Source organism: Leucobacter chromiiresistens, assembly GCF_900102345.1.
GTDB classification, from domain to species: domain Bacteria; phylum Actinomycetota; class Actinomycetes; order Actinomycetales; family Microbacteriaceae; genus Leucobacter; species Leucobacter chromiiresistens.
On the sequence record NZ_FNKB01000002.1, the window covers coordinates 280664 to 335590 of the forward strand.

59 protein-coding genes (1 of these 59 running past the window's edge) are annotated in these 54927 nt (G+C 68.6%); 34 read left to right on the plus strand and 25 right to left on the minus strand.

The annotated features are described in order from the left end of the window. Positions 1–379 precede the first annotated feature (379 nt). The 8 genes from BLT44_RS15455 (at position 380) to BLT44_RS15460 (ending at position 6332) form a co-directional block, all read left to right on the plus strand. Positions 380–658 (plus strand): hypothetical protein, encoded by a 279-nt coding sequence (locus BLT44_RS15455; RefSeq protein WP_143026171.1) that lies wholly within the window; start codon positions 380–382, stop codon positions 656–658. Then, positions 655–891, plus strand: a complete 237-nt coding sequence (locus BLT44_RS14305; RefSeq protein ID WP_010156520.1) for a hypothetical protein — start codon at positions 655–657, stop codon at positions 889–891. Before BLT44_RS15455 ends, BLT44_RS14305 begins: the two co-directional genes overlap by 4 nt. A 94-nt stretch (positions 892–985) precedes the next feature. After that, positions 986–1585, plus strand: coding sequence for a hypothetical protein (locus BLT44_RS14310; RefSeq protein WP_010156522.1), 600 nt, complete (start codon positions 986–988; stop codon positions 1583–1585). Positions 1586–1763: 178 nt separating this feature from the next. Continuing rightward, positions 1764–2231, plus strand: a complete 468-nt coding sequence (locus tag BLT44_RS14315; protein ID WP_010156523.1) for a hypothetical protein — start codon at positions 1764–1766, stop codon at positions 2229–2231. Between the two features lie 239 nt (positions 2232–2470). Then, positions 2471–2764, plus strand: coding sequence for a hypothetical protein (locus tag BLT44_RS14320; protein ID WP_010156524.1), 294 nt, complete (start codon positions 2471–2473; stop codon positions 2762–2764). An 89-nt stretch (positions 2765–2853) separates the two neighbouring features. Continuing rightward, positions 2854–3234 carry a hypothetical protein gene (locus BLT44_RS14325; protein ID WP_010156525.1) on the plus strand — a complete coding sequence of 127 codons (381 nt, stop codon included), beginning with the start codon at positions 2854–2856 and terminating at the stop codon, positions 3232–3234. Then, positions 3227–6046 (plus strand): phage tail tape measure protein, encoded by a 2820-nt coding sequence (locus BLT44_RS14330; RefSeq protein ID WP_010156526.1) that lies wholly within the window; start codon positions 3227–3229, stop codon positions 6044–6046. Before BLT44_RS14325 ends, BLT44_RS14330 begins: the two co-directional genes overlap by 8 nt. Beyond that, on the plus strand, positions 5997–6332 hold the full coding sequence (locus tag BLT44_RS15460) for a hypothetical protein (protein WP_143026172.1): 336 nt from the start codon (positions 5997–5999) through the stop codon (positions 6330–6332). The genes BLT44_RS14330 and BLT44_RS15460 overlap by 50 nt, the downstream gene beginning before the upstream one ends. Before the next feature lie 62 nt (positions 6333–6394). Here BLT44_RS15460 and BLT44_RS14335 read toward each other — a convergent pair whose 3' ends face one another. Continuing rightward, positions 6395–7021, minus strand: a complete 627-nt coding sequence (locus tag BLT44_RS14335; RefSeq protein ID WP_010156527.1) for a DUF2510 domain-containing protein — start codon at positions 7019–7021, stop codon at positions 6395–6397. A 303-nt stretch (positions 7022–7324) separates the two neighbouring features. Between BLT44_RS14335 and BLT44_RS16010 the strand changes: the two genes are divergently transcribed. The 3 genes from BLT44_RS16010 (at position 7325) to BLT44_RS14345 (ending at position 8093) form a co-directional block, all read left to right on the plus strand. After that, complete coding sequence (locus BLT44_RS16010) at positions 7325–7501, plus strand: DUF7882 family protein (RefSeq protein WP_010156528.1); 177 nt, start codon at positions 7325–7327, stop codon at positions 7499–7501. 27 nt (positions 7502–7528) lie between these two features. Then, complete coding sequence (locus BLT44_RS16015) at positions 7529–7675, plus strand: hypothetical protein (protein ID WP_231291538.1); 147 nt, start codon at positions 7529–7531, stop codon at positions 7673–7675. 88 nt (positions 7676–7763) lie between these two features. Beyond that, positions 7764–8093, plus strand: coding sequence for a DUF7882 family protein (locus BLT44_RS14345; protein ID WP_010156529.1), 330 nt, complete (start codon positions 7764–7766; stop codon positions 8091–8093). Positions 8094–8703: 610 nt separating this feature from the next. On the opposite strand, the gene BLT44_RS15040 is transcribed toward BLT44_RS14345, so the two are convergent. Together BLT44_RS15040 and BLT44_RS14355 are read right to left on the minus strand one after the other, a co-directional pair. Next, complete coding sequence (locus BLT44_RS15040) at positions 8704–9183, minus strand: hypothetical protein (protein WP_176783313.1); 480 nt, start codon at positions 9181–9183, stop codon at positions 8704–8706. A gap of 131 nt (positions 9184–9314) precedes the next feature. Continuing rightward, the gene (locus BLT44_RS14355; RefSeq protein WP_010156531.1) at positions 9315–9590 is read right to left on the minus strand and encodes a helix-turn-helix domain-containing protein; all 276 of its coding nucleotides are present in this window, start codon (positions 9588–9590) and stop codon (positions 9315–9317) included. Positions 9591–9608: 18 nt separating this feature from the next. Between BLT44_RS14355 and BLT44_RS15465 the strand changes: the two genes are divergently transcribed. Then, complete coding sequence (locus tag BLT44_RS15465; RefSeq protein ID WP_143026173.1) at positions 9609–9797, plus strand: helix-turn-helix domain-containing protein; 189 nt, start codon at positions 9609–9611, stop codon at positions 9795–9797. A gap of 708 nt (positions 9798–10505) precedes the next feature. On the opposite strand, the gene BLT44_RS15470 is transcribed toward BLT44_RS15465, so the two are convergent. The 5 genes from BLT44_RS15470 to BLT44_RS14380 form a co-directional block, all read right to left on the minus strand. Next, entirely contained in the window at positions 10506–11231 is a 726-nt protein-coding gene (locus BLT44_RS15470; RefSeq protein WP_010156532.1) for an FxLYD domain-containing protein, read from the minus strand. Positions 11232–11536: 305 nt separating this feature from the next. Continuing rightward, entirely contained in the window at positions 11537–11986 is a 450-nt protein-coding gene (locus BLT44_RS14365) for a hypothetical protein (protein WP_143026174.1), read from the minus strand. Between the two features lie 73 nt (positions 11987–12059). Beyond that, positions 12060–12725 carry a DUF6320 domain-containing protein gene (locus BLT44_RS14370; RefSeq protein WP_010156534.1) on the minus strand — a complete coding sequence of 222 codons (666 nt, stop codon included), beginning with the start codon at positions 12723–12725 and terminating at the stop codon, positions 12060–12062. After that, positions 12722–14311, minus strand: coding sequence for a hypothetical protein (locus BLT44_RS14375; RefSeq protein ID WP_010156535.1), 1590 nt, complete (start codon positions 14309–14311; stop codon positions 12722–12724). Before BLT44_RS14375 ends, BLT44_RS14370 begins: the two co-directional genes overlap by 4 nt. Beyond that, entirely contained in the window at positions 14311–15297 is a 987-nt protein-coding gene (locus BLT44_RS14380) for an alpha/beta hydrolase (protein WP_010156536.1), read from the minus strand. The genes BLT44_RS14375 and BLT44_RS14380 overlap by 1 nt, the downstream gene beginning before the upstream one ends. Before the next feature lie 72 nt (positions 15298–15369). Between BLT44_RS14380 and BLT44_RS14385 the strand changes: the two genes are divergently transcribed. The 4 genes from BLT44_RS14385 (at position 15370) to BLT44_RS14400 (ending at position 18605) form a co-directional block, all read left to right on the plus strand. Continuing rightward, positions 15370–15567 carry a hypothetical protein gene (locus tag BLT44_RS14385; RefSeq protein ID WP_010156537.1) on the plus strand — a complete coding sequence of 66 codons (198 nt, stop codon included), beginning with the start codon at positions 15370–15372 and terminating at the stop codon, positions 15565–15567. A 30-nt stretch (positions 15568–15597) separates the two neighbouring features. Beyond that, positions 15598–16167, plus strand: a complete 570-nt coding sequence (locus tag BLT44_RS14390; protein WP_029608246.1) for a LemA family protein — start codon at positions 15598–15600, stop codon at positions 16165–16167. Positions 16168–16179: 12 nt separating this feature from the next. Beyond that, positions 16180–17052 carry a M48 family metalloprotease gene (locus tag BLT44_RS14395; protein ID WP_010156540.1) on the plus strand — a complete coding sequence of 291 codons (873 nt, stop codon included), beginning with the start codon at positions 16180–16182 and terminating at the stop codon, positions 17050–17052. 95 nt (positions 17053–17147) lie between these two features. Beyond that, on the plus strand, positions 17148–18605 hold the full coding sequence (locus tag BLT44_RS14400) for an MFS transporter (RefSeq protein ID WP_010156541.1): 1458 nt from the start codon (positions 17148–17150) through the stop codon (positions 18603–18605). On the opposite strand, the gene BLT44_RS14405 is transcribed toward BLT44_RS14400, so the two are convergent. Further along, positions 18516–19754 carry a glycerate kinase gene (locus tag BLT44_RS14405; RefSeq protein ID WP_074690438.1) on the minus strand — a complete coding sequence of 413 codons (1239 nt, stop codon included), beginning with the start codon at positions 19752–19754 and terminating at the stop codon, positions 18516–18518. The genes BLT44_RS14400 and BLT44_RS14405 overlap by 90 nt on opposite strands. Before the next feature lie 163 nt (positions 19755–19917). On the opposite strand from BLT44_RS14405, the gene BLT44_RS14410 reads away from it, so the two are divergent. Beyond that, on the plus strand, positions 19918–21429 hold the full coding sequence (locus BLT44_RS14410) for an aspartate ammonia-lyase (RefSeq protein WP_010156544.1): 1512 nt from the start codon (positions 19918–19920) through the stop codon (positions 21427–21429). A 76-nt stretch (positions 21430–21505) separates the two neighbouring features. Here the strand turns inward: BLT44_RS14410 and BLT44_RS14415 are convergent, their stop codons facing one another. Beyond that, a complete protein-coding gene (locus BLT44_RS14415; protein WP_029608247.1) occupies positions 21506–22372 on the minus strand; it encodes a fumarylacetoacetate hydrolase family protein in 867 nt (288 codons plus the stop codon). Positions 22373–22494: 122 nt separating this feature from the next. On the opposite strand from BLT44_RS14415, the gene BLT44_RS14420 reads away from it, so the two are divergent. Further along, the gene (locus tag BLT44_RS14420; RefSeq protein WP_010156546.1) at positions 22495–22866 is read left to right on the plus strand and encodes an FKBP-type peptidyl-prolyl cis-trans isomerase; all 372 of its coding nucleotides are present in this window, start codon (positions 22495–22497) and stop codon (positions 22864–22866) included. A gap of 185 nt (positions 22867–23051) precedes the next feature. Next, positions 23052–24503 carry an NCS2 family permease gene (locus BLT44_RS14425; RefSeq protein WP_010156547.1) on the plus strand — a complete coding sequence of 484 codons (1452 nt, stop codon included), beginning with the start codon at positions 23052–23054 and terminating at the stop codon, positions 24501–24503. 66 nt (positions 24504–24569) lie between these two features. Here BLT44_RS14425 and BLT44_RS14430 read toward each other — a convergent pair whose 3' ends face one another. Genes BLT44_RS14430 through BLT44_RS14445 form a run of 4 tightly spaced genes read right to left on the minus strand, consistent with a single transcriptional unit; the run spans position 24570 to position 27136 of the window. Continuing rightward, the gene (locus BLT44_RS14430; RefSeq protein WP_074690440.1) at positions 24570–25082 is read right to left on the minus strand and encodes a molybdopterin-binding protein; all 513 of its coding nucleotides are present in this window, start codon (positions 25080–25082) and stop codon (positions 24570–24572) included. Continuing rightward, the gene (gene moaC / locus BLT44_RS14435; RefSeq protein ID WP_010156549.1) at positions 25079–25585 is read right to left on the minus strand and encodes a cyclic pyranopterin monophosphate synthase MoaC; all 507 of its coding nucleotides are present in this window, start codon (positions 25583–25585) and stop codon (positions 25079–25081) included. The genes BLT44_RS14430 and moaC overlap by 4 nt, the downstream gene beginning before the upstream one ends. Continuing rightward, positions 25578–26885, minus strand: a complete 1308-nt coding sequence (locus BLT44_RS14440) for a molybdopterin molybdotransferase MoeA (RefSeq protein ID WP_029608248.1) — start codon at positions 26883–26885, stop codon at positions 25578–25580. Before BLT44_RS14440 ends, moaC begins: the two co-directional genes overlap by 8 nt. Positions 26886–26887: 2 nt before the next feature. Continuing rightward, positions 26888–27136, minus strand: coding sequence for a MoaD/ThiS family protein (locus BLT44_RS14445; protein ID WP_010156551.1), 249 nt, complete (start codon positions 27134–27136; stop codon positions 26888–26890). 48 nt (positions 27137–27184) lie between these two features. Here BLT44_RS14445 and BLT44_RS14450 point away from each other — a divergent pair, with 48 nt between their 5' ends. Together BLT44_RS14450 and BLT44_RS14455 are read left to right on the plus strand one after the other, a co-directional pair. Further along, the gene (locus BLT44_RS14450) at positions 27185–28435 is read left to right on the plus strand and encodes a ThiF family adenylyltransferase (protein ID WP_010156552.1); all 1251 of its coding nucleotides are present in this window, start codon (positions 27185–27187) and stop codon (positions 28433–28435) included. Continuing rightward, positions 28432–28845: a molybdenum cofactor biosynthesis protein MoaE gene (locus BLT44_RS14455; protein ID WP_010156553.1), complete on the plus strand. Its 414-nt coding sequence runs from the start codon at positions 28432–28434 to the stop codon at positions 28843–28845. The genes BLT44_RS14450 and BLT44_RS14455 overlap by 4 nt, the downstream gene beginning before the upstream one ends. Before the next feature lie 16 nt (positions 28846–28861). On the opposite strand, the gene moaA is transcribed toward BLT44_RS14455, so the two are convergent. The 3 genes from moaA to modA form a co-directional block, all read right to left on the minus strand. Next, positions 28862–29956, minus strand: coding sequence for a GTP 3',8-cyclase MoaA (gene moaA / locus BLT44_RS14460; RefSeq protein ID WP_010156554.1), 1095 nt, complete (start codon positions 29954–29956; stop codon positions 28862–28864). Positions 29957–30014: 58 nt separating this feature from the next. Further along, positions 30015–30794, minus strand: coding sequence for an ABC transporter permease (locus BLT44_RS14465; protein ID WP_010156555.1), 780 nt, complete (start codon positions 30792–30794; stop codon positions 30015–30017). A 71-nt stretch (positions 30795–30865) separates the two neighbouring features. Continuing rightward, positions 30866–31702: a molybdate ABC transporter substrate-binding protein gene (gene modA / locus BLT44_RS14470; protein ID WP_010156556.1), complete on the minus strand. Its 837-nt coding sequence runs from the start codon at positions 31700–31702 to the stop codon at positions 30866–30868. A gap of 258 nt (positions 31703–31960) precedes the next feature. Here modA and BLT44_RS14475 point away from each other — a divergent pair, with 258 nt between their 5' ends. Both BLT44_RS14475 and fmdA read left to right on the plus strand, forming a co-directional pair. Next, entirely contained in the window at positions 31961–32248 is a 288-nt protein-coding gene (locus BLT44_RS14475; RefSeq protein WP_010156557.1) for an FmdB family zinc ribbon protein, read from the plus strand. Positions 32249–32291: 43 nt separating this feature from the next. Further along, the gene (gene fmdA, locus BLT44_RS14480; protein WP_010156558.1) at positions 32292–33545 is read left to right on the plus strand and encodes a formamidase; all 1254 of its coding nucleotides are present in this window, start codon (positions 32292–32294) and stop codon (positions 33543–33545) included. A 107-nt stretch (positions 33546–33652) separates the two neighbouring features. On the opposite strand, the gene BLT44_RS14485 is transcribed toward fmdA, so the two are convergent. Beyond that, entirely contained in the window at positions 33653–35977 is a 2325-nt protein-coding gene (locus BLT44_RS14485) for an FdhF/YdeP family oxidoreductase (RefSeq protein WP_010156560.1), read from the minus strand. After that, the gene (gene fdhD, locus BLT44_RS14490; protein WP_050803113.1) at positions 35974–36888 is read right to left on the minus strand and encodes a formate dehydrogenase accessory sulfurtransferase FdhD; all 915 of its coding nucleotides are present in this window, start codon (positions 36886–36888) and stop codon (positions 35974–35976) included. Before fdhD ends, BLT44_RS14485 begins: the two co-directional genes overlap by 4 nt. Positions 36889–36970: 82 nt before the next feature. Here fdhD and BLT44_RS14495 point away from each other — a divergent pair, with 82 nt between their 5' ends. Beyond that, positions 36971–38266: a molybdopterin molybdotransferase MoeA gene (locus BLT44_RS14495; protein ID WP_083352004.1), complete on the plus strand. Its 1296-nt coding sequence runs from the start codon at positions 36971–36973 to the stop codon at positions 38264–38266. After that, positions 38260–39195 (plus strand): NTP transferase domain-containing protein, encoded by a 936-nt coding sequence (locus BLT44_RS14500; RefSeq protein ID WP_074690442.1) that lies wholly within the window; start codon positions 38260–38262, stop codon positions 39193–39195. The genes BLT44_RS14495 and BLT44_RS14500 overlap by 7 nt, the downstream gene beginning before the upstream one ends. Before the next feature lie 15 nt (positions 39196–39210). On the opposite strand, the gene BLT44_RS14505 is transcribed toward BLT44_RS14500, so the two are convergent. Beyond that, positions 39211–40047: an inositol monophosphatase family protein gene (locus BLT44_RS14505; RefSeq protein WP_010156565.1), complete on the minus strand. Its 837-nt coding sequence runs from the start codon at positions 40045–40047 to the stop codon at positions 39211–39213. 92 nt (positions 40048–40139) lie between these two features. Next, the gene (locus tag BLT44_RS14510) at positions 40140–41369 is read right to left on the minus strand and encodes an ammonium transporter (protein ID WP_010156566.1); all 1230 of its coding nucleotides are present in this window, start codon (positions 41367–41369) and stop codon (positions 40140–40142) included. Between the two features lie 324 nt (positions 41370–41693). On the opposite strand from BLT44_RS14510, the gene rpsO reads away from it, so the two are divergent. Next, on the plus strand, positions 41694–41963 hold the full coding sequence (gene rpsO / locus BLT44_RS14515) for a 30S ribosomal protein S15 (protein ID WP_010156567.1): 270 nt from the start codon (positions 41694–41696) through the stop codon (positions 41961–41963). A gap of 127 nt (positions 41964–42090) precedes the next feature. On the opposite strand, the gene BLT44_RS14520 is transcribed toward rpsO, so the two are convergent. Further along, complete coding sequence (locus BLT44_RS14520) at positions 42091–42771, minus strand: hypothetical protein (protein ID WP_010156568.1); 681 nt, start codon at positions 42769–42771, stop codon at positions 42091–42093. A gap of 333 nt (positions 42772–43104) precedes the next feature. Here BLT44_RS14520 and BLT44_RS14525 point away from each other — a divergent pair, with 333 nt between their 5' ends. Further along, entirely contained in the window at positions 43105–44169 is a 1065-nt protein-coding gene (locus tag BLT44_RS14525; RefSeq protein ID WP_010156569.1) for a hypothetical protein, read from the plus strand. Positions 44170–44354: 185 nt separating this feature from the next. Here the strand turns inward: BLT44_RS14525 and BLT44_RS14530 are convergent, their stop codons facing one another. After that, positions 44355–45749: an aspartate aminotransferase family protein gene (locus tag BLT44_RS14530; RefSeq protein WP_029608250.1), complete on the minus strand. Its 1395-nt coding sequence runs from the start codon at positions 45747–45749 to the stop codon at positions 44355–44357. A gap of 2 nt (positions 45750–45751) precedes the next feature. Further along, positions 45752–46219 carry an Lrp/AsnC family transcriptional regulator gene (locus BLT44_RS14535; protein ID WP_010156571.1) on the minus strand — a complete coding sequence of 156 codons (468 nt, stop codon included), beginning with the start codon at positions 46217–46219 and terminating at the stop codon, positions 45752–45754. Positions 46220–46476: 257 nt separating this feature from the next. Between BLT44_RS14535 and BLT44_RS14540 the strand changes: the two genes are divergently transcribed. The 5 genes from BLT44_RS14540 to BLT44_RS14560 all read left to right on the plus strand — a co-directional run bounded on the left by BLT44_RS14540 (position 46477) and on the right by BLT44_RS14560 (position 52101). Beyond that, positions 46477–47679 carry an ABC transporter substrate-binding protein gene (locus BLT44_RS14540; RefSeq protein ID WP_010156572.1) on the plus strand — a complete coding sequence of 401 codons (1203 nt, stop codon included), beginning with the start codon at positions 46477–46479 and terminating at the stop codon, positions 47677–47679. Further along, the gene (locus tag BLT44_RS14545) at positions 47676–48863 is read left to right on the plus strand and encodes an ABC transporter ATP-binding protein (protein ID WP_010156573.1); all 1188 of its coding nucleotides are present in this window, start codon (positions 47676–47678) and stop codon (positions 48861–48863) included. The genes BLT44_RS14540 and BLT44_RS14545 overlap by 4 nt, the downstream gene beginning before the upstream one ends. A 12-nt stretch (positions 48864–48875) precedes the next feature. Beyond that, positions 48876–49736 (plus strand): ABC transporter permease, encoded by an 861-nt coding sequence (locus tag BLT44_RS14550; RefSeq protein ID WP_010156574.1) that lies wholly within the window; start codon positions 48876–48878, stop codon positions 49734–49736. After that, positions 49733–50533: an ABC transporter permease gene (locus tag BLT44_RS14555; protein ID WP_010156575.1), complete on the plus strand. Its 801-nt coding sequence runs from the start codon at positions 49733–49735 to the stop codon at positions 50531–50533. Before BLT44_RS14550 ends, BLT44_RS14555 begins: the two co-directional genes overlap by 4 nt. A gap of 152 nt (positions 50534–50685) precedes the next feature. After that, positions 50686–52101, plus strand: coding sequence for an APC family permease (locus BLT44_RS14560; RefSeq protein WP_010156576.1), 1416 nt, complete (start codon positions 50686–50688; stop codon positions 52099–52101). A 26-nt stretch (positions 52102–52127) separates the two neighbouring features. On the opposite strand, the gene yczE is transcribed toward BLT44_RS14560, so the two are convergent. Beyond that, positions 52128–52772, minus strand: coding sequence for a membrane protein YczE (gene yczE / locus BLT44_RS14565; RefSeq protein WP_010156577.1), 645 nt, complete (start codon positions 52770–52772; stop codon positions 52128–52130). A 61-nt stretch (positions 52773–52833) separates the two neighbouring features. On the opposite strand from yczE, the gene yczR reads away from it, so the two are divergent. After that, positions 52834–54312 (plus strand): MocR-like transcription factor YczR, encoded by a 1479-nt coding sequence (yczR, locus tag BLT44_RS14570; RefSeq protein ID WP_074690444.1) that lies wholly within the window; start codon positions 52834–52836, stop codon positions 54310–54312. A gap of 89 nt (positions 54313–54401) precedes the next feature. Continuing rightward, positions 54402–54927, plus strand: the 5' end (the start) of a protein-coding gene (prfB, locus tag BLT44_RS14575; RefSeq protein ID WP_010156580.1) for a peptide chain release factor 2. Its footprint extends 584 nt past the window's final position; the window shows 526 of its 1110 coding nt (coding positions 1–526); it begins with the start codon at positions 54402–54404; its stop codon lies beyond the right edge, outside the window.

Below are 54927 nucleotides of genomic sequence, written 5' to 3' on the forward strand. Positions count from 1 at the left end.
CTCTGTTCCCCGTTCCCCGATATAGGGGTGGGGAACACGGGAACAGAGGAACAAGGAACGACCTCGGGAACACCCAAGATCGGCTCCACGAGAGTTCCGGGAACGTTCCGGGAGCAGAGGGAAACGTTCCTGTTCCCCGTTCCCCGACCCTATATCCGGGAACAGAGGAACGGGGAACACCCAGCACCCGACGCAAGCCCTACCGCGTGCAGGCCCGAGCAGCCGAATGGGGCAACGCAGACGGAACGAAAGACGACATCGTGAAGCTCTTCGGAGGTTCCCGCGCGTCAATCGCCGTCGACTACTCCGAAGTCCCACGACTCATCTCCGAGCTCGCACGCCTGCTCCACGAGCACCAAGCACCCGAGGAGAGCAAGCGATGAAGCGCTACCGCAACCACCGCTGCGAGCGGCGGCACAAGACCGAGCAGACCTTCCTCCGCTGCGCGTTTCCGACACTCGCCTGGGTCGAAGGGTCAGGACAGTACGCGGTCATCGCATGGTGCCGGACACCAACGATCACGCTCTGGTCGTCGGCGACCCTCGCTCAAGCCGCACTCACCGAGCTCAACGCACTCAGATGCGGCGGCCGCTGCACCCAACGCCACGAACTCGTACACATACACATCCACCCACCAGGAAAGGACAACGTTGCATGAGCGCAGCGACCTTCAAGACCGAACGCCACTTCTACGAACGGAACGCGCAGGACGCGATCAGCGCAAACATTCGCTTCGCCGAAATCGCAGCACCGCACGGCGACACAGAACACGGCATCGCAATCATGCGCGGCGACAAGCCAAGTCTCATCCTTACCGAGCAGCAGGCCTTCCGTATCGCGAAAGACATCGCAGACCACCTCACCGAACTTCGGACCAAACAGGCCCGATAAACACCGCGGCAACACCGCCGCACAACATCAAGCCCCGAGCACAACGCCGGGGCTTTTCTATTCCCACAAGGGGACACACGAGAGGAACAACACCATGAGCATCAGCACCGGTATGAGCGTGAGCTTCCGCGCCGATGATGGCGTCACCATCCACAACGACGAAAGCCCCGACCTCATCGAAGTCGCAGGGAAGATCAAGCAGCTCCGCGACACCGCGAAGCAGGCCAGCAAGACCTACAGCGCCGAACTTCGCGAGATCCAGCAGGACCCCCAGCTCAGCGACCAGGGCCGCGCCGAACGCACCGCCGAGGTGGAGGCAGCCCACAAGGCTCAGCGCCGAACCGGGATCAACACCGAGAACGACATCATCGAGAGCAAGGTCGCCGAACTCGAACGACGACTCGACGGCTTCGTCGGATACGGCAGCAGCGACATCATCGCGTACCGCGACGCCCAGGACCGGGCCGAAGCCGTCAGCGATGGAGACCGCGCACTCAAGCTCATGGAACGCGCACTGCGCAGCAACGACCGAACACTCGCACACGCACTCTTCCGGACAGCAGTCGACAACCACTGGACCGAAGCACAGCGCGCATTCGCCAAAGAGAATCCCGCAGTCGCAGCACTCGTCGGCGACGTCGAAAAGCTGCGAGCACTACGAAACCAGTTCGGACGCGGACTCAACTACGCATAACGAGAACTGAACGAGCAGAGAGAGGTTGGTGGGCCAGGGGGAGTGGCCCCCAGCAGCCAAACAATAAGGCCTCCGGGGCTTGCCGACCTCTCTCTCCGGATTTTTTTCTTTCCCACCGCGGCTCTCGAAAACCCCACATTGAGACGCGTTGTGATTCATCGAGTGAAGGAGTAAAAGTATGGCTGAGGAAGTTTCGTCGGTACCGTCGCCGGCAGATGTGGCGGCTCGGGTCGCTGAGAGGTCGTTTACGCAGGCTGAGGTGAACGAGATTGTGCAGAGTCGGCTGAAGAATATGAAGGCTGAGTATGAGCAGTTGCAGGCTCGGGTTGTTTCGGCTGAGGAGCTCGAGTCACGCAATCAGTCGTTGACTTCGGAGTTGTCGTCGTTGCAGTTGGAGACTCTGCGGATGCGGGTTGCTTCGGAGTTCGGTATCAGCGCCGAGGATCGTGACATTCTGCTCACGGCGACAGACGAGGACACGTTGCGGATGCAAGCAGAGCGGTTTGCGAGCTTCGGGCTGCCGCGTCTCGCTGGCGGTAATAGGGCACCCCGGGAGGGCCGCACGGTTGAGGCTCCGTCTGCGAGTGACGGAAGTATGGGTGCGTTCGTGAATGAGCTGTTCGGCAGCGACCCGATGTGGGACTAAGAAGGCAAGCACAGGGTGCGTTGAGAGGCGCGGGACGGGGAGCTTTCGTTCGCCCGATCGATGCCCCTCCTGGAAGAGCTATCGTTGGGGGGGGGGGGGCACCTCGAATGGCTTGCTGTTCTTTCGGGCAGAAAAGCGTCGAACTGGCGTTCGAGGCATTCTCGAGATTTGCTCGAACATATGTGCGAAATGTGGGATAGTGGCTTTCCCGGCACCGCGAATGAGGAAGGCCAAAAGTCATGAAAATGGACATCCAATTCAATGAGGATGCGTTGTCAAAGTTGCTTCAGTCGGAGAGGGCGCAGAGCGCGCTTCGAGGACTGCATGACAACGCGAACCGCATCTTTGCCGATGCGCTTCGCGACCGTGAGGGCAAGAGTGTCGATCAGATCAAGAGCGAGATTGACCGGCGTATTCGTATTGAGAACGATGGCAATTTGGGTGAGCCGATCCTCACGAACATTGCCACGATCATTCACGATGGTCGAAAGGTCTGGATGGAGGCCGACGGCCGGGTGATGGCAGACGACTAGCGATCGATGTTGCGTCGGGTCGGACGCGCAACAATTAAGGGAGCCACAGTGTGGCTCCCTTTTTTTGTACCTAAATGAAGGGAGCCGAGATGGCTCAGAGTAATGATGACGAACTGTTTGAGCAGATCGTCCGCGCCAATTTAGATCTCACGGCGAGCGGACCAGAAACGGTCACGCTGCGGCGAGGTGATACTTGCGCGTCGATGCCCCGTGGGGAGTTCGAGCACTTCGGCACTGAGGTGGGAGAGGCGATCCTCCGCGGTGATGACTTCATGGTGCCATGGACTGCGGTTGCGGGACAGCCGAAGCTAATGGCGTGGGCGATCGCGGAAGGCGCATATCGATGGGCGGTCCTGAGAGCGTTCCGCATGCCCCCATACGAGGCCCAGCAGCTATTGAAGCGCGCTTCGCAGTTCTTGTACTTCGCGGCGACGCTGCGACCTGAGGGAGAGGAGCGTTCCGATGGCTGAACGCAATGTGAAGGTAAAGATCAGCGCTGAGGTGCAGGGCTACATTCAGTCCATGAAGGACGCGGCTCAGGCGACCCGTGACACGGGAACTGAATCGGAGAAGATGGCGCAGAAGGCGCGGTCTTTCGAGCTCGTCGGCAAGGCGGCCCTGTTGATGGGGGCTGGTGTCACTACTGGTCTTGGCATGGCCGTTTCGAAGTTCGCTGATTTTGATCAGGCGATGTCGAATGTGCAGGCGGCTACGCATGAGTCTGCCGGCAACATGGACCTGCTGCGCGATGCGGCGTTGGACGCTGGAGCACGAACCGTGTTCAGTGCGACGGAGGCGGCGAACGCGATCGAGGAACTCTCGAAGGCAGGCGTTGCAACCGCGGACATTCTGAGCGGCGGACTTGATGGCGCTCTCGACCTGGCTGCTGCGGGTGGCTTGGGCGTTGCTGATGCTGCCGGTATTGCGGCGACCGCGTTGAAGACCTTCAATCTTGAGGGCTCCGATATGGCGCATGTCGCGGACCTTCTTGCCGCTGGCGCGGGTAAGGCGATGGGGGATGTCACTGACCTGTCGCAGGCGTTGAACCAGTCGGCAATGGTTGCGAACGCGACCGGGTTGTCGATCGAGGAGACGACCGCTGGCCTGGCCGCGTTCGCGTCGCAGGGGCTTCTCGGTTCTGACGCTGGTACGAGTTTCAAGAGCATGTTGCAGTCGCTCACTCCTTCTTCTGAGAAGGCTGCGGAGACGATGAAGGAGTTGGGCATTAGTGCCTATGACTCGCAGGGTAACTTCATCGGCTTGTCGGAGTTCGCCGGCAATTTGCAGACCGCTCTGAAGGATCTTTCGGTGGAGCAGCAGCAGGCCGCGCTGAAGACGATCTTTGGGTCTGACGCGATCCGTGCTGCGACGGTGCTTTATACCGAGGGGGCTGACGGGATTGAGGAGTGGGAGGAAGCGGTCAATGATTCCGGGTTTGCGTCGGAGACCGCCGCTGCCCGGTTGGACAACCTCAAGGGTGATCTTGAAGCGCTTGGCGGTGCGCTTGAGACTGCCCTGATCGAGACGGGCTCGTCCGCGAATGATGTGATGCGCGACATCGTGCAGACGGTGTCGGGCATGATCGATGCGTACACGTCTTTGCCGAAGCCGTTGCAGGGCGCGACGATGGCTCTTGGGGTAGTGACCGCTGCAGTCGCCACTTTGGGTGGCGCGTTTATGCTGGGTGTCCCGAAGTATGCGGAGTACAAGGCCGCTCTTGGCGACCTTCCGCCGGTCGCGACACGAGCCCACAACGGGCTCGTTGGCATCGGTAAAGGCCTCTCCGTTGTTGCTGGAGGCCTTGCCGCTGTGCAGGTGTTGGACCGACTTGCAAGCTCGGGGCGTGACGCTTCGGTGGGCCTCGAGCAGCTTGAGAAGATGATGCGCGCTGGTGGTGTCGACGGCGCGTTCGACGGTCTCAGCGACGAAGCGAACACGCTGAACAAGTCTCTCGAACTGCTTCTCGGAGACTCGCTCAACTCCAATATGGAACGGTTCGGCTCAACGCTGAACCGTGCTGTCGCTGGTGGTGCCCTCGCTGATCAGGTGCAGGACGCCGGGGAGCGGTTCGCATCTCTCGGCGAAGCACTTGCCGGCATGGTCTCGGAGGGCAAGGCCGACGAAGCCGCTGCGAGGTTCGAGGAGATCGCGGACGCAGCGAAGGCTCTGGGGTTCGAAACGGACGAGGTCTCGAATCTGATGCCTGCGTATGAGGAGGCACTGGCCGGCGTCGATAACGCGAACGCTGACGCTGCTGCTTCGGGCGAGGAGAACTCTGATGCGATAGCTGGTGTCGGCGCTAGCGCGGCGGACGCGCAGGAGCAGATCGAGACGCTCGCGGATTTGATCCGCGACTTCGGGTCCGCGCAGATCGATGCCGACCGTGCAGCGATCGACATGCAAGAGAAGATGAGAGCACTCAACGACATCATGGTCGAGGGGGCTGGTTCGCTCGACATCTACACCGAGGCTGGAAGTAACACGCAGAGCGCCATGCTGGATGTTGCGCAAGGCGCTACTGAGTGGGCTGCATCGGTACTGGAGGCTGGAGGGGAGCAGGAGACCGCAAACGGGATCCTCGATTCTGCTCGTCAATCTCTGATCGATCAGCGCGTTGCTCTCGGTGAGAATGCTGCCGATGCTGAGGCGTGGGCGGCGTCTCGTGTCCCTACTGCGGCTCAGGTGCAGGAAGCGTTGGACAGGGTGACGGGCGCCGCGAACTCGATTCCTGGGAACACGAATGCGAATGTGTCGACTAACGCGGATGCGGCTGCGGCGCAGATCGACAACTTCATTGCGAAGCTGCGGTCGATCCCGTCACCCATCTCGGTTGATATACGCACTCGGGACGCTCTCGTGCTGAGCCCCGAGGGCATCGCAGAAAAATACTATGCGAATGGTGGCATCGTCGCTTACGCGGATGGCGGTATTCAGGAGAACGTGCGCGCGATGCGTGAGTTCGCCGCCGGTGGTGGTGTCGATACTGGCATCTATTCGGGTGGTGCGCCGATCATCAAGTTCGCGGAGCAGGAAACGGGCTGGGAAGCATTCATCAGCGGTAAGCCTTCACAGCGGGACCGGAATCGGCAGATCTGGCTCGAGACGGGTGAACGGCTCGGGATGAATAGCGGCGGCCAGCGGGAAGTGGTGCACGTCCCCACTCACGTGACGGTCGTGGACGCTGACAACCGCATGGTCGGCACGATGCGGGTCGTCGCGAGTAAGGAGATCGATGACTATTCAGCTCAGCAAACTCGCGAAGATCGAAAAGCTGGGTTGTAGAGGCGATGAAGTGTCCGTGGCGACTGAGACCATTGCAGGGTCGCGACGACGCGGCATCGATGATCAGGGAGGACCCATCATGAAAGTGAAGATCAGTGAAGCAGCTCTCAACAAACTGGTGAGTAAACAGACAAAGCAGGCAGAAGACGGCATCAATCGTCGTGCCGCAGGGAAGAGCCCGTCTCAGCTCGAACGGATTGCGAAGGAAGAACTGCGGAAGGCTGGCCTCGAACCGAATTTTGCCGGTGTCAAGAAGATCGCGAAGGAGATCGCTGACAAGCAGTGACCCGTGTGAAGAGTGCCCCTCTCTGGCTACGGCCGGGGAGGGGCACTATTCGTGTTTACGTCTTACGGCGCACCGAGGCCATAGGTGTATTCACCAGTCTCCCAGTTCATCGTCGAGTTGTACGTGTAGCCGTTCATCGTCCCGTCGCCGTTATCGACGTTGGCCGCGAAGCACTTGAAAACAGTAGTGCTCTGGTCGAGATCGTCAGTCGAGCCTCCCCCAATAGGGCTGCAGCTCACCGAGAGGATGGGGCCGGTGAGTACTCCATCGGCAACGTGCCCCTCTGCCATAGCCTTCACAGATTCTTCGATATCTGTCACGCTGTCTTGCCGCATCGCGCGCAGCGCATCGTCCACTTTCTCTTGCGCAGCGGCTTCCTCTTCCGCGGCTTTCTCCGCCGCTTCTGCGCGCTCAGCCTCACGTTCTTGGGCGCGTTCCTCGATCAACGCGAGCCGCTCTTCTTCCTTCTGGTCCGCGATGCCCTTCCAAACGAGACCGCCAGCAGTGCCAAGGACCACAATTGCGCCGACGATCGACAGAATCAGAATGGAACGCTTCGAGAGTCGCTTACGGTTCTTCGCCGGCTGGACGTCGGGTGCGGGAATGTCGAGCCACTGCGAGCCATCCCAGTACTTCTTGGTAGCGGGATCTTCAGGGCTGGGGTACCAGCCGGCGGGAGGCATAGTCATAGGTCGAGACTGACATCATCCAAGCATCCCGCATAGATGAAAACCGGGGTGAAATACGCGATTCATCTCTTTCCGCGCCCTTGTTGCCGCTGCTTCTACTCTTCGGTAGATTCGGTGGTGAAACGCGTCAACGACTGTCAGAGCCCCCTGTGGTGTCCTTCGGGACGCTGCAGGGGGCTTTTCGTCGTTCTCCCATGCCTTATTTCGTGTCAAGGCCTGCCTCTCCGCTCCCTCGGACCGCTCTACTGGAAGGTGGAAAACGCTACAGGCCGAACGCAGGCCCCCGATGGAAGGACGACACGCATGGGCTCGATCAGGTACGACGGACTCACGATCCATTTCGACGAGCGTCTGCTCGCTCACATGCAGGTCGTGATCGTTCAGAAGATCATGCGCGAAGAGTCGTTCCTCATGTCGTGGAAGAACGGGACAAGCGCGGGTGACGGACGTACTGCGATCTGGATCGCTCCCAGTACGTGACTGACGTTCAGCTTCGAAGAGAGTGAGATGCCGGACCTTGATGACGAGTGGTTGCAGCGCCTTGGCGAGTCTGCCAATGCGAACACCGGAATGATCCTGACGGAGAAAGACGGATCGCTGGCGCGGGCAGAAGCCGCAGACACCCCCTATCCGGGAAACCTCCGCGACTCCTGACTCCAGCGATAGTCACCGTGCTTTTACGACAAATTCTGTATCAGGTCAACCCCTTACCTGGTTTCACTTCAATGCCAAGATTTCGTGTATGGGGTATTTGAAACACGGTGAACGAGAGTACGAGTTCGAGGATCGACTGCTGGCCCATCTGCAGTTCGTGATCGGACAGAAGCTCAAGAAGCAGGAGACCTTCTTTCTCAGCTGGAACAAGCCGCACGATCAGGGAGACGGCCGCATGTCGATATGGCTGTCGCCCTACGTGAGTATCGCGTTCCACTTCTCTGGAAGCCGCGACCCGGAACTGAGCAAGGCATGGGTTCTGGCACTGAACGCACTGGCGCACACGTCCCGAGGTCTTATCGCTATCAGCGAAGATGAGGCCAACCGGTTCATCAAGAACAACCCGGACGTGATGTAAGACAAGACGGACGGCCCCTCTCGGAATTCTGAGAAGGGCCGTCCTTTTGTCGCATCCAGTCTGATGTATGGGGTACACGATGCCCGGTGCGACTCTTCTAGCGTGCAGCTCTGCCCTTCGTCCACGAAAGGGATTGACCTGTCGTCGAAGCGGGCGCTAACGCTCGTCCCCATTCGACCAGGGGTCAGATTCGGGGTGGGCCGGTATCACCGGCATCTTGCACCTGACGCACTCCCACCAGCCACCCCACACGGGTGTCACCGGGCCGCGACATGAAGGACATCTGGGAAACATGAGTCCTGACCTGACACGGTAGAAGTGTATTGAGCAGTAAGCGCCCCGCTCCCGAGATGGAAGTGAGGCGCTTGCCGGCCATCGGAGTGGTCGAGCTATGGGGCAGGAGACTTCGATGACAACCACAAGACTGTCACGTGTGTGAGGAAGTTATCAGTGGTTGCGCCTGCCCTCTTAAGTCGACATCCTGCCCCTTCCTCGAGCATGAGAAGTCATCCAGAAGTTTGGGTGCCAGCCCTCGGCACTACTCATCGCGACCTCTGGTGAGACGTCAGCTGCCCGGAGTGTTCGAGCGGCCTTACTTATCGTTCCAGTCCTAGGCCTCCGCGGACTGGGGTGCGTGTTCGTCCGATGACGCCGACTGCGGTTTATAACTCGAAGGCAACGAGAAGTCGATGGACTCTGCGAGAGCAAGCACCGCTTTCGCGCGCTGCAGCTCACGCTCATCGTTCAGTTCTGCCGCGAGAATCGCCAGTCGTTCGTCTCTCAATACGCCGGCCGCGATTTCCGCTAGCGTCTCCGCAATCACGGTAGCCAGCCCATCTCTGAGCTCCTCAAGGTTTGTCTCGTGAATGAGCAGTCTGCGGTCACTCACCTGCAGGTATGCGTCTGGATACCCCTCTCGCGCGAGGCGCTCGCGCGTGGATTCTGCCATGATCTGCGTTACTTCGGCTGTTTTCGCTCGCCGGGTAAATACCGCTTCGACGGTGTAACGAGTGAGCTCACCGTTAACGATCAAGCTGCCCGGAAGGGACCCTACAAGCACCGATTTCAGGCCGAGCGGTCCTTCATTCATGACGTCGATCGTATTATTTTCATTCATAACCGAACGTTAGTGTTCGCGCATGTGCGGCTCACAGGTTCAAACATGATTCGTGTCGCGGCACGGGTGTGCTGTCAGTATCGGCACCATCCCACATTCGGCTCCTAGCGGATCGCTCGTGAGTCTATGAACTCTCGCAGCGCCTGGATCGGGATGCGGTACCTCGCGCGTGAGCCGCCAAGGTCTACCACCCGGGGAAGTGACCCGTCCTTGATTCGAGCGAGAACGTAGTCTTCGCTGGTGTCGAGAAGAGCGGCCGCAGACTTCACGGAGTAGTGGCGAAGCGGAGACTCCGGCTGGACTGACAGAGGCTGCTTCAGTACAGCCACGATTTCTTCGCGGATCATCTTGCGTATCACGGCTGCGATGTTGTCTTCCATGTCTTCGATACTGGTCTGATGACTGAATGGATGACACCCGAGGAGCTCGCACGCCTTACCGGCCACGACCTGAAGTCTCTCGCGAACCTACGATCCGCGAAGCGGCGGTTCCCCTTCTATCGCCTGCAGGGAAGTAGGAAGCCGCTCTATAAGCGTGAAGAGATCGATGCGATTATCGAAGCCTCAAGAATTGAAGTGCGACCGTAGGGGTGTGGTGAACCGCCACCCCCTTCGCCCTGTCAAGCGAGACAAGGGTGTCGGTAGTAGCGACCCCCTTTCGGACAAAGTGGGGGGGGGGGGGGCGAACGCACCCCCATCCTCCGATGAGAAAGGCCCGCGTTTCAAACGTGACCCCAGTCGGTGCTCGCAACTTTTCCGCAACAACTTGTGAAACTATGCCCCGTTCACGGAAATTGAAACGACTCGAAAAACCGCTTAAAAACAACAATCCATCAAATGATGGCCGTGACCGTTAGGGGTAGCACCGGTTTCGAATCCCTGCGGGGGGACGAAAAAGGGCCATGCTTCCGCATCGTGGTTCGGAAGCAGAGACTTTCGGCTTGTCGAAGATCGGTGCATGCCGAACGTGCCGGAGAGCCTACGGGCAGGGATCGCGCACTTCGCAGAGTGAGCATTCGGTCGCGACGGGGATCTCGGAAGGTACTTGTCCGAAATTGCCGAGAAGGTCACGAGACTGAGGGGAAAGCCCGCGGCTAATCTGACGACCATGGCTCGCAGGCTCGTTGTGAAGAGAGATCACAGGACCGAGATTTCTCCAGTGGCGGGCTGAGCTGAATTGCGGGAATGCTGCCGGAACCTCTAGAGAGACGTGCTACCGCAGGCGTCGTGGGTCGCGACCATCCATGCGGTACGTCACCTTGCAGTTGCAATCGAACCCTGCAGTAAATGCCAGAGTCAGAAGCCGGAGATCTCCTTGAACCTCACGTCACTGATCTCATCGGAACCATCGAGGCAATAGGCTTCGAACTTCCATTTGCCTTGAGCATCGATTGTGTTTGTGTTCGCGAGGCACGTGCCGAGGTTCGCACCGTCGACATCCAGAGTATCGAACGTGATTTGCACGTAGTTCGTGATCGCCCTATCGCTGTTGTTCGAAACGTAACCGTTCACAACTGTGGAGAAACCGAATTCGTCGGTGCTGATCGTCCAACCGTCATCCAAGGTGAGGCGTTCGACCGGCTCGGGTTCGGGTTCGGGCTCTGGCTCTGGCTCGGCTGGCGGTGAAGCTGGATCCGGGTCCGAGGAGGGAGTCGACGCATCTGGTTCCGCGGACTTCACATTCTCCTGCGACGCGGATGTCGAGGATGATGCATCCTGTGCTACTGAGTCGAAAGCTGCGCCGACTCCCGCGGTCATCACGGCCGAAGTGAGCGACGCGATCGCCGCCAAGATAAGACCAGTAATCGCCATACCCTTGGACTGCTTCTTCACCAACGCCGCGATGCCCAAAGCGACGCCGATCAGGCCGAGCACAATGCCGACTACCGGAATCAGCCCGAGCAAGAACGCAACTATCCCGACGACAAGCGCGGCGGTTGCGAGGCCGAACGCCTGAGGCGGCGGGGGAGAGTACTGCGGCGCGTACTGATAAGACTGCGCATCGCCGGTAACGTAGGACATCGTCCAATCCTGGCAGTTCGCTGAAGCGATGCAGTTCTTCTCAACCCAAGTTCACCCCGAGAATCACCCGAACGGGCGTCTAGCGCTCACGCGCCGCTCGCTGCGAAGGCCGCACGCCGCTGATCGGACGTTGCAAGGACCTTCCGGGCGGATCGCGGCGGAGCTTCCTCGTTGGGAAACGCTGCCACTTCGCAGTTGAGCCCGCGCGGGGCAGGGTTCCGCACGGCCCCAGCGGCAGCTCAGGTGAGTTGCGCGGTGCGCTAAACCAGGCTTCGGTTACCTCTGCCACCGCATAATCCGACCGCTCAACCCGCGCCGCCCTCGACGCCTGACACCAGCCGACGCAGGCGCCGGCGCCGCTGCACGGCGAAGGCGATGCTCGCCGTGATCACGAGCGCGCCGCCGGCCGGGAGCACGAGATTGCCGCACAGCACCATGAACCACGCGCCGATGTTCGCACCCTCTGCCCCGACGAGGGAGTCGGAGAGCAGGAGGTGCGCGCCGAACGCGGTCGGGGCGACGAACAGGCCGATCCCGATCGAGATCGTGAGCGCCTGCCGCACATGGTCGCTGAGCAGCCACGTGCCCGCGGCCGCCAACGCGAGCGCGATGAGCGCGGAGGCGGCCATCCATGCCAGGCCAGCGGCCGAGTAGCCGTGGGTCACTCGCAGGGAGACCGCAGTGGCCCAGGGGAACGCGAGAACGGCTGCGACCAGGAGTAACTGGCCGAGGCGATAGCGTGGCGGGCGCTGCATCACATGAACGTAGCAGCAGCCCCATGTCGCACCGGGCACAGGCGATACGACGTTCGGCAGCCAGGGCCCACCCCTACAGGTGGAACCGCTTCGCGAGTTCGAGCCGCATCTCGCGCCCGCGCAGCACCTGCACGTCGGCGAGCACGAGCAGGCTGACAAGCACGCAGGTCCATGACGCCCAGGGGTTGGTGACCCATCCGAAGAGCAGGAACACGAAGGGCACGAGCCCGAGCAGCACGGTGAGCCCGCTGTAGACGAGGTGCTCGGTGACGTCGATGCGCAGCAGTTGCACGGTGATGAGCAGCGCGATGATCGCGGAGGCGCACACGATCGGAACGGCGTAGGTCAGCGACCAGCGCTGCCAGCCGCCCAGGTAGTCCCAGTACACGCAGACGAGCCCGATGAGCGCGACGAGGTAGACGGTGCCCTTCGCGACGTTGCGGCGCTTGCGCACCGCCATGGTCACGACGAGCCACATGGCGGTGACGCCGATCCACACGGATCGCCACACCCCGATGCCGTCGAGGTCGCGCGAGAAGAAGAGCTGCACGAGGAACGAGGCGAGGATCACGGCGAGCGACGCGAAGAAGAGCGATTGCAGCACGCGCCGCTTGGAGAAGCTGAGCGGAATGCGGGGCAGCGGATCGGGGGAGGGGGCGCCGGTCAAGGGGGCCGTGCAGAGCGGGCAGGTGGTCCAGGCGCCCTCGACGGTGACGGAGCAGGCGGCGCAGCGGCTCATGCGGGCGCCCCCGGGTCGGTGTCGCGGGCCCCCGGATCCGCATCGCCGGCGCCGCGGCTCCCGAGATCGGCGATCCCGCCCCGACCGCGCACGGGCCCGGCGGAGCGGCCGGTGTCGGGTTCGGCGGCGAGCTCGTCGGCTGTGACGCGCGCCGCCGCGACGGTGACGTCGACGCCGCTGGCGGTGAGCATGCGCGCGAACGCCCGCACGTGGTCGGTCTCGACGAAGGGCGAGGTGAAGCATACGGTCAGCTGCCCGGCGTGCGACATGGCGCAGAACTGCGGTCGTACGGCGGAGACGTGGAAGAGCAGGCGGCCCACCCGCGACTCCGCGGGCTCCGGCAGTACGACGCGGCCCAGGTTGGATACGGCGACGCTCAGCCCCCGGTTGTTGCCCCAGTTGATGAGGCGGAGGATCGCGTCCTTCAGCACGCGGGGGAGCACGCGCAGCAGCGGCGTCCGTTCGAAGCGGATGAGTCGGCGCAGCTTGCGTTCGAGGGCCTGGGGCGCGGCCTTGGGGCGAAACTGCGCCTCGAGGTCGCGGCAGATCGACCCGAGATCGTCTCCGGTGCCGTCAGCGGAGAAGGTGTGCTGCACGCGCACGGTGGCGAAGAAGTTGCGCGCGGAGGTCGACGGGAAGAACTGCCGCAGGTTGATGGGGATGGATGCGGCGAGGGTGTCGGCGCGCCCGAGGGCGCCGATCGATTCTCGGAGCGCCCGGAAGAAGAGGGCCGTCAGGTACATCGTGAGTGAGGACTGCTCGGCTCGGGCGAGCGCGAGCACCGCCTGCACCGGCATGGTGAGCTCGACGACGCGGGTGCGGTTGTCGGGCGTGCGCGTGCCGCGGATGCGGTGCACTCGCGACCGGGGCGCGCCGTTCGCGCTGCGGGCGCGCAGGCGATCGGCGACGCGGGTGCGCACCGTGATGGCGGCGGACGCGGGGTCGGCGGCATCCGTCTGCGCCATCGGCGCGCGCCCGCGGTGGAAGTAGTGCGAGAAGCTGTCGGCGATGAGCTCGTGCGACGGCCTCGGCTCGGGGTCGAGTGCGGCGGGCGGGGGATCGGCCGCAGGCGCCGAGGGGAGCCCCGATTCCCGGGCATCCGCGCCGGCATCCGTGCCGGCACCCGCATCCGCACCCGAGCCAGCGCCTGCACCGGCGGCGGCGGCAGCGGGCCCCTGCGCACGCAGATAAGCGTCGAGGAGGTCGGTGAGGAACCACAGCGCTCCGGTGCCGTCGGAGAGGGCGTGGAAGATCTCGAGCACGATGCGCCGACGCCGGTAGACGACGCGGAAGAGCAGGTTGCGGCGATCCTCCCGGTAGATCGGAGCGCAGGTGGGCAGGTGCTCCGGTGCGACGGTGGGGCGCAGGTCGCTCGTCTGCAGGTAGTACCAGAACATGCCGCCCCGCAGCACCGCGTGGTAGAGGCGGTAGCGATCGTAGGTGGCGTCGAGCGCCTCCTGCAGGGTGCGCGGGTCGACGTCGTGGTCGACCTCGGCGCTGATGCGGAACACCTTCGGATCCGCGTCGCTGCGCGCCGCGAGGAAGATGTTCGAGGCGTTGTCGAGCCTCACCCACGAGTCGGGCATCAGCCGGAGGCCTCCGCCGAGCTCGGGGGAGCGTCGCCGTCGAGGAAGGCGTTGATCACGTCGTAGGCCTCGCGCAGCGATCGGGAGAACCGCGGCAGGGTGATGAACCCGTGCAGGGCGCCGTCGACCCGGTGCACCGTCACTCGATTGCCCGCGCGCTGCAGGGCCGCGCCGTAGGCCTCGCCCTCGTCGCACAGCAGGTCGAGCTCGGCCGTGACGATGAGCGTCTCGGGCTGCCGGGAGAGATCGTCGGCGACCAGCGGCGCGACGAGCGGCTGGGCGCGCGCAGCGGGATCGGGAACGTACAGCTCGAAGTACTCCTGCACCTCGGTGTTGGTGAGCCGGTAGTCGCCCCCGTGCCGTCGCACGGAGGCGAACGGGGAGGTCACCGGGTCGTGATCCCAGTGCGTCACCGGGTACAGCATGATCTGCCGCTCCGCGCCGCGCCCTCCGCGGTCGCGCAGCGCGAGTGAGACGGCGGCGGTCAGGTTGCCGCCCGCCGAATCCCCGACGAGCACGACTTCCGAAGTCGCCGCCGCGCCCGCTCGCGACGGGTCGGCGAGCAGCAACTCCGCGACGCGCAGGCAGTCGTCGAGGCCGGCGGGGAACGGGTGCTCGGGGGCGAGGCGGTAGTCGACGGACGCGACGACGCACCCGGTGAGGTCGGCCATTATGGCGCATGCGGGCGTGTAGCTCTCGATGTCGCCCGTCACCCAGCCCCCGCCGTGGAAGAAGAGCAGCACCTCGTCGCGCCGGCGCTCACGCGGGTGGAACACGCGCACCGGGATCGGGTGATCGCCGTCCGCCGACATGATCTCCACGTCGAGCGCGCGGTAGCGCGAGGGCGGCAGCACGGCGAGCTGGCGCTGCGCCCGGCGCACCTTCTCGTAGTCCTCGCGAATGTCGAGCCGGGGCGCGGCGAAGAGCCGCAGCACGCGGCGCACGATCCAGTTCACCCGCGAGGGGCGTCGATCGTCGGGCGTCATGGAAGCCAGCGTAACGCCCGTTCGGGGCACGCCCCTGAACCGCGCTGCGGCGGAACGCATAGGGTGGGTGCCGTGGCCTTCGCAAAACTCGTGCTCGTCGTGACGATCTTCGTCGTGATCGCGCTCGCGATACTCATGCGGGTGCGCGCCGCCCGGCTGCGCCGGGAGCGGGCCCGGGCCGCTTCCAGGGCCGAAGCGGTGCGCGCGCTCCGCGGCGGCGGCTCCGCGGCTCCCGCCCGGCGAGCAGACGCACCCGTCGATCCCAGCTGATTTCGTGCCGCCGCCGCTAGGATGCAGAGCATGTCTGGTGGATTGATTGCCGCGCTCGTCGCGGCCGGCGTGCTCGTCCTGCTGATCGGCTACGTGTGGGTCACGTACAACTCCCTCGTCACGCTCCGCGTGCGCGTCGACGAGGCGTGGAGTGACATCACGGTGCAGCTGAAGCGCCGGGCCGACCTCATCCCGACCATCGTCGAGACGGTGAAGGGGTACGCGGCGCACGAGAAGGGCGTCTTCGAAGACGTGACCCGGGCGCGCGCCGAGACGATCTCGGCTGAGGGGCCCGCCGAGGCGTCCGCCGCCGAGAACCACATGCAGCAGGCGCTGAAGAGCATCTTCGCGGTGGCCGAGGCGTACCCGCAGCTGCAGGCCAGCCAGAACTTCCTGCAGCTGCAGAGCGAGCTGGTCGACACCGAGAACAAGATCCAGGCGTCACGCCGCTTCTACAACGGCGGCGTGCGCGAGTACAACACCAAGATCCAGGTGTTCCCGAACACGCTCTTCGCGCGCGGCATGGGCTTCACGGAGCGCGAGTTCTTCGAGGTCGAAGACGTCGCTTCGATCTCGGAGCCGCCGCGCATCCAGTTCTGAGCGGGGAGGGCCGTGTACCGCGCAATCCGCCGAAATAAGGTCAACAGCGTCCTCATCATCCTGCTGTTCCTCGGCATCGTCGGGGGTCTCGGCTATCTCGCCGCGTACATCTACCAGTCGCCCGGCATCGTGATCTCCGTCGTCGCGATGGCGGCGATCTACGCGGTGATCCAGTATTTCGCGGCCGGGCGGCAGGCCATCTCCATGAGCGGCGCGCGCCAGATCACGCAGGCCGACCACCCGCGCCTGTACCGCATCGTCGAGAACCTCGCCATCACCACCGGCACCCCGATGCCCGAGGTCTACATCGTCGACGATCCGGCGCCGAACGCCTTCGCCACGGGGCGGGATCCGCAGCACGCGAAGGTCGCGGCGACCACCGGCCTGCTCGACCTGATGACCGACCCCGAGCTCGAGGGCGTCATGGCGCACGAGCTCGGCCACGTGCGCAACTACGACATCCGCGTCTCGATGATCGTCTACGGGCTCGTCGTCGCCGTGGGCATGATCGCCGACGTGCTCGTGCGTCTCGCCTTCTTCGGGCGCAACAACAACAACGGCAATCCCGTGGTGCTGATCTTCGGCCTGGTCGCCATGCTCGTCGCGCCGCTCGTCGCCACCGCCGTGCAGCTCGCGGTCTCGCGCCAGCGCGAGTACCTCGCCGACGCGACGGGTGCGCTCACCACGCGCCACCCCGAGGCGCTCGCGAGCGCGCTGCACAAGCTCTCGACCTACGGGCAGCCGCTGCAGCGCCAGCAGTCGAGCATGGCGCACCTCTGGATCGCGGATCCGCTGAAGCCGGGCGTGGTGCAGCGGCTCTTCGCGACGCACCCGCCGATCCCCGAGCGCATCCGCCGTCTGCTCGACATGGGCGGCAAGTTCTAGCTCGCGCGGAAGCGGGTGAGGCGCCCGGGGCGTCGCACGCCGAACGGGCGTAGGGTAGGAGGACAGCCGAGGAGGTCGCCCCCACCGTGTCCACAATGTTCCGCTCGCTCTCCGTTCGCGACTACCGCATCTGGTTCTTCGGGGCGCTGGTGTCGAACATCGGCGCGTGGATGCAGGCGACCACGCAGAGCTGGGTGGTGCTCACCGAGCTCACGGACACGAACGCCGCCGCGGTGGGTACGACGATGGCGCTGCAGTTCGGCCCGCAGCTGCTGCTGGTGCCGTTCAGCGGGGCGGTGGCGGATCGCTTCGACCGGCGGCAGGTGCTGCTCGTCACGCAGTCCCTGCTGATGCTGCTCGCCGCGGGACTCGGCGTGCTGCTCATCACGGGGCAGGCGGAGCTGTGGCACCTCTACGGCTTCGCCCTGGCGCTCGGCGTGGTGAACGCGTTCGACACGACCGCGCGGCAGGCGTTCGTCTCCGACCTCGTCGGGCTCGGCCAGACCTCGAACGCGGTGGCGCTCAACTCCGCGTCGTTCAACTCGGCGCGGCTCATCGGCCCCGCAGTGGCGGGCCTCCTCATCGCGGCGATCGGATCCGGCTGGGTCTTCATCATCAACGCCGTGTCGTTCCTGGCCGTGCTGGGCGCGCTGCTCATGATCCGCACCCGTCGCTCCGCGCCGCCCGAGGGGGCGCGCGAGTCGCAGTGGCGGCAGCTGTCGGCCGGCTTCCGCTACGTGCGCGGGCGGCACGACCTGCTGGTCATCTTCGTCATGGTGTTCCTCGTGGGCGCCTTCAGTATGAACTTCCCGGTGATCTCGTCGACGATGTCGCTCGAGTTCGGGCGGGGCGCGAGCGACTACGGCCTGCTGTCGTCGGTGCTGGCGATCGGATCGCTGGCCGGTGCGCTGCTGTCGGCCCGGCGCCCCTCGGCGCGCATGCGCGTCGTGATCATCGCGGTGGGCGGGATCGGGCTCATGAGTCTCGTAGCGGCTCTCATGCCGACGTTCTGGAGTTTCGCGGCGACCCTCGTCTTCTTCGGGCTCGCGATCTCGACGATGCTCACCACCGCCAACGGCTTCGTGCAGACCACCGCCGAGCCCGCGGTGCGGGGGCGCGTGCTCGCGCTGTACATGGCGATCCTGATGGGCGGTACGCCGATCGGAGCGCCGCTGGTGGGCGCGGCCGCCGATGCGCTCGGACCCCGATCCACCCTGTTCATCAGTGCGGCCGCCGGGCTCATCGCGTTCGCGATCGGGGTCGTCTGGCTGTTCTCCGAGCGACGGCTGCGCTTCCACCGCGAGGGGATGCATCTGCGGGTCACGCATCGCGGGCGCCCCGGCCTCGATGACGATCCGGGTGCGCAGGTCGAGACCCTCACGGCGCCGATCTCGGTGCTGCGGAGGAGCACGGTGCCGGTGATGGGGGCGGGGGAGTCGGCACCGCAGGAGGGTTCGGGAACCTCAGCGACGGGGGCGATCTCGATCGAGGATCTGCCGGGCGCCGACGACGGGACCGCCGAGCCTCGGTTCGGGCCCCGCGGCGGCGAGTAGGCCCCGCGCGATCTCCGCTCCGATCTCGTGGAGGAACGCGCCCGCATCGCGCATGCTCGATGCGCGGTCGGGCGCGCGATCCATCGTGGCGTAGCAGGCCGCGAACCCGGCATCCCGCCACTCGCGCTCGGAGAGCGACGACCGGCCGCAGACGACGACCGTCGGGATCTCCAGCGAGGCGGCGGCCTGCAGCACCCCCACCGGGGTCTTCCCGCCGAGGCTCTGCGCGTCGAAAGAGCCCTCCCCGGTGATCACCAGATCGGCCCCCGCCAGGTGCGCTCGCAGTCGTGCGAGCTCGCACACCACGTCGACTCCGGGCCGCCGCAGCGCGTGCAGCACCGCGAGCGCGGCGAAGCCGACGCCCCCGGCGGCCCCCGAACCGGCCCGCTGCGCGGCGGGCGCCGCCGGTCGCTCCGACGCGCCTCGCGCTTCGGTCTGCGGCGCACCCAGCGCGTCCTCGAGGAGCCGGGCGAACCTCGTGAGTCCGAGTTCGAGCTGCGCCACCTCGGCGACGCTCGCCCCCTTCTGCGGCGCGAAGACGCTCGCAGCACCGCGGGGGCCGAGCAGCGCGTGATCGACATCGCTGGCGAGGGTGACGTGCACGTTCGCGAGCCGAGCGTCGAGGCCGTCGAGTTCGATGCGCTCGACGTGGCGCAGCGCGCCGCCCCCGTCGGGCACGTCGGCGCCGTCGGCGTCGAGCAGTCGGGCGCCGAGTGCCGCCAGCATGCCCGCTCCACCGTCGGTCGATGCGCTGCCGCCGATGGCGAGGATGATCGAGGTCGCGCCGTGCTCGAGGGCTGCGGCGATCAGCTCACCCGTGCCGCGCGAGTTGGCGCGCAGCGCGTCACGCTGCGCGCGCGGCACCAGGGCCAGCCCCGAGGCGCGTGCGAGCTCCACAACGGCCGTCGAGGTCTGCAGGGCGAACGCCGCCTCGACCGGTGCTCCGAGCGGCCCGGTCACGGTCACCGGCACCTCCGTGAAGCCCGCAGCGATCGCCGCGTCGAGCGTGCCCTCTCCGCCGTCCGCCATCGGCACCACCGTGAGATCGGCGTCGGCCTCCACGGAGCGGATCCCCGCGGCGACGGCCTCGCCCACGCCGCGGGCGTCGAGAGCGTCCTTGAACTTGTCCGGAGCCACGACGATTCGCATACGTTCACGGTACCGGTTCGCGGCGCGCGGGCGCAGGGCAGCCCGAAATCGACGATTGTTCGGCGGCGACGCGATCCTGCCTCGCCGTGCACGTTTGAGCGGTAGGCTGAGACCGTCCTGGCGGCAGGCCCGCCTTTCCACGAGTACGGAGCCATGATTCCCGGTGAGCGACTTCTTGTCAGCACAGACACGCACTGAGACGGATTCTCTCGGCAGTGTCGAGATTCCCTCGTCCGCCTACTGGGGGGTGCACACGGCACGAGCCCACGAGAACTTCCCGATCGCGCGGCGCCCGGTCTCGGTCTACCCCGACTTCATCCGCGCGTTCGCCTGCGTGAAGCAGGCAGCGGCTCGGGCGAACCTCGAGATCGGCGCCCTCGACGAGCAGCGCGCGACCCTGATCGACCGCGCCTGCGAGGAGATCAAGACCGGCATGCTGCACGACCAGTTCGTCGTCGGCGTGATCCAGGGCGGCGCGGGCACCTCGACCAATATGAACGCCAACGAGGTGATCACGAACCGCGCGCTCGAGCTCGCGGGGCACGCCAAGGGCGACTACGGGTTCATCAACCCGAACGACCACACGAACCACAGCCAGTCGACGAACGACACGTACCCGACGGCCATCAAGATCGCCCTCGCCTTCTCCCTGGGCAGCCTGCTCGACGAACTCGGGCTGCTCGCGGAGTCGTTCGCGGCGAAGGGCCGCGAGTTCTCGCACATCATCAAGGTCGGCCGCACGCAGATGCAGGATGCGGTGCCGATGACGCTCGGCCAGGAGTTCAACGCCTTCGCCGTCACCCTGCGCGAAGACATCGAGCGGCTGCGCGAAGCGGTGTCGCTGCTGCGCGAGGTCAACATGGGCGCCACGGCGATCGGCACGGGCATCAACGCGCCGAAGGGGTACAAGGAGGCCGTGATCAAGCACCTCCGCGAGATCACGCAGCTCGAACTCGAGACCGCCGGCGATCTCGTCGAGTCGACCAGCGACACCGGCGTCTTCGTGACGTTCTCGGGTGCGCTCAAGCGCAGTGCGCTGAAGCTGTCGAAGATCTCGAACGACCTCCGCCTGCTCTCCTCCGGCCCGCAGGCCGGCCTCGGCGAGATCAACCTCCCGGCCCGCCAGGCCGGGTCGTCGATCATGCCGGGCAAGGTGAACCCCGTGATCCCCGAGGCCGTCACACAAGTGGCCTACTCGGTCGCGGGCGCCGACGTGACCGTGTCGATGGCGGTCGAGGCCGGTCAGCTGCAGCTGAACGCCTTCGAGCCGGTGATCGCGCACTCGCTCTTCCAGTCCATCACCTGGCTCGAGCGCGCCTGCCAGACGCTGCGCGTCAACTGCGTCGACGGCATCACCGCGAACGAGGCGCGCCTCGAAGACATGGTGTCGCGCTCCGTGACCGTCATCACGGCTCTCGCGCCGGTGATCGGCTACGCCGAAGCGGCGAAGCTCGCCAAGGAGGCCCTCGCCACGAACGAGAAGGTGTCCGAGCTCGTCACGTCGCGCGGGCTGCTCGACCAGGCGCAGCTCGACGAGATCCTCCAGCCGTCGAAGCTCGCGGGCCTCGCCCCCGAGACCGATGTCATCGACGTGATCACCGACGCGGCGATCCCCGCGCCCGAGAAGGTCGAAGACGGCGCGGGCACGCAGGTGACGAAGAAGCCCGCGAAGTAGCCGGGCAGACGAAACGGCCGGTGGGATCTCGGATCCCACCGGCCGTTTCTCGTTCGCGGCTCGGGCCGCGGGGCTGCTACGCCTCGACGCAGTGCGACGTGAGCGCGCCGATGCCCTCGATCGTCACGGTCACCTCGGTGCCGGGGCGGAGGTACAGCGGCGGCTTGCGCGAGCGCCCGGCGCCCCCCGGCGAACCCGTAGAGATGACGGTGCCCGGCAGCAGGGTGGCCTCCTGCGAGATCGAGGCGATGAGCTGCGCGACGGTGCGGATCATGAAGCCGGTCGTCGAATCCTGCACGCGCAGCCCGTCGACGTCGGTGGTGAGGCGCAGCGCCTGCGGGTCGGGGATCTGGTCGGCGGTCACCACGACGGGGCCGATCGGCGTGAAGCCGTCGAACGACTTGCAGCGCGACCACTGGGGCTCCTGGAACTGGATGTCGCGCGCGGTGACGTCGTTGATGACGGTGTAGCCGAACACGTAGTCGAGCGCCTCGTCGGCCGAGACGTTCTTCGCCGGCTTGCCGATGATCACGCCGAGCTCGCCCTCGTAATCGACTTCGGTGCTGACGTCACTCGAGAGGGGCACCTCGCCCTGGTGGGCGCCGAGGGAGTTCGGGAAGAGGGAGAACAGCACGGGGCCGGAGTCGTTGTCGAGGCTGAGCTCGCTCGCGTGCTCGTCGTAGTTCAGGCCCACGGCCAGTACGATCGGCGCGCCGATCACGGCCGGCGCGTACACGGCGTCGGCCAGGGGGGCCCAGGAGTCGCTCTCGGCGGCCGCTGCGGCATCTCGCACACGGCTGAGGGCGTCGTCGCCCGCGCCGATCAGCTGCTGCAGCGTCTCGTACGGCTGACCGAGCGCGCGGAGCGAGAGGTAACGGCCGTCGTCGACGACGACAAGCTCGGGGTCGGCGGCCGGAGCGGGGATCAAGTGTGCGAATCTCACAGTCACAGGTTACCGGAACCGCTGCCGCGTTGTTCGCGTCGTGCAGTCGAGGCACCGGGGCGCAGTTCCCCTGTGGGCGAACTCGGAGGCGGCGCGAGCGCGGTTTCGGCGAGAATGAACCCATGACTGAAACACCGCAGACGAAGCCCGAGATCGAGTTCCCCGAGGGCCCCGCGCCCACCGAACTGCAGATCGTCGACATCGTGGAGGGCTCGGGCGAGGAGGCTCTCGCGAGCTCGACCGTCGACGTGCACTACCTCGGCGTCGAGTACGACACGGGCGAGGAATTCGACTCGTCGTGGGGTCGCGGCGAATCGATCAACTTCCCGCTGCGCGCGCTCATCCAGGGCTGGCAGGTCGGCATCCCCGGCATGAAGGTCGGCGGCCGCCGCAAGCTCATCGTTCCCGCCGCTCAGGCGTACGGCACGTCGGGCGGTCACCCGCTGTCGGGCAAGACGCTCATCTTCGTCATCGATCTGCTCGGCGTCAGCTGATCCTCTGATCCTCCCATCTGAGGCCGGCGGAGCCGCCGGCCGACGACGTCGCATCTCCACGGCCGAGGGCCGCTCGTTCACGCGGGCGCCCCTCGGCCGTCGTCGTCCCGGAACGCCGCCGACTCCGAGCGGTGGTACCGTTTCTGTGTTCAGCGAACACTCAGTGTGACGGAGAGGAGCTGCCCGTGACGGAGGCGCAGCAGGTGACGGACGAGCGGAGACCCACCGGAGCGTGGGGAGGTGTCGACCGCTACTTCAAGATCACCGAGCGCGGATCCTCCTTCGGAACCGAGGTGCGCGGCGGGCTCGTCACCTTCGTGACGATGGCCTACATCGTCATTCTGAACCCGATCATCCTCACGAGCGGCGTCGACGTCGAGGGCAACACCCTCTCGTTCCCCGCCGTCAGCGCCGTCACCGCCCTCACCGCGGGCGTGATGACGATCCTGTTCGGCCTCGTCTCCCGCCTCCCGTTCGGCTTCGCCGCGGGCCTCGGCATCAACGCGTTCCTCGCGTTCTCCGTCGTCGGCCAGGTCACCTGGCCCGAGGCGATGGCGCTCGTCGTCATCAACGGCGTGCTCATCGTGCTGCTCGCCGCGACGGGCCTGCGCCGCATGATCTTCGATGCCGTGCCGGTCGAGCTCAAGCTCGCCATCACCGTCGGCATCGGTCTCTTCATCGCGTTCATCGGCTTCGTCAACTCGGGGTTCGTGACGGCGACGGGAAGCGCCTCCCCGCCCGTCGGGCTCGGGATCGGCGGCTCCGTCGTGACGGTGCCGACCCTGATCTTCGTGGTGACGCTGATCCTCACGGGCGTGCTCGTCGCCGCGAAGGTGAAGGGCGGTCTGCTCATCGGCCTCGTCTCGGGCACCGTCATCGCCGTCGTCGTCGAGGCCATCTGGCACCTGGGCGCGGCCACGGAGAACCCCGGCGGCTGGGGGCTCACGGTGCCCGCGCTCGACGGAGCGCCGTTCGGCATCCCCGATCTCGGGCTCGTCGGGGCGGTCAGCTTCGACCTGGGGCGCGTCGGGATCGTCACGATCGTGATGCTCGTCTTCACCCTGCTCTTCACGAACTTCTTCGACGCGATGGGCACGATGACCGGGCTGTCGCGCGAGGCCGGGCTCGCCGACGCGCAGGGCAACTTCCCGCGGCTGAAGTCGGCGCTCGTCGTGGAGGGCGTCGGCGCGATCGCGGGCGGTCTGACGTCGTCGTCGTCGAACACCGTCTTCATCGAGTCGGGCGCGGGCATCGGCGAGGGAGCGCGCACCGGCTTCGCGAACATCGTGACGGGGCTCATGTTCCTGCTCGCCATGTTCTTCACGCCGCTGACGCAGATCGTTCCCACGGAGGTCGCGGCTGCCGCCCTCGTGATCGTGGGCGCGCTGATGATGGCGCAGATCAAGCACATCGATCTCACCGACTTCCGGGTGCTGCTGCCGGTGTTCCTCACCGTCGCGGTCATGCCCATGACCTACTCGATCGCCAACGGCATCGGCGCGGGCTTCGTGGCGTGGGTGCTCGTGCACGCCTGCTCGGGCCGCGCCAAGCAGGTGCACTGGCTCCTCTGGGTCGTGGCGGCCGGCTTCGTGCTGTTCTTCGCGCGCGGACCGATCGAGGCGGCGCTCGGGGTCTGATACCCGAGCGGCGAGCGCCGGGCGCCGGGTGGCTCCCGGCGCCGCGGCGAGCGCCCGGCGCCGGGCTCAGCGACGGGGCGCGTGGCCGTTCTTCGCGCCGGCGGCGCCGGTGCGCTGCGCGAGGAGATGGTCGAGGATCGGTTCGAGCACGGCCAACCCGTCGCGCACGCCCCCAGTGGAGCCGGGCAGGGTGATGACGAAGGTCGAGCCGACGAATCCGGCGACGCCCCGGGTGAGCACCGCGGCGGGCAGGTGCTCGGCGCCCCGTCGGCGCAGCTCCTCGATGATCCCGGGGAGCTCGAGTTCGAGGAGCGGGGCGACGGCCTCGGGCGTGCGATCGCTGGGCGACACCCCGGTGCCTCCGGTCGTCACGAGCACCGCGGGAGCGGCGCCGAGCGCGGCCCGCACGGCGCGGCCGACCTCGTCGCCGTCGGCGACCACCGCCGGCTCGGGCGTGGCGAAGCCCCGCGCGCGCAGCCACTCCGCGATGTGCGGGCCGGTGGTGTCGGGCGCCTCGCCCGCGGCCGCGCTCGTCGAGGCGACGACCACGCGGGCGGAGCGCCGGGTCTCCGCGGTCACGGCGCGACCCAGTCGCCGCTCTTGCCGCCGGCCTTCGCCAGCACGCGCGTTCCGGTGATGACGGCGTGGTGATCGACGGCCTTGATCATGTCGTAGAGCGTCAGGGCGGCGACGCTCACCGCGGTCAGGGCCTCCATCTCCACCCCGGTCACCCCGCGAGTCGACACGGTCGCGACGATGCGCACGCGGTCGGTCTCGCTCTCGAAGTCGATCGCCACCTTCGAGAGCGGCAGCGGATGGCAGAGCGGAATCAGATCGGGCGTGCGCTTGGCGGCCATGATCCCCGCGATGCGCGCCGTGCCGAGCGCTTCGCCCTTCGGCAGGTCTCCGGTGACGAGGCGTTCGACCACGTCGGCCCGGGTCTCGAGCACGGCCTCCGCCGTCGCGGTGCGCTTGGTCACCGCCTTGTCGCCGACGTCGACCATGTGCGCGCTGCCGTCGGCGCGCAGGTGGGTGAGGTCTCCCGCTGCGGCGCTGTCGATTCGGGGTGCGGAGTCAGGCATCGAACCTCTGGATCTCGATCGGGGAGCCGGCGGCGAGGTGCGCGACTCCGATGGGGATGTGGGCGAGCAGTTCGGCGCTCGCCAGGTCTGCGAGCAGATGGGAGCTCGGCGGTGAGAGCGCCACGGAGCCGTCGGCGAGGAATCGCCCGCGGCGCACCTGGTGCTTGTGCTCCGGCGACGCGGTGTCGTGCGCCAGCCGGGCGGTGGTGCGCGCACCTCGGGCGGGCAGGCCCGCGTGCTCGCGCAGCAGGGGGAGCAGGAAGAGCTCGGCGGAGAGCGCGGAGCTCACGGGGTTGCCGGGGAAGCAGAGCGTCGGCAGGCGCACGCCGTCGATGTCGACGGTTCCCGCGCCCTGCGGGCCGCCGGGCTGCATGGCGATGGCCGTGAACTCCACGCCCGATCCGACCGTCACGCCCGATCCGGCCCGACCACTCCGATCGCCCGCGCCGAACGCGTCGCGCACCACTTCGAAGGCGCCGGCGCTGATGCCGCCCGAGGTCACGAGCAGGTCGTGCTCGCCCGCCGCCGCGATGCAGGCGCGGAGCGCCTCGGGCCGGTCGGCGACGCGGCGCGCCGTCACCTCGGCGCCGGCGTCGCGGAGGGCGGCCGCGAGCAGGGGAGCGTTCGCGTCGTAGATGCGACCGGGGGCGAGCGGCTCGCCCGGGGCGGTCACCTCGTCGCCGGTCGACACGAGCAGGATGCGCACGCGTCGGCGCACGGGCACGGTCGCGACGCCCGCGCTCGCGAGCAGCCCGATCGATGCGGGCCGGAGCCGGGCGCCCGCGAGCAGCAGCGGCGCACCGACGGCGTGATCGGAGCCCTGCTCGCGCACGAAGGCGCCGGGCTGCGGGGCGCTCGCGAACGTCACGGTCTCGGCGGCCCGCGCGTCGGGCGGTGCGGGATCGCTCGGTCGGCGCAGCCGCCCGAAGCGCGGAGGCTCCGCCTGCTCGATGGGGATCACCGCGTCGGCTCCGACCGGGATCGGCGCGCCGGTCATGACCGGGTAGGCGGTTCCCGGGGCGCACGCGATCGGGGCGTCGCCGGCCGCCGCGGCGAGGCCGACGACGAGGGTGCGCGGCGCGCGGTCTGCGAAGTCGGCGGTGCGCACCGCGTAGCCGTCCATCTGGGAGTTGTCGAAGGGCGGCAGCGGGATCTCGGCGCGTATTTCGCACGTAGCGATGCGACCGGAGAGCGCCGCATCGTCGATGGGGAGCCGCTCGGGCTCCCGGAGCGCGACGGCGCGCAGCGCGGGGGCGAGGAGCGCGGCGACGATCGCCGCGTGCTCGGTGTGGGTGCGCACCGTCACCCTCCCGCGAACGCCGGGAGCACGTCCACCACGTCGCCCGTGATCGCGCCGTCGTCGCGGCGCACGGTGCCGTCGACGAGGAACGAGCCGGAGCGGATCACCCGATGCATGGTCTCGCCGTACTGCTCGACCAGCTCGGCGCGGAGCGCCGCGAGCGTCGCCGGCGCGTCGAGCTCCCAGGCCTCCTCCTCGAGGCCGGCGGCATCGGCGGCGGCCGCGAAGTATCTGACGGTGATGCGAGCCATACCGCCATGGTAGCGAACCCCTGCCGGGGCGGCTCGTAGACTGGGGGCATGCCTGCGGTGCGTGGTACTCGGTCGACGCAGTCGGAGCGCGCGAGCGCCCGGCCCGGCCCGCTCGTCGCGCCCGCCGCATCGCTGACCGACAGCGCGGCGGCCCGAGCGCAGCGGCAGATCACCCTCCCGGGATTCGGCGAGGAGGCGCAGCGGCGGCTCGCCGGCGCGAGCGTGCTCGTGGTCGGCGCAGGCGGCCTGGGGTGCGCGAGTGCGCCCTACCTCGCGGGGGCCGGGGTCGGCCGCATCGGGCTGCTCGACGACGACCTCGTCGAGCTGTCGAACCTGCACCGGCAGGTCACCCACCGCACCTCGGATGTGGGCCGCACGAAGGTCGATGCGCTCGCCGAGTCGGTGCGCGCCCTCGATCCGGCCGTCTCGGTCGTGCGCCACCGCGAGCGGCTGACCGCCGAGAACGCGCTCGAGCGCTTCGCCGAGTACGACCTCGTGCTCGACGGGAGCGACAACTTCGCGACGAGGTACCTCACGAACGACGCGGCGGAGCTCTCGGGCACGCCGCTCGTGTGGGGAGCCATTCTGCAGTACTCGGGTCAGGTCGGCGTGGCGTGGCACGCCCACGGCCCCGGCTACCGCGATCTCTTCCCCGTGCCGCCGCCCGCCGAGAGCGTGCTCAACTGCGCGGTGGGCGGCGTGCTGCCGGGGTTGTGCGGCACGGTGGGGTCGCTCATGGCGACCGAGGCCCTCAAGCTCATCACGGGCATCGGCGACCCCCTGATCGGTCGGGTGCTGCTGTACGACGCGCTCGCGGCGCGCACGCGGGAGCTCCACGTGCGGCGCGACCCTGCGGCCGCCCCCGTCACCGAGCTGATCGACTACGAGCGGTTCTGCGGCACCACGAAGTCCGCGCCGGCGGCGCACGCGCTCGGCGCCGACGCCGCGGACTTCGCCGAGGAGCTGCGCGGGGGAGCGGCGATCCGCGTCATCGATGTGCGCACCGCGCAGGAGTTCGCGGAGCGCCGCGTCGGTTCAGCGACCCGGATCGGGGTGGATCGCATCGAGTCGGGCGACCTCGCCGGCGACGGTGGGGGCGGCGTCGACGCGCCGATCCGCGTGTACTGCGAACGCGATCCGCGGTCGATCCGCGCCGCCGAGGCGCTGGCGTCGCAGGGGTTCACCGACGTGCGCTTCGTGCGCGGCGGCATCGCGCAGCTCGCGAGGATCGCGCCGGAGCTCATCGTCAGAGCAGCAGACGGCCCGTCGAGCGCGGGCGACTCGGAGGGAGACGCATGAACGACGCCGGAGCCGGCATCACGCACGAGCCGATCGACGAGGCGGCGGTGCGCGCCGCCGTCGGTGCGCCGGAGTGCGGCGCCCTCGTGATGTTCCACGGGATCGTCCGCGACCACGACGGCGGGCGCGGGGTCGCGGCGCTCGACTACCGGGCGCACCCCGACGCGGAGCGCTTCATCTCCGAGTGCGTCGCGACCGAGCGCGCGGCCACCGGGCTGCGGCTCGCCGCCGTGCACCGCGTCGGGGCGCTGCGAATCGGCGACGCCGCCCTCGTCGCGGCCGCATCCGCACCGCACCGCGCCGAGGCCTTCGCCGCGGTCGAGCGCCTCGTCGAGCGCATCAAGCACGAGGTGCCGATCTGGAAGCGCCAGCACTTCGCCGACGGCGTGAGCGAGTGGGTGGGGCTGTAGGGGCGCTGCAGCGCGGTCAGCCGCCGATGTACGACATCTCGATGCGCTCGCGATCCGGAGCCGCGTCTCCGAGTTGCGCGCGCAGCTCCGAGTAGCGGTCGTCGCGCACCGACCACACGCCCGCGAGCGCGCTCCGCACCTGCTCGTCGCCCGCCCCCGAGCGCAGCAGATCGCGCAGATCGAAGCCGCGCGACGCGAACAGGCAGGTGTACAGCTTGCCGTCGGCCGACACCCGTGCCCGCGTGCACGTACCGCAGAAGGCGCCCGTCACGCTCGAGATCACGCCGATCTCGCCGGAGCCGTCGCGGTAGCGCCACCGCTTCGCGGTCTCCCCCTCGCGGGTCTCGGCGACGGGCGCGAGGGGGTGCACCGCATCGATGCGGGCGACGATCTCCGCCGACGGCACGACGTCGTCGAGCACCCACCCGTTGCTCGCGCCGACGTCCATGTACTCGATGAAGCGCAGCACGTGACCGCGCTGCCGGAAGTGCTCGGCGAGCGGAACGATCTCGTCGTCGTTCACCCCGCGCTTCACGACGGCGTTCACCTTCACGGGCCCGAGGCCGGCCTCGCGAGCGGCGTCGATGCCGTCGAAGACGCGGGCGAGCGGAAACCGCACGTCGTTGATCGCCTGGAACCGGTGCTCCTCGAGCGAGTCGACCGAGACGGTGACGCGATCGAGGCCGGCCTCGCGCAGCCCGGCCGCTTTGACGCGCAGCGCCGAGCCGTTCGTCGTGAGCGCCAGGTCGGGCTTCCGGCCGTCGGGCGTGCGCAGCGCCGCGAGACGGGAGATGAGCTCCTCGATGCCGCGGCGCAGCAGCGGCTCGCCGCCCGTGAGGCGCAGCTTGTCGACGCCGAGGCTCACGGCCGCGCCGGCGACCCGTTCGATCTCGTCGAAGCTGAGCAGCTCGTCGCGCTCCATGAACTGGTAGTCGCTGCCGAAGAGCTCCTTCGGCATGCAGTAGACGCAGCGGAAGTTGCACCGGTCGGTGACCGAGATGCGGAGGTCGCGGAGCGCCCGCCCGCGGGTGTCGGCGAGACCGCCGCCTCCCGTCGCGGGCAGCTGTCGGGCGCGGCCCCGCGGTCGCGCAACGGGCATCGACTTCGGCATCGCCGCACCTCCCCTGCGCGCCACCCTAGCAGCTGCGCTCCGGGGCGGGCGGTGAGCGTCACATCGTGCGGGCCGAGGCGCGCCCCTGCACCACGAAGAGGGCGGCGAGGGCGATGGCGATGAGGATCAGCGAGAGCGCCAGCGCCGTGTCCTGACTCACGCCCGCACCGTTGAACGCCGTGTAGATCGCCAGCGGAACGGTGCGCGTCGTGCCCCCGGCGTTGCCCGCGAAGAGCGCGGTCGCGCCGAACTCGCCGAGGGCGCGGGTGAAGCACAGCACGACGCCGGCGGTGAGGCCGGTGCGGATCAGCGGCAGGGTGACCCGGAAGAGGGTCGCGGCGGGCGTCGCGCCGAGGGTGGCGGCGGCGTCGGCGAAGGCGGGGGTGAGGGTGCGCAGCGCGCTCTCGACGGAGATGACGAGGAACGGGAGCGAGACGAACGTCTGCGCGATCACCACCGCGGCAGTCGTGAACGGGATGCGGATGCCGGCGTCGGCGAGGGCGTCGCCGAGCACCCCGCCGCGCCCGAGCAGGGAGAGGAGCGCCAGGCCTCCGACGAGCGGCGGCAGCACGAGCGGCAGCGTCACGACGCCGCGCAGCAGCACCGCCCACCAGCCGCGCGCCCGGGAGAGCACGACGGCGAGGGGCACGCCGAGCGCGACGCAGCAGAGGGTCGCCGCGCCCGCGGTGCCGAGCGAGAGCAGCAGCGCGCTTCCGGTCTCGGGCGCGGCGAGGGTCGCCGGCAGCTCCGCCCAGTTCATGCGCGAGAGCAGCGCGATGAGCGGAAGCACGAGCAGGGCGCCGCCGAGCAGCGCGGGCCCGATCACGAGCGCGGGCACCGCGCGACGGGTGCGGCTCGTCGCCCGACGGGGCGGGCGGCGAGCGATCCCGCCCCCGCTCACGACCCCGTTCACGGCCCCGGCACCGGGCCGAATCCGAGCTCCCGCAGGCGCGTTTGCGCGGCGTCCGTCAGCAGGAACCGGGCGAACTCCTCCGCGGCGGCCCCCGACGCCGACCCCTCGATCGGGGCGATGAGGTAATCGCCGGCGGCGGTCTCGGCAGCGGGGATCTCGATGCCGACGACATCGCCGGCCGAGCGCAGCACATCTGAACGGTAGACCAGGCCGGCGTCGGCCTCGCCGGAGGCGACCTTCGTGAGCACGGCCGTGACGTTCTGCTCCTCGCTGGCGGCCTGCACCTCCACGCCGTCGCGGTCGAGCAGCGCTCGCGCGGCCGCGCCGCAGGGCACCTCCGCCGCGCAGAGCACCACCGTCGGCTGCGCCCCGGTCGCTGCGCCGCTCCCCAGGTCGGCGAGCGACTCGATGCCGAGCGGATTTCCCGGGGCGACCGCGATCTGCAGGGTGCTCGTCGCGAAGAGCGTGGGGTCGGTGGCGAGGAGGCCGTCGTCGGCGACGCGCTGCATGGTGGCCGCATCGGCGGAGGCGAAGACGTCGACGGGGGCGCCTCCCACGATCTGCGCGGCCAGCACGGAGGAGCCGTCGAAGGTGAGCGCGCGAATCTCGACGTCGGGGTGCTCCGCCGTGAAATCGTCGGCGACCTCCGTCATCACCTCCTGCAGTGAGGCGGCGGCTGCGATCGTGAGGCTCCCCGACAGCTGCGATCCGGTCCCGTCGCCGACGGCCTCCTCCGTGGCGGGGGCCGTGCCGCAGCCCATCAGGGCGAGGAGGGCGACGGCGACCCCTGCGGCGCCCGCGCGCCGGAAGCGGTCGCGCACGGCCTCGGTCATGGCTCTCAGTGTATGAGACCGCGAGAGCGGGCACACGGTTGACGCGAGTTGGATCTCCCACTAGTTTCTGGAGCAGAGCGACCCTCCGAGCACCGGAGCCGGTCGACGAGCTGGGCCGGGGGAGACCTCGGCCGCTCTTCACGCAGTGCGGCGAGAGGGGATCGGAATGCGCAGACGGCCCGAACGAGAGCAGCCGGGGTACCGGTGCGGTCGCGGCCGAGCGGGCGGCCGCGCGGGCGGCTGGATCGGGGCGCGCTGATGCCGAACTACCGCTTCCGCTGCGCCGAGGGGTGCGAGTTCGACGCGATGTACTCGATGAGCGATGTGCCGCGACAGGCGGAGTGCGCCGCCTGCGGGGCGCTGGCGAAGCGCGTGATCACCGCCCCGCACCTCTCCGCCTCGGGCGGCAGCGCGTATGGCCTGCTCGATCGCGCCGCCCGCAGCGCGCACGAGCCGCAGGTGGTGGATCGCCTGCCCGGTCGCGGCGCCGCGCCGCGCCAGCCCGTCAGCCGCAATCCGCTGCACGCGAAGCTGCCGAGGCCCTGACCGTACGACCCGCAGCACCCTACCCGGAGGAGAGGACGACCCGATGCCCGAACACGTATTCCGACTGGACTCGAGCAAGAAGTTCACCGAGCAGGAGCAGGTGGGCCACAACCGCTGGCACCCCGAGATCCCGCCCGTCGCCACCGTGAAACCGGGAGACGCCTTCCGCGTCGACTGCCGCGAGTGGTTCGACGGGGCGATCGTCAACGACGACTCGGCGCAAGACATCCTCGACGCCCCGCTGCTCACCGTGCACACGCTGAGCGGCCCGTTCCGCGTCGAGGGCGCGAAGCCGGGCGACCTGCTCATCGTCGACATCCTCGACGTCGGCCCGATCCCGCAGGAGGATTCGGGGCCGCTCGCCGGGCAGGGCTGGGGCTACACGGGCATCTTCGCGAAGCGCAACGGCGGCAGCTTCCTCACCGAGCAGTTCCCCGACGCGTACAAGGCGATCTGGGACTTCTCGGGCCAGACGGCCACCTCGCGTCACGTGCCCGGGGTGTCGTTCACCGGCATCATCCACCCGGGGCTCATGGGAACGGCGCCGTCGGCCGGGCTGCTCGCGAAGTGGAACGCCCGCGAGGCCGCGCTCATCGCCACGGACCCCGACCGGGTGCCCCCGCTCGCCCTGCCGCCCGAGGCCGATCACGCCGTGCTCGGAGGTCTCGACCGCGCGGAGTGGGCGCGCGTCGGCGGCGAGGCGGCGCGAACGGCGCCGCCTCGGGAGAACGGCGGCAACCAGGACATCAAGAACTTCACGAAGGGGTCGCGCGTCTTCTACCCCGTCTTCGTCGATGGCGCCAACCTCTCCGTCGGCGACCTGCACTTCTCGCAGGGCGACGGTGAGATCACCTTCTGCGGCGCGATCGAGATGGGCGGTTTCATCGACCTCCGCGTCGACCTGATCCCGAACGGCATGGAGACCTACGGCGTGCACGAGAACGCGATCTTCATGCCCGGAAACGTCGAGCCGCAGTACAGCCACTGGCTCGCCTTCTCGGGCACATCGGTGACGCTCGACGGCGAGCAGCGCTACCTCGACTCGCACCTCTCGTACCAGCGGGCGTGCCTCCACGCCATCGAGTACCTCACCAAGTTCGGCTACAGCCCCGAGCAGGCGTACCTGCTGCTCGGAGCGGCGCCGATCGAGGGTCGCCTCTCGGGCGTCGTCGACATTCCGAATTCGTGCTCCACGGTCTACCTGCCGACGGAGATCTTCGACTTCGACCCGCGCCCCTCCCAGGCCGGGCCGACGCAGATCGACCCGGGCATCGGCGCACCGCGCGCCGCCGCCTGACGCGGAGGCCCGAGGCGGTCGCCCCGCGGGTCGGCGAGACCGCGTCCCGGGGCGGCCGCCCCGCGACGCGACCTGCGCGCCCCCCGAGGCGGCCGCCGGCCCCGGACTCACACCGTGACCGGCCGGCCCACCCCCACGGGCGTGTTCGAGGGCTCGAGCCGCACCACGACCGCCTTCGAGACCGGGGTGCCGCTCTCGAGCGCGGTGCTGTCGAGCGGCACCAGCACGTTCGCCTCCGGGAAGTACGCGGCGGCGCATCCGCGCGCCGTCGGGTACGCCACGGTGCGGAACCCCCGCAGCACGCGATCGGGCTGATCCTTCCACTCGCTGAAGATGTCGACCGTCTGCCCGTCCGAGAGACCGAGCTCGGCGAGGTCGTCGGGGTGCACGAAGATCACCGAGCGCCCCTTCTTGATGCCCCGGTACCGGTCGTTGAGGCTGTAGATCGTCGTGTTGAACTGATCGTGCGATCGGACGGTCTGCAGGATCAGCCGGCCGGGCGGGCACTCGACGTGCTCCAGCTCGTTCACCGTGATGCGGGCCTTCCCCGTCGCGGTGTCGAAGCGCCGCTCGTCGCGGGGGCCGTTGGGCAGCAGGAAGCCGTCCTTCCGGCGCGTTCGCGCGTTGTAGTCCTCGCAGCCCGGCACGACGCGCGAGATGTGATCCCGGATCACGTCGTAGTCGTCGATCATGGCGAGCCAGTCGATGCCGTGCCGGGAGCCGAGCGTCGCGTGGGCGATGCCGGCGATGATCGCGATCTCCGACCGCACCTGCTCGGAGATGGGCGGCACCTGCCCGTGCGATGCGTGGACCGCGCAGACCGTGTCCTCGACCGTGACGTACTGGGGGCCGCTGAGCTGCACGTCCACCTCCGTGCGCCCGAGCACCGGGAGGATCAGCGCCTCCTCGCCCGTGATCACGTGCGACCGGTTGAGCTTCGTCGACAGCTGCACGCTCAGCCGCGTCTTGCGCATCGCCGACTCGGCCAGGTTCGTATCCGAGATGGCGCCGAGCAGATTGCCGCCGAGCCCGAACCAGACCTTGATGCGCCCCTCGTCGAGCGCGCGGATGCCCTGCACGGCGTCCACGCCGTGCTCCCGCGGCGGCTCGAATGAGAACTCCGCGCCGAGCGCGTCGAGGAAGGAGTCGGGCATCTGCTCCCAGACCCCCATCGTGCGGTCGCCCTGCACGTTCGAGTGCCCGCGGATGGGGGAGGCGCCCGCGCCCGGGCGCCCGATGTTGCCGCGCAGCAGCAGCAGGTTGATGATCTCCTTGATCGTGTCGACGCTGCGGCGATGCTGCGTGATGCCCATCGCCCACGCGATGATCACCCGGTCGGCGCGCAGGTAGCGCTCCGCGAACTCGTCGATCTCCGCGGCCGACAGCCCGGTCGCGCGTTCGACGGCGGCGTCGTCGACCTGCACGATGTGCTCGGCGAACGCCTCGAAGCCGTCGCAGTGCTCGGCGATGAACTCGTGATCGAGCACCGTGCCCGGCGCTCGCCGCTCGGCCTCGATCACCCGCTTGGAGACGGCCTGCAGCAGGGCCGCGTCACCCCCGGAGCGGATCTGCAGGAACTGGTCGGCGATCTGTATCGGCTTGCCGACGTAGCCGCGCACCTTCTGCGGATCCTTGTACCCGAGCAGCCCGGCCTCGGGCAGCGGGTTCACCGCGACGACGCTGGCGCCGTTTTCCTTAGCCTCTTCGAGCGCGGTGAGCATGCGGGGGTGGTTGGTGCCCGGATTCTGGCCCATGATGACGATGAGATCGGACTCGAGGAAGTCGTTGTACGCGATCGTCGACTTGCCGATGCCCACCGTGTAGGTCATCGCGGTGCCGGTCGACTCGTGGCACATGTTCGAGCAGTCGGGCAGGTTGTTCGTGCCGAGCACGCGCGCGAAGAGCTGGTAGATGAACGCCGCCTCGTTCGAAGCGCGCCCGCTCGTGTAGAACGACGCCTCGTCGGGGTGATCGAGGGCGTTCAGGTGCCCGGCGGCGATGTCGAACGCGCGATCCCAGCTCACCGGCTCGTAGTGATCGGAACCGGCCGGCTTGTAGACCGGCTCGGTGATCCGGCCCTGCATGCCCAGCCAGTACTCGGTCTTGTCCTCGAGGGAGGTGAGCGAGTGCTCCTTCCAGAACGCGCGCGGCACGGTGACGGGGGTCGCCTCCCACGTCACGGCCTTGCCGCCGTTCTCGCAGAACTCGGCGATCTTGCGGTGCTCCGGGTCGGGCCACGCGCAGCTCATGCAGTCGAAGCCGTCCTTGTGGTTGATCTTCGTCATGAGCTTCGCCGTGCGGGCGAGGCCCAGCGTCTTCACTGCGGGCTCCATCGAGTGGAAGACCCCGCCCATGCCGGCGGCGTAGTCCTTCGGCTCGGTGACCTCGATGTCGGCGTCGGAGAAGTCTTCGCGGGGGGCCTTCGGGCTCATGGCTGCACTGCTTTCTCGAGGGGGTCGACGGCGTCGGCGGCGGCGTCGGCGCGGTGGCCGGGGGCGTCGGCGGCGGTGTCGCCGGAGGTATCGGAGACGCGGTCGTCGCGGCTGTAGACGACCATGGAGTCGCCGCGGAGGAACCCGACGAGGGTCAGATTCGACGCCTCGGCGAGCTCGACCGCGAGCGATGAGGGGGCGGAGACCGCGGTGAGCATGGGGATGCCGGCCATCAGCGCCTTCTGCGTGAGCTCGAAGCTCGCGCGCGCCGACACCATGAGCACGGTGGATCGCAGGGGCAGCAGCCCCTGCAGCAGCGCCCAGCCGATCACCTTGTCGACGGCGTTGTGCCGCCCCACGTCTTCGCGGAGCACCAGCATCTCGCCCGTGCGGCCGTCGAAGAGCGCCGCCGCGTGCAGGCCGCCCGTGCGCTTGAAGACCGCCTGCTCCGCGCGCAGCTGCTCGGGGAAGCCGACGATCGTCGCGGCGTCGACGACGAGCGGATCATCGGCGACGGTGAACCGGGATCGGGTGTGCACCGCGTCGATCGTCGCCTTGCCGCAGAGACCGCACGAGCTCGTCGTCGTGAAATTGCGCTGCAGACTGGGGTCGGGTGGTGCGACGCCGGGGCCGAGCGCCACGTCGAGCACGTTGTAGGTGTTCGGCTCGCCGTCGCTCGCGCAGTGGATGGCGGCCGAGAAGTGCTGCTGCTCGTGGATCACGCCCTCGGAGACCAGGAAGCCGGCGGCGAGTTCGACGTCGTGCCCCGGCGTGCGCATGGTCACCGCCAGCGACGTGCCCCCGACGCGGATCTCGAGGGGCTCCTCCACGGCGAGGAAATCGGCTCGTCGAACTCGGGATCCGCCCACGGTGAGGCGGGTCACTCTCCGACGCGCTGCGATACGTGACACCCCTCTTGGATACCATTGAAGGTGATCGGGAGCAAGGCGTCGAACCGGCGCGAACCGGATTCGGAAGCGGGGTGGCCAGCGCATGTCCAGTAGCGAGCGCCCGCGGCACGCGCCCGAGCCCGGCGCTCCGGGCACTGCGCCGGTTCCCGTCGACGAGCACCTGCGGGCCGTACTCGACGCGGCCACCCCGCTCCCCGTCGAGACCGCGCAGCTCAGGGCGGCCATCGGCCTGGTGCTCGCCGCCGACGTGGTCGCGGGCGTCGACCTGCCGCTCTGGGACAACTCCGCGATGGACGGGTACGCCGTGCGGGCGGTCGACACGGCGCTGGCCTCGGAGGGCGCGCCCGTGCGGCTCGCGGTGATCGGCGAGGTCGCCGCGGGTCACGGCGGCGATCCGCTGCTGTCGCCCGGCACCGCGGTGCGGATCATGACCGGGGCCCCACTGCCGAGCTCCGCCGACGCCATCGTTCCGGTGGAGCAGACCCGGGCGGAGGGCGAACCGGGCGACTGGGCCGAGCACCGGGTGGCGGTGCTGCGCGAAGCCGCTCCCGGAGCGCACGTGCGCCGACGCGGCGAGGATGTGGTCGCGGGGGAGCGCATCGCCCGGGCGGGGGAGCAGCTCGGCGCCCGGCGCGCCGCCGCGATCGCCGCCGCCGGCGTGGCTGAGGTGCGGGTGCGCCCCCGCCCGCGGGTCGCGGTGATCGCCACGGGGTCCGAGCTGCGTTCGAGCGGAGCCCCGCTCGAACGGGGGCAGATCCCCGAGTCGAACTCCGTGCTCGTCTCCGCACTGCTGGCCGAAGACGGCATCGAGCCCGTCTCGGTCGCCGTGAGCGACGACGACGCGGCCGGTTTCGCGGCACGCCTCGCGCAGCTCGACGGACGCGTCGACGCGGTGATCACCACCGGCGGCGTGGGGCCCGGCCTCCACGACGTCGTGCGGATCGCGCTCGCCGCCGAGCCGGGGGTGCGGGCGGTGCGGGTCGCCGTGAAGCCCGGGCAGCCGCAGTGCTTCGGGCGACTGCGGGGCGGAGCGCTGATCTTCGCGCTCCCGGGCAACCCGGTCAGCGCCGCCGTCAGCTACGAGCTCTTCGTGCGGCCCGCGCTGCGGCACCTGCAGGGAGCGGCGAGACTCCACCGGTCGCGAGTGCCCGCGACGGTCGACGAGGGCTGGCGGGGCAGCTCCGACCGCACGCAGGTGCTCCCCGTCCGGATGCGCAGCACCCCCGACGGCCTCCGATGCGCGCCCGCGGTGGAGCCGCGCGGATACTCGCACGCCGTCGCCCGTCACGGCGCCGCCGAGGGATACGCCATCGTCGAACCGGGGCGCGGCGACGTGGCGGCGGGGGAGACGGTGGAGACCGTCGTCGTCGCATGGTGAACGCGCCCGTGCTCGGCGCCGTCGTCTTCGCGGGCGGCCGCGGCTCCCGATTCGGCGGCGTCGACAAGGCGGCGCTCGAGCTGGGAGGAGTGCCGCTCGTGGAGCGCGCCGTGGCCGCCGCCGAGCAGGCCGGGGTCGATGCGCCGATCGTGGTGGGCCCGCCGGGCGCAGCACCCGCCCGCTGCACGACCGTGCGCGAGCAGCCGCCGTACTCGGGGCCGCTCGCCGCGCTCGCCGCCGCCCTCGCGGTCCTCCCTCCCGACGCCGACGAGGTGCTGCTGCTCGCCTGCGATCTGGTGCGGCCCGACGAGGTCGTCGCCCGTCTGCGCGCGAGCGCCCCGTCGAACGACGAGGACGGGGTGCTCCTGCGCGACCCCGACGGGCGCGCGCAGTGGCTCGCCGGCCGCTACCGGGTGGCCGCGCTGCGCGACGCGGTCGCGGCGCTCGGCGGCGACGTGGCGGGGCGCCCGCTGCGCCGCGTCATGAACGCCCTGCGTCTTCGTCCGCTCGACGCGAGCGCGGAGACCGTCGCCGACATCGACACCCCCGAAGACCTCGAGCGGGCCCGCCGCACGACGCGGCCGGCCGACCCGGCGAACACGGGGGCGTACCCTGAGACCGAACGTGCACCTGGAGGCGCCATGACGCAATCGCATCATCTCCCGCCCGAGGCCCTCGACGCCTGGCTCGTCGCCGCAGCGGCCGAACTCGGCGTCGAGCCCGACGCCGTGCGCATCGGCACCGTGCTCGACGTCGCCCGCGATGTCGCGCACGACGTCGCCCGGCCCGCGGCTCCGCTCTCCACCTTCCTCCTCGGCGTGGCGTACGGCCGGGCGGGGGCGGCGGATCCGGATCGGCTGCAGGACCTCGCCGACCGGCTCACGGAGCGTGCTGCGGCGTGGAAGGACGACCGCGACGCATCGCAGTGACGGTGCGAGGCTCCGTCAGGCGCCGAGTGCGAGCGAGCGCAGCTCCTCCACGAGACCGGCCGATCCCACCACCATGAAGGGCTCGCCCGGGGGCGTCGCCGCGTCGCGCCCGATCAGCGTCGCGCCCGCTTCGCTCGCGATGAGCACCCCGGCCGCGTAATCCCACGGCTGCAGGCCCTCCTCGTAGTAGGCGTCGATGCGGCCGGCGGCAAGCATGCAGAGGTCGTACGCGGCCGAGCCGTTGCGGCGGATGTCGCGCGCCCGCGGGATCACGCGCGCCACCATCTCGGCCTGCCGCGTGCGGCGCTCCACGGTGTAGCCGAAACCGGTGGCCACGAGCGACACCGACAGGTCCTCCTGGCCGGTGATGCGGATCGGCTCGCCGTTGCGGGTCGCCCCGCCGCCCTGCCAGGCGACGAACAGCTCGTCAGTGCGGGGGTTGCACACCGCACCCGCAATGGCGCGCCGCCCGTCGGCGTACGCGGCGTCATCGGCGACCGTCGCCGCGATGCTCACGGCGTACGCCGGAAGATCGTAGAGGTAGTTGACCGTGCCGTCGATCGGATCGATCACCCAGGTGACGCCGCTCGACCCCTCGATGCCGGTGCCCTCCTCGCCCAGGATGCCGTCGTCGGGACGCACCTCCTGGATCGCCGCGACGATGAGCCGCTCCGACTCCTGATCGGCCGCCGTCACCACATCCGTCGCACTCGACTTGCTCGCGGCGACCGAGACGCCCTGCGCCCGGAGTTCGAGGATGCGCGCCGCAGCCCGCTCGGCGATGCGCGCCGCGATCTCGGCGAGGCCCTTCGCGTCGTGATCGGTCGAAGCGGCTGCGGGGGAATCGGTCATGGCCCCGAGCCTAGCCCCTCGCGCGGCCGGGTGCGGGCAGCAGAACGGGGCCCGAGCGTCATCGACCGGGCCCCGCGTTCTTGGGAGATGGATCAGCGCGTCGGCGCCGGCACCACCTCGGGGGAGGCGTACGCGTACGCCTCTTCGCCGTGCGCGGCGAAGTCGATCCCGGCCTCCTCCACCTGCGGCGGCACCCGCAGGCCGGTGACGAGCTTCACGCCGAGCGCGATCACCAGGGAGACGACGAAGGAGTACACCATCACCGAGACCACCGAGATCGCCTGCACCAGCAGCAGCCCAGCGTCGCCACCGGTGAAGAGCCCGTCGGAGAAGGCGAAGAAGCCGAGGTAGAGCGAGCCGATCACGCCGGCGACCAGGTGCAGGCCCACGACGTCGAGCGAGTCGTCGTACCCGAGGCGGTACTTCCACTCGATGGCAACGGCGCACGCCATGCCCGCGATCAGGCCGAGCAGCAGAGCCCAGACCGGCGCCAGGCTCGCCGCTGCCGGGGTGATGGCGACGAGACCGCCGACCGCTCCCGACGCCGCACCGATCACTCCGGGCTTCTTGCCGCGCATCACGTCGACGAGGATCCAGCCGACGATGCCGGCGGCCGGAGCGGCGAGCGTGTTGACCAGGATCAGACCGGCCTCTCCGGTCTCGGTCGCCAGGCCACCGTTGAAGCCGATCCAACCGAACCAGAGCAGGGCCGCGCCGATCGTCACGAGCGGGATGCTGTGGGGCTGGTGCGATCCCTTGCCGAACCCGATGCGCTTGCCCGCCACGAGAGCGAGGGCGAGCGCGGCAGCGCCGGCGTTGATGTGGATCACCGTGCCACCCGCGAGATCGATCACATCGGGCAGGCCCAGGGTGCTGCCGAGGTTCTGGATCCAGCCCCCGCCCCAGACCCATGCGGCGACCGGGAAGTACACGAGAGTGGCCCACACGCCCGAGAACAGCACCCAGGAGCCCAGGCCGACGCGGTCGGCGATCGCGCCCGAGATCAGCGCGGTGGTGATCATCGCGAAGACCGCGCCGAAGCCGACGCTGATGTAGCTCGCCGGGTCGGTGCTGATGAGGCCGAAGTCCTTGAACGGGTTGCCCGCGAAGCCGCCCTCGCCCTCGGCGAAGTAGTTCATGCTGTACCCGAAGAGGATCCACAGCACCCCGACGACGCCCATCGCGCTCACGCTGAAGAGCATCATGTTGACGACGGAGCGCACGCGCACGAGGCCGCCATAGAAGAGGGCGAGCCCCGGGGTCATGATCAGAACGAGTGCCGCGCTCGTCAACGTCCACACATCTGAGGGGGTGAGTTCCATGCTGATGCCTTTCTCTCGAGCGGACCAGGTCCGCCGCAGTGGAACCAGTGTGCGCCGCCGCTGTTTCGCAACCGTCTCACCGTCGTTTCCGCGCCGTACCGGGTGTGTTTCGGTCGGATGACGGGCGCGCACGCCGGGGGAGGGGGCGCGCTGAGGCGGCGGGCGCAGCGCGCGTGCTCGGGGGCGCAGTGCGCGACCCCGGCGTGCGCAGCGCGCAACGCCGATCGGTGATAGGCTGTGCAGGTTGCCGTTCGAACGGCCGCGGATAAAGAGAGCCCCAGCACCCCGCTGACGGCGCCGCGCAGCAAGAGGAAGGGGATCCCTATGGCACTTGAAGCAGATGTCAAGAAGGCGATCATCGAAGAATACGCGACGAAGCCCGGCGATACCGGTTCCCCTGAGGTTCAGGTCGCCATGCTCAGCCGTCGCATCAAGGACCTGACCGAGCACCTCAAGGAGCACAAGCACGACCACCACTCGCGTCGTGGCCTCCTGCTGCTCGTCGGCCAGCGTCGTCGTCTGCTGGGCTACCTCCAGAACGTCGACATCGAGCGCTACCGCTCGCTCATCGAGCGCATCGGTCTGCGCCGCTAGTCTGCAGGTCCTCCGGCGATCGCCGGAAGCACCATCTGCGAAGCGCCCGTCACCTCACGGTGGCGGGCGCTTCTGCGTTGCGGGTGCGGCTGCGCCGCGGGCCGGGCCGGCCCGCTCGCGGCTCCCGTCAGTAGAACCAGGGAGCGCCCATCACGAGGCCCCCGACCCACGAGAAGACGAATGAGAGGAAGCCGACCGCGACCGCCACGGCGGCCCCGATCGCTGCCCACCGCCAGCGGGTGAGGCGTCGCACCACGAGACCGACGACCGCCAGCGCGCCCGCGACGATGAGGAGCAGCGCATTCGTTCCCGATATGGCGGCGGAGATCGCGGAGAACGAATCCGAGGTCGCGGCCGCGCGGTAGAGCGCGGGGGTCAGCAGCGGGATGAACGTGGTGAGCAGCAGGAGCACCAGCGCGATGATGCCCGGAACGTTCAGGCTGCCCGCGGCGCTCTGGCTGCGCTGCTGCTGGGGTCCCGCCTGCGTGTACCGCTGCTGCGCGTCCTGCGGCTGGGTGCCCGGCTGCGCGTACTGCGGTTGCGCGTACTGCGGTTGCGCGCTCGGCTGCGCGTACTGCTGTTGAGTACCCTGCTGCCCGTGCTGGTGCTGCGCGTACTGCGGCTGAGCGTATTGCGGCGCCTGCTGGGACTGCTGCGGCGCTTGCTGGTACTGCTGCTGCGCTGCTTGCTCCGGCCATGACTGCTGCGAGTCGGGCTGCGCGAACTGCGGCTGCTGCGACGGCTGCGGCCCGTGCTGGGGCGGCTGCGCCTGCGAGGAGTGGGGCTGCTGGGGCTCGGAGCTGCTCATAGTGCGAAGCTTATCCGCGACGCCGCGCTTCTGCCGAGACTGCGTCCCATTCGCCGAGCGCGAGCGCTTTCCGCTGAGACCGAGACTTATTCGCCGAGCGCGAGGGTTTCCGCTGAGACCGAGGGTTTCGCGCCGTGCCAAGGCCTCGATGTCATCGCGAACCCTCGGTCTCGATGACGGGGACAGGGGGCCATGCTGCAGACGGGAGCCGGATCCGGCATCATCCTCAATCATCTTCGCGCACATGAGCACGCATCGCCTCGAACTCGTGCGACTTCGAGCATGCTGTGGAGAACGAGGTACATCCGGCGAGTGGGCCGCCACGATGCTCGTATGGAGCATGTCACCGATACCGATCGCATTCGACGAACCCGAGGCCAACTCATCTTTCTCAGGGAGGCGCTGGACGACACGGAGTCACGCGCAGCGCAGGCGGGCGTGCGGGTGGGGCAGCTCGCGCGGGTGATGCGCGGCTGCTTCGTGGCGGCGCCGGTGTGGGACGCGTGGTTTCCGGAGCAGCGACTGCTCGCGCGCACCATCGCGGTCGCCGAGATGAATGCGCGATTCGATCCGCTGTTCTCGCATCAATCGGCCGCCGTGCTCTGGGGGCTTCCCCTGTTCCGCGTGCCCGACCTGCGCGTGCACGCATTGACGCCGGCGGAGTCGCCTGGGCGCAGCTCGGCGACGGTGATGCGGCATGCGGCGCTGTGGCACGCAGAGGAGGAGACGCGCATCGCCGGAGTCCGCGTGACCAGTCTCACCCGCACCGTGCTCGATCTCGCCCGTGCCGCGGAGCCCGTGACGGCGATCGTGGCCGCCGACGCGGCGCTGCGGGCACTGTTCACCTGCCGCGCCGGTGGTCGGGACGAGGAAGCGGAAGAGGCGTGGCGCTCGATGCAGCTGCGGCGCCTCGACGAGATGCCGGGGGGTCGCGGCGTGCGGCGCGGGCGCAGCATCATCGAGCTCGCCGACGGGCGGTCGGACTCGCCCGCGGAGAGCGTGAGCCGGCTGTACCTGGCGCAGCTGGGGGTTCCGGTCGAAATCCAGGTGCCCGTCGTCGGCTCGAACGGTGCGCAGTACCGAGTCGACTTCGAGTTCATCGGGCAGTGCACGTTCGGCGAGGTGGACGGCCGCGTCAAGTACCTCGATCCCGCGCTCCGGGGCGGGCGCACTGCGGAGGAGGTGGTGCTGCAGGAGAAGGAGCGGGAGGACGACATCCGCGGGACGACCGGCAACGGACTGGTCAGGTGGGGATCGGCGCACCTGTCGGGCGCGCGCAGCCTCGGCATGCGGCTGCGGGCGTTCGGGGTGCGGGTGCCGAAGCTGGAGGGCGTGGTCGCGACCGGTGCTGCGCGCGATCGTGATCCTCGAAGACGCGAGCGCGAGCGGTTCCGCTGAGACCGAGCGTTCCGCACCGTGCAGAAGCCTCGCTCTCAGTGCGAACCCTCGGTCTCGCGCATGGTCGGCCGGGCGCACCGGCGCCGCTCGCGAGCACGCGCCCGGCGCCGCGCACGCGCCCGCACGCAGAAACGGGTGCGGCCCCCTCGCATTCGCGAGAGGGCCGCACCCGTCCGGGAAGCGCCTCAGATCTTGGAGGACGCATCCTTCAGCACGCTGCGGAGGATGCCGCCGATCTCGGCGAACTCCGACGGACCGATGGTCAGCGGCGGAGCGAGCTGGATGACGGGGTCTCCACGGTCGTCGGCGCGGCAGTAGAGGCCGGCCTCCCACAGTGCGGGGGAGAGGTAGTCGCGGAGCAGTCGATCCGACTCTTCCTCGTTGAAGGTCTCCTTGGTGGCCTTGTCCTTCACCAGCTCGATGCCGAAGAAGTAGCCCTCGCCGCGCACGTCGCCGACGATGTCGATGTCGAGCAGCTTCTCGAGCTCGGCGCGGAACAGCGGGCTGTTCTCGCGCACGCGGCCGTTGAGATCCTCTTCCTCGAAGATGTTGAGGTTCTCGAGGGCCGCGGCCGCCGCCGCCGGGTGACCGGCGAAGGTGAAGCCGTGGTAGAAGGTGTTCTCGGTCGAGTTGAACGGCTCCGACACCTTGTCCGAGACGATCATAGCGCCCAGGGGCACGTAGCCCGAGGTGATGCCCTTCGCCGACGTGATGATGTCGGGCTCGTAGCCGAGGGCCTTCGAGGCGAAGAAGTCGCCGACGCGGCCGTAGGCGCAGATGACCTCATCGGAGACGAGGAGCACGTCGTACTGATCGCAGATCTCGCGCACGCGCTTGAAGTACCCGGGGGGCGGGGGGAAGCAGCCGCCCGAGTTCTGCACCGGCTCGAGGAAGACGGCGGCGACGGTGTCGGGGCCCTCGAAGAGGATCGCCTCTTCGATGCGGTTCGCGGCCCACTGGCCGAAGGCCTCGAGGTCGTCGGAGGGGGCGCCCATCTCGTCTGCGCGGTAGAAGTTCGTGTTCGGCACGCGGTGACCGCCCGGGGTCAGCGGTTCGTAGAACTTCTTCATGTCGGGGATGCCGGTGATGGCCAGCGCGCCCTGCGGGGTGCCGTGGTAGGCGACCGAGCGCGAGATGACCTTGTGCTTCATCGGCTGGCCCTTGATCTTCCAGAAGTGCTTCGCCAGCTTGAACGCCGACTCCACAGCCTCGCCACCACCGGTGGTGAAGAAGACCTTGTTCATCTCGCCGGGCGCGTAGCTCGAGAGACGCTCGGACAGCTCGATCGCAGCCGGGTGGCCGTACGACCAGATCGGCATGAAGTCGAGCTGCTGCATCTGCTTGGCCGCGGCCTGCACGATGCGCTCGCGGCCGTGGCCGGCGTTGACCACGAAGAGGCCCGCGAGCCCGTCGATGTACTGCTTGCCGTGCGAGTCGTAGATGTGGTGGCCCTCGGCGCGCGTGATGACGGGGATGCCGTCGTTGAGCACCTTGCGGTTGGTGAAGTGCGGCCACATGTGCTTCTTGGCCGAGGCCTGGAGCGCGGCGGTGTCCACCGCTGCAGTGGGATCGTAAGACATGGTTATCGTGTTCCCCAGTCGTATTTCTGTTTGGTGAGTTGGAGGTAGACGAACGATTCGGTCGACGCAACGCCTTCGATCTTGCGGATCTGTTCGTTGAGCAGTTCGATCAACCCGTCGTCGTCCTCGCAGACGACCTCGGCGAGGATGTCGTAGGAGCCCGCGCTGAGCACGACGTAACTGATCTCCGACATTTCAGCGAGGCGGTCGGCGACGACCCTGGTGTCGCCGGAAACGCGGATGCCGAGCATGGCCTGGCGGGTGAAGCCCAGGCGCATCGGGTCGGTCACGGCAACGATCTGCATGACTCCGGCATCCGTGAGCTTCTGCACGCGCTGACGCACGGCGGCCTCGCTGAGGCCCACCGCTTTGCCGATCTCGGCGTACGATCGACGGCCATCGCGCTGGAGTTGCTCGATGATCGCTTTCGACGTGGGATCGAGCGCCGGCGCATTGCGTTTGCTGCTCACGCTTCTGATTCTTGCAGTCGAATCGCAAAAGCGCAAAGGAATCCGAAGAATACGGATCGCGATTCAGCGTATTTCCACGTTCTCGGGCGCGCGCCGTCGGCCTGCGTCTCCGTACGGTAACCGTTCGATGACGAAACCGGGTCGCGCGACGGCGGCTCTTGGCAGGGCGTCGGGTCTATGCCATATTCGAGGCACCCCTGGCACCGCCGCCTGACGGGTGGTGTGCCGTCGCATATGAGAATCAAGGGAGATATCTCATGGTCTTTCGTCAGCCCGAAGATCCCATCATCCGCGACATCGTCCGGATGATCAGAGGTCAGCAACTCGACCGCCGTCAGCTCCTGCGGGGCGCTGCCGCGGGAGCCGTGGGCCTCGGGGCGCTCGGCCTGAGCGCATGCTCGGGCGGCGGAGGGGGCGGCGGGGGCGACGGCGTGATCTGGGGCAACTGGACGTACTACCTCGACTACGACGACGCGGCCGGCACCTACCCCTCGCTCGAGCAGTTCCAGGAGCAGGCCGGGTACGAGGTGCAGTACGTCGAGGACATCGACGACAACAACACCTTCTACGGCAAGATCAAGGATCAGCTGCAGCTCAGCGACCACACGGGCTACGACACGATCACGATGACCGACTGGATGAATGGCCGTCTCATCACCGCCAACCAGGTGCAGGAGTTCGACTACGGCAACCTGCCGAACGTGACCGCGAACCTCGTCGACGCGCAGTGGGACGCCCTCGACGTCGATCCGGGCCGCAAATTCTCGATCCCGTGGCAGCTCCCCGCGACCGCGTGGGTGTGGAACACGGAGGCGGTGCCGAACGGCATCAAGACCCTCGACGACTTCCTGGATCCGAAGCTCAAGGGCAAGGTCGTGGTGCTGAGCGAGATGCGCGACACCGTGGGGCTCATTCTGGCCGGGCTCGGGCACGACCCCGGCGGGCAGTGGGGCGATACCGAGTTCGACGCCGCGATGGCGTGGCTCGACGACGCGCTGCAGAGCGGGCAGATCGGCAACGTGAAGGGCAACAGCTACACGCAGGATCTGATCACGGGGGATGCGCTCGCCGCGATGGCGTGGTCGGGCGATGTGATCATGCTGAACGCCGAGAACGACAATCAGTGGACGCTGGAGATCCCGGAGTCGGGCGGCATGATCGCCGCCGACTCGTTCACCGTGCCCAACGGCACGTCGCCCGAGGCGAAGGCGCGCGTCGAAGAGCTCATCGACTTCTACTACGACCCCGAGATCATGGCGCAGGTCGCCGACTACGTGACGTACGTCCCCCCGGTGAAGGGCACGCAGGAGGCGATGCGGCAGGTCAACCCGGAGAACGCCGACAACCCGCTGATCTTCCCGAGCGAGGAGGACTGGGAGCACCTGCGTCCGTTCCGCACGCTCACGGCCGAGGAGGACAAGAAGTACTCCACCCAGTTCCAGAACGTGCTGGGGCTGTGAGCGTGGCGGATCGGAGCGGGTTCGCGGAGGCGGGGGCCGACCTCCGGCTCGAGGGGATCCAGAAGCGCTTCCCGGGCTTCACCGCCATCGAGCATCTCGACCTGACCATTCCCGCCGGCTCGTTCTTCGCGCTGCTCGGCCCGTCGGGGTGCGGCAAGACGACGACGCTGCGGCTCGTCGCCGGGTTGGAGGACGCGACCGCGGGCCGCATCCTCATCGGGGGCTCCGACGTGACGCAGCTGACCCCGCACCGCCGGCCGGTGAACACGGTGTTCCAGTCCTACGCCCTCTTCCCGCACATGTCGGTGCTCGAGAACGTCGCGTTCGGGCTGCGGCGGCGCCGCGTCTCCGACGCCGCCGCGAAGGCGCACGAGGCGCTGCGGCTGGTCGAGCTCGACCACGTGGCCGATCGCAAGCCGCAGCAGCTGTCGGGGGGTCAGCAGCAGCGCGTCGCGCTGGCACGTGCGATCGTGAACCGCCCCGCGCTGCTGCTGCTCGACGAGCCCCTCGGTGCGCTCGACCTGAAGCTGCGCCGCCAGATGCAGCAGGAGCTGAAGCAGATCCAACAGGAGGTCGGACTCACCTTCCTGCACGTCACCCACGATCAGGAGGAGGCCATGACGATGGCCGACACCGTCGCGGTGATGCATCGGGGGCGGATCGAGCAGATGGGCGCGCCCGAGGATCTGTACGAGCTGCCGCGCACCGTGTTCGTCGCGAACTTCCTCGGGCAGTCGAATCTGTTCTCCGTGCAGGTCTCCGGCTCGACCGACCGGGTGCTCCGCACCGAGTTCCCGGGCGCGCGGCTGGCGGTTCCCCGTGATCGCAGCGAGCGGAGCAGCGGGCGGATCACGGTGGGCGTACGGCCCGAGAAGCTGACGCTCGCCCACGCGGAGCCCCCGCAGGACGCGCAGCTCAACGCCCTCGGCCCGGGCCGGGTGACCGACGTCTCCTTCATCGGCGTGAGCACCCAGTACACCGTTGCCGTGCCGGGGGCGGGCGACGTGCAGGTCTTCGCGCAGAACCTGCAGGCCGGGCCGACCGCGGCGCTCGGCGACGAGGTCTGGCTGAGCTGGCGCGTCGACCACACCTTCGGCCTGGCGGACGATCCGCTCGACACCGGCACCGTCGACTCCGAGCTCTCGACGCGGGCGATCGCGTCGCAGGCCGCGCTCGCCGAGTAGGAGGAGACGATCATGGCATTCACCGCGTTCTCGGCGAGCGCGAAGCAGCTGGATCAGACTCCGCGCAAGCGAGGGTGGGTGGCGCTCCTGCTGCTCGCCCCGGGCGTCGCGTACATGCTGCTGTTCTTCGTCGCTCCATTCGTGCAGCTCGCGCTGACCTCGCTGCAGGCCCCCGCCGACACGGGCGGCATCGGCCAGTACGTCGCGGCCGCGCAGTTCTCCAACTACTGGGCGGCGATGCAGGAGTACTGGCCCCATCTCGCGAGGTCGTTCGCGTACGCGCTCACCGCGACGGTCATCGGGCTGCTGATCAGCTACCCGCTCGCGTACCTCATCGGCGTGAAGGTGCGGTCGCGGCCGATGCTGCAGGGGATCCTGCTGATCCTCGTCATCGCCCCCTTCTTCATCAGCTTCCTGCTGCGCACGCTCGCGTGGAAGGCGATCCTCCCGAGCGAACTGGTGGGCACGCACTTCTCCGTGATCTTCGGTCTCGTCTACAACTTCATCCCGTTCATGGTGCTGCCGATGTTCGCGTCGCTGCAGGCGCTCGATCTGCGTCTCCTCGAGGCGGGAGCCGATCTGTACGCGTCTCCGCTCACCACCTTCCGCCGGATCACGCTGCCCCTCTCCATGCCGGGCATCGTCTCGGGCACGCTGCTCAGCTTCATCCCGATGTCGGGCGACTACGTGAACGCGTCGCGCGAGTTCCTGGGCGGCACGTCGACGACCATGATCGGCAACGTCATCGAATCGAACTTCCTGCAGACGCAGAACTACCCGATGGCCGCGGCGCTCTCCATCATGCTCATGGTCGTCATCCTCGTGCTCGTCGCCACGTACGTGCGCAAGAGCGGGGTGGAGGACCTGCTGTGAAGCGATTCAGTCTCGGAAAGGCGTTCGTCCCGGTCGTGAGCACGATCGTGCTCATCTACCTGCTGCTGCCGATCCTGCACGTCATCGTGTTCTCCTTCAACGAGTCGGGGCGCAACAACATCCTCTGGCGGGGGTTCACGCTGCGCAACTGGGAGAACCCCTGCGGCGCTCCGCAGGTGTGCACCGCGTTCGGCAACAGCATCCTCGTCGGCGTCGTCGCCACGGTGATCGCGACCACGCTCGGCACGCTGATCGCGATCGCGCTCGTGCGGTACCGCTTCCGGGCGAGATCGACCGTCAGCCTGCTGCTCTTCACGCCGATGGCGACGCCCGAGGTGGTGCTGGGCGCCGGTCTCGCCGCCCAGTTCCTGCTCGCGGGGGTGGAGAAGGGGATCGGCACCATCATCCTGGCGCACACAATGTTCTGCATCTCGTACGTGGTGGTGGCGGTGAAGGCGCGCGTCGCGAGCCTCGACCCCGCCATCGAGGAGGCGGGGCGCGATCTCTACGCCTCTCCGATGCAGGTCTTCTGGCGCATCACGCTGCCGATGCTCGCACCGGGCATCATCGGCGCGGCCCTGCTGAGCTTCGCCCTCTCCTTCGACGACTTCATCATCACGAACTTCAACTCGGGCACGGCGACGACGTTCCCGAAGTTCATCTACGTGTCGGCGCTGAAGGGCGTGCCGGCGCAGGCGAACGTGCTGGCGTCGATCGTGTTCGTCGCAGCGCTGCTGCTCGTGATCGTCGTGCAGATGGTGAACATCTCCCGTCGCAAGCGACTCGCTCGGGCGTAGCGGTGCGGGCCTGGCGTGCGCGGGGCGCGTCAGGCTTGCGCCGGGGGCCGCGCGGGTGCAAGATGTGTGCTTGGCGAATTCCTCGTCGCCGCACCAGGGCTGCCGAGCGGATTCATGTCGCGCGACGCAGCTGCGTTCTTGAAGGAGAGAACATGTCCGCTCTGTCTGCACCGGCGTCATCGAACGGTGCTCGTCTCAAGCGCAGCCTCGGGCTCTGGGCCATCGTGGGCCTCGGCCTCGGCTACATGACCCCCACCGTGGTGTTCGACACGTTCGGCCTGGTGGCCCGAGACACGAACAACGTCGTGCCGCTCGCCTACACCGTGGCGCTGATCGTCATGATCTTCACGGCGATCAGCTACGGGAAGATGGCGGGGGCGATCCCCAGCGCCGGGTCGGCGTACACGTACGCGCGCGAATCGATGCATCCGAACGTCGGCTTCCTCGTGGGCTGGACGGCGCTCATCGACTACATGCTGCTGCCGATGGTGAACTGCCTGATCCTGCGCAGCTACCTCGAGGCGTTCTTCCCCGGCGTCCCCGGAGCCGTGTGGGTCATCGTGTACGTGCTGTTCGTCACGACCGTCATCTACCTCACGATGCGCGGCACGTCGAACGTCAACATGCTGCTGCTCATCTTCTCGATCGTCGTGATGGCGATCTTCGTGCTCATGGTCATCCTGCAGCTCTCGGGCGGAGCCGGCGAGAACGGCGTCGTGACGATGCGGCCCTTCTTCCACGACGGCGTGGAGTTCGGCGCGGTGCTCGCCGGGGCGACGATCGTCTGCTTCTCGTTCATCGGCTTCGACGCGGTGACCATGTACGCGGAGGAGGCGAAGACGCCGAAGATCATGCCGAAGGCGATCCTGCTGACCGTGGTCATCGGCGGCGCGATCTTCCTCGTCGCCAGCTTCTTCACGCAGCAGCGGTTCCCCGATTGGAACGAGTTCGCCCCGGGCGGCGACATGCAGTACGTGGAGGACAGCACGCTGCCGATCATCGGCGATCTCGTCGGCGGCAAACTGCTCTCCGCGGTGCTCACCGCAGCCGGGTTCGCGGCGACCCTCGCGTCGGGGCTCGCGTCGCACGCCTCGGTGTCGCGCATGCTGCTCGTCATGGGCCGCAACAACGTGCTGCCGCAGAAGTTCTTCGGGTACGTGAACCCGCGCACCCACACGCCGACCTTCAACATCGTGCTCACGGGAGCGATCTCCCTGCTCGCGATCGCCTTCACGCTCGAGATGATCGCGGCGTACATCAACTACGGTGCGCTGATCGCGTTCACCTTCGTCAACCTGTCGGTGATCGCGTGGTTCGCGATTCGCCAGGGGCGCAGGCGCACGCCGAAGGACATCTTCACGTACATCGTGATGCCGGTGCTCGGCACGCTGCTGACCGGACTGCTGTGGGTCAACCTCGACGGCCACGCGCTGCTCGGCGGACTCATCTGGAGCGCGCTCGGCTTCGTGTACCTGATCGTGATCACCCGCGGCTTCCGCCGCAAGGTGGCGTCGTTCGACGAGAGCCAGCCGGTGACGGGGTTCAACAAGGTGTCGGCGGGCGAGTAGCCCCGTGCGCCGAGGCGCCCGCCGCGTCAGGCCCGGAGAGGCTTCTCCTCGGGCGGTGCGGCGGGCGTCGTCGCGCGGGCCCCGCGGTCGCGTCGGATCGCGCGGGGCGCGAAGAGCGGCAGCGTGATCGAGCAGAGCGGGCCGATGAGCGCGGCGAACACCACGGTGCCGATGCCGACGTTGCCGCCGAGGGCCCAGCCGATCAGCAGCACGGTCACCTCGACGGCGGTGCGGCCCGCCCAGATCGGCGTGCCGAAGCGCAGGTGGATGCCGGTCATCAGCCCGTCTCTCGGGCCCGGGCCGAGGTCGGCGCCGATGTAGACGCCGCTCGCGACGGCGAGCAGGAGCAGTCCGATCGTGAAGTAGGCCACGCGCAGCCACAGCGCGTCGGGGGTGGGCAGCAGCCAGAGCCCGAGCTCGATGCCCGGGCCGACGAGCAGGATATTGAGCAGCGTGCCGATGCCGGGCTTCTGGCGGAGCGGCCACCAGAGGAGCAGCACGAGCAGGCCGATGAGGTTGGTGAGCAGGCCGATGCCGAGGCCCGTCTGCAGCGAGAGGCCCTGTGCGAAGACCGTCCACGGGTCGACGCCGAGCGCGGCCTCGATCATGAACGCGTCGGCGACGCCGTAGAGCAGCAGGCCGGGGATGAGCTGGGCGAGTCGTCGGATCACGGTGCCAGTCCAGCGCTGATTGGCATTGCCCGCAAGAGGCCACTTCGCATACAGTGGCCGCATGCCCGAGATGTGGACTGCCCAGCGGCTGAGCGCGCGCCGTCTCGCCGACCTCCTCGGCCGCTGGCGCGGCGCCGGGCACGGCTACCTCGAGCTCGCCGACAGCGTGGCGCTCCTCGTGCGCGACGGGCGCGTCGTGCCGGGAACGACGCTGCCCGCCGAGCGCCCCCTCTCCGAGACCCTCGGCGTGAGCCGCACCACGGTCGCCGCCGCGTACCAGCGGCTGCGCGACGCAGGGGTCGTGCAGTCGCGTCGCGGATCGGGCACTGTCGTACGCGGCTCCGGGGCGACGCGGGACGGCCTCTGGTCGGGCACGATCAGCGGAATCGACCTGTCGAGCGCCTGCCCCGAACCCTGGAGCGGGCTCGCGGCGCTCAACGCGCGCGCCGCCGAGGAGCACGCGGCCGCCTTCCAGCTCATCGGCTACGACACGCTCGGGCTCCCCGAACTGCGCGCCGCGATCGCCGAACGCTACGCGGCCCGCGGGCTCCCGACGGCCCCCGAGCAGATCATGGTGACGCTCGGCGCGCAGCACGCGATCTTCCTCATCGCGCGCACGCTGCTGCGGCGCGGGGATCGCAGCCTGGTCGAGTCGCCCAGCTACCCGCACGCGCGAGAGGCGCTCGCCGCGATGGGGGCGCTCGTCGCCGAGCTGCCCGTGGGGGCTGGCCGCGGCGGGCCCGAGAGCGGGTACGACGCGGCGAGCCTGCTGGAGATCGCCGAGCGCACGTCGCCGAGGCTCGCCTACCTGATCCCCGATCACCACAACCCGACCGGCCTGCGCATGCCGGACGCGCTGAAGTCGCGACTCATCACGGCGCTCGCCGGCGCGGGCGCCTACGTCATCGCCGACGAGACGACCGCGGAGCTCGCCCTGGGGGAGCCGCAGCGGATCGCACCGTTCGCCGCGCACGCCGAGCAGGAGCACCACCAGGATGCGATCCTCACCGTCGGGTCGCTCGGAAAGACGGTGTGGGGCGGATTGCGCGTGGGGTGGATCCGCGCCGCTCCCGAACTCATCGGGAGGCTCGAGGCCTCCCGCCGCATCGGCGATCTCGGCACCGGCGTCTGGGAGCAGGTGCTCGCACTGCACGCGCTGGAGCAGTACGACGACATCCTCGCCGAGCGGACGCGGCAGCTGACCTCCCGCCACCGCGCGCTCATCGCCGGTCTCGCGGAGCGCTTGCCCGAATGGCGCCCGTCGCCGGCCGTCGGCGGCGTCTGCGTATGGGTCGACATCGGCGAGCGGGCCAGCTCGCGCCTCAGCCGAGCCGCAGCGGAGCTCGACCTGCACCTGCCGCCCGGCCCGCGCTTCGGGAGCCCGGGCACGTTCGAGCGGTTCGTGCGCCTCCCGTTCTCGGCGCCCGAGGCCGCGCTCGACGAGGCGCTGCGGCGTCTCGCGCGGGCCTGGGACGGCGGCTCGGGCGCGGCGGGCGTCGGCCGCACGTTGACGCCCGCCTTCACCGAAGCCGTCATCTGACGCTCTGCCGCCCCCGAGCGGCGGGGAATGCGGAACGAGCACCCGTGCGACCCGCGGAATCCCCGCTCCGGCGAGTAAGCTTGAGCACCATGCTCGACCTCGACTTCTCCGCCCGCATCCGCGCACTCCGCTCGACGTTCGCCGACATCGCCGCGGTGCTGGATCTGCCCAAGCTCGATCGCGAGATCGCGGACCTCGAGGAGCAGGCCGCCGCCCCCGACCTGTGGGACGACCCCGCGGCCGCCCAGAAGGTCACGAGCGGGCTCTCGCACCGGCAGGCCCGCGTGAAGCGGGTGCGGGGCGTGGAGCAGCGTCTCGACGACCTCGAGGTGCTCGTCGAGCTCGCGCAGGAGGCCGACGACGCCGACTCCGCCGAGGAGGCCGCAGCGGAGCTGGTCGCGCTCGAGAAGGTCATCCAGGATCTCGAAGTGCAGACCATGCTCTCGGGGGAGTACGACGAGCGCGCCGCCGTCGTCACGATCCGCTCGGGCGCGGGGGGCGACGACGCCACCGACTTCGCCGAGATGCTGCTGCGCATGTACCTGCGCTGGGCCGAGCAGCACGACTACCCGACGAAGATGCTCGACACGTCGTACGCCGAGGGTGCGGGGATCA

Coding starts and splice junctions, on each gene's coding strand:
- BLT44_RS14500 (WP_074690442.1), top strand. CDS start 38,260: ATGGTGAACGCGCCCGTGCTCGGCGCCGTCGTCTTCGCGGGCGGCCGC.
- BLT44_RS15455 (WP_143026171.1), top strand. CDS start 380: ATGAAGCGCTACCGCAACCACCGCTGCGAGCGGCGGCACAAGACCGAG.
- fmdA (WP_010156558.1), top strand. CDS start 32,292: ATGCCCGAACACGTATTCCGACTGGACTCGAGCAAGAAGTTCACCGAG.
- BLT44_RS14370 (WP_010156534.1), bottom strand. CDS start 12,725: ATGAGCCGCTGCGCCGCCTGCTCCGTCACCGTCGAGGGCGCCTGGACC.
- BLT44_RS14400 (WP_010156541.1), top strand. CDS start 17,148: ATGTTCCGCTCGCTCTCCGTTCGCGACTACCGCATCTGGTTCTTCGGG.
- BLT44_RS14455 (WP_010156553.1), top strand. CDS start 28,432: ATGAACGACGCCGGAGCCGGCATCACGCACGAGCCGATCGACGAGGCG.
- BLT44_RS14520 (WP_010156568.1), bottom strand. CDS start 42,771: ATGAGCAGCTCCGAGCCCCAGCAGCCCCACTCCTCGCAGGCGCAGCCG.
- BLT44_RS14375 (WP_010156535.1), bottom strand. CDS start 14,311: ATGCCCGACTCGTGGGTGAGGCTCGACAACGCCTCGAACATCTTCCTC.
- BLT44_RS16010 (WP_010156528.1), top strand. CDS start 7,325: ATGGGCTCGATCAGGTACGACGGACTCACGATCCATTTCGACGAGCGT.
- BLT44_RS14445 (WP_010156551.1), bottom strand. CDS start 27,136: ATGGCTCGCATCACCGTCAGATACTTCGCGGCCGCCGCCGATGCCGCC.
- BLT44_RS14550 (WP_010156574.1), top strand. CDS start 48,876: ATGGCATTCACCGCGTTCTCGGCGAGCGCGAAGCAGCTGGATCAGACT.
- BLT44_RS14495 (WP_083352004.1), top strand. CDS start 36,971: ATGTCCAGTAGCGAGCGCCCGCGGCACGCGCCCGAGCCCGGCGCTCCG.
- BLT44_RS14365 (WP_143026174.1), bottom strand. CDS start 11,986: ATGCAGCGCCCGCCACGCTATCGCCTCGGCCAGTTACTCCTGGTCGCA.
- BLT44_RS14380 (WP_010156536.1), bottom strand. CDS start 15,297: ATGACGCCCGACGATCGACGCCCCTCGCGGGTGAACTGGATCGTGCGC.
- BLT44_RS14310 (WP_010156522.1), top strand. CDS start 986: ATGAGCATCAGCACCGGTATGAGCGTGAGCTTCCGCGCCGATGATGGC.
- BLT44_RS14345 (WP_010156529.1), top strand. CDS start 7,764: ATGGGGTATTTGAAACACGGTGAACGAGAGTACGAGTTCGAGGATCGA.
- BLT44_RS14510 (WP_010156566.1), bottom strand. CDS start 41,369: ATGGAACTCACCCCCTCAGATGTGTGGACGTTGACGAGCGCGGCACTC.
- modA (WP_010156556.1), bottom strand. CDS start 31,702: ATGACCGAGGCCGTGCGCGACCGCTTCCGGCGCGCGGGCGCCGCAGGG.
- BLT44_RS14325 (WP_010156525.1), top strand. CDS start 2,854: ATGGCTCAGAGTAATGATGACGAACTGTTTGAGCAGATCGTCCGCGCC.
- BLT44_RS14405 (WP_074690438.1), bottom strand. CDS start 19,754: ATGCGAATCGTCGTGGCTCCGGACAAGTTCAAGGACGCTCTCGACGCC.
- moaC (WP_010156549.1), bottom strand. CDS start 25,585: ATGCCTGACTCCGCACCCCGAATCGACAGCGCCGCAGCGGGAGACCTC.
- BLT44_RS14540 (WP_010156572.1), top strand. CDS start 46,477: ATGGTCTTTCGTCAGCCCGAAGATCCCATCATCCGCGACATCGTCCGG.
- BLT44_RS14420 (WP_010156546.1), top strand. CDS start 22,495: ATGACTGAAACACCGCAGACGAAGCCCGAGATCGAGTTCCCCGAGGGC.
- rpsO (WP_010156567.1), top strand. CDS start 41,694: ATGGCACTTGAAGCAGATGTCAAGAAGGCGATCATCGAAGAATACGCG.
- BLT44_RS15470 (WP_010156532.1), bottom strand. CDS start 11,231: ATGTCCTACGTTACCGGCGATGCGCAGTCTTATCAGTACGCGCCGCAG.
- BLT44_RS15460 (WP_143026172.1), top strand. CDS start 5,997: ATGACTATTCAGCTCAGCAAACTCGCGAAGATCGAAAAGCTGGGTTGT.
- BLT44_RS14530 (WP_029608250.1), bottom strand. CDS start 45,749: ATGTCTTACGATCCCACTGCAGCGGTGGACACCGCCGCGCTCCAGGCC.
- BLT44_RS16015 (WP_231291538.1), top strand. CDS start 7,529: ATGCCGGACCTTGATGACGAGTGGTTGCAGCGCCTTGGCGAGTCTGCC.
- BLT44_RS14560 (WP_010156576.1), top strand. CDS start 50,686: ATGTCCGCTCTGTCTGCACCGGCGTCATCGAACGGTGCTCGTCTCAAG.
- BLT44_RS14475 (WP_010156557.1), top strand. CDS start 31,961: ATGCCGAACTACCGCTTCCGCTGCGCCGAGGGGTGCGAGTTCGACGCG.
- BLT44_RS14485 (WP_010156560.1), bottom strand. CDS start 35,977: ATGAGCCCGAAGGCCCCCCGCGAAGACTTCTCCGACGCCGACATCGAG.
- BLT44_RS14320 (WP_010156524.1), top strand. CDS start 2,471: ATGAAAATGGACATCCAATTCAATGAGGATGCGTTGTCAAAGTTGCTT.
- BLT44_RS14335 (WP_010156527.1), bottom strand. CDS start 7,021: ATGACTATGCCTCCCGCCGGCTGGTACCCCAGCCCTGAAGATCCCGCT.
- BLT44_RS14305 (WP_010156520.1), top strand. CDS start 655: ATGAGCGCAGCGACCTTCAAGACCGAACGCCACTTCTACGAACGGAAC.
- BLT44_RS15040 (WP_176783313.1), bottom strand. CDS start 9,183: ATGAATGAAGGACCGCTCGGCCTGAAATCGGTGCTTGTAGGGTCCCTT.
- BLT44_RS15465 (WP_143026173.1), top strand. CDS start 9,609: ATGACTGAATGGATGACACCCGAGGAGCTCGCACGCCTTACCGGCCAC.
- BLT44_RS14330 (WP_010156526.1), top strand. CDS start 3,227: ATGGCTGAACGCAATGTGAAGGTAAAGATCAGCGCTGAGGTGCAGGGC.
- BLT44_RS14390 (WP_029608246.1), top strand. CDS start 15,598: ATGTCTGGTGGATTGATTGCCGCGCTCGTCGCGGCCGGCGTGCTCGTC.
- yczR (WP_074690444.1), top strand. CDS start 52,834: ATGCCCGAGATGTGGACTGCCCAGCGGCTGAGCGCGCGCCGTCTCGCC.
- moaA (WP_010156554.1), bottom strand. CDS start 29,956: ATGCCGAAGTCGATGCCCGTTGCGCGACCGCGGGGCCGCGCCCGACAG.
- BLT44_RS14450 (WP_010156552.1), top strand. CDS start 27,185: ATGCCTGCGGTGCGTGGTACTCGGTCGACGCAGTCGGAGCGCGCGAGC.
- BLT44_RS14525 (WP_010156569.1), top strand. CDS start 43,105: ATGGAGCATGTCACCGATACCGATCGCATTCGACGAACCCGAGGCCAA.
- BLT44_RS14315 (WP_010156523.1), top strand. CDS start 1,764: ATGGCTGAGGAAGTTTCGTCGGTACCGTCGCCGGCAGATGTGGCGGCT.
- BLT44_RS14505 (WP_010156565.1), bottom strand. CDS start 40,047: ATGACCGATTCCCCCGCAGCCGCTTCGACCGATCACGACGCGAAGGGC.
- BLT44_RS14355 (WP_010156531.1), bottom strand. CDS start 9,590: ATGGAAGACAACATCGCAGCCGTGATACGCAAGATGATCCGCGAAGAA.